This is a genomic window from Embleya sp. NPDC005971 (assembly GCF_040629175.1).
Lineage (GTDB): Bacteria > Actinomycetota > Actinomycetes > Streptomycetales > Streptomycetaceae > Embleya.
Genome location: NZ_JBEXUX010000033.1, coordinates 1 through 46343, shown reverse-complemented (window position 1 = coordinate 46343; position 46343 = coordinate 1). Strand labels below are relative to the sequence as shown.

33 protein-coding genes and 2 pseudogenes are annotated in these 46343 nt (G+C 71.1%); 12 read left to right on the top strand and 23 right to left on the bottom strand.

Annotation, left to right across the window (positions count from 1 at the left end):
• A partial coding sequence (locus ABZ374_RS26785; protein ID WP_360315350.1) for a hypothetical protein occupies nucleotides 1-574 on the top strand: 574 nt, incomplete at its 5' end.
• Here ABZ374_RS26785 and ABZ374_RS26780 read toward each other — a convergent pair.
• From ABZ374_RS26780 to ABZ374_RS26745, 8 genes and pseudogenes are all read right to left on the bottom strand, one after another.
• Entirely contained in the window at nucleotides 555-3968 is a 3414-nt protein-coding gene (locus ABZ374_RS26780; RefSeq protein ID WP_360315348.1) for a BTAD domain-containing putative transcriptional regulator, read from the bottom strand. The two genes, ABZ374_RS26785 and ABZ374_RS26780, sit on opposite strands and share 20 nt — an antisense overlap.
• 361 nt (nucleotides 3969-4329) lie before the next feature.
• Nucleotides 4330-5109 carry a calcium-binding protein gene (locus tag ABZ374_RS26775; protein WP_360315346.1) on the bottom strand — a complete coding sequence of 260 codons (780 nt, stop codon included), beginning with the start codon at nucleotides 5107-5109 and terminating at the stop codon, nucleotides 4330-4332.
• Between the two features lie 658 nt (nucleotides 5110-5767).
• Nucleotides 5768-6580, bottom strand: a complete 813-nt coding sequence (locus ABZ374_RS26770) for a hypothetical protein (protein WP_360315344.1) — start codon at nucleotides 6578-6580, stop codon at nucleotides 5768-5770.
• Nucleotides 6581-6979: 399 nt separating this feature from the next.
• Nucleotides 6980-10903 carry a hypothetical protein gene (locus ABZ374_RS26765; protein ID WP_360315342.1) on the bottom strand — a complete coding sequence of 1308 codons (3924 nt, stop codon included), beginning with the start codon at nucleotides 10901-10903 and terminating at the stop codon, nucleotides 6980-6982.
• A gap of 82 nt (nucleotides 10904-10985) precedes the next feature.
• Complete coding sequence (locus ABZ374_RS26760) at nucleotides 10986-13805, bottom strand: hypothetical protein (protein WP_360315340.1); 2820 nt, start codon at nucleotides 13803-13805, stop codon at nucleotides 10986-10988.
• Nucleotides 13806-14477: 672 nt separating this feature from the next.
• The gene (locus tag ABZ374_RS26755) at nucleotides 14478-16046 is read right to left on the bottom strand and encodes an alpha/beta hydrolase (RefSeq protein ID WP_360315338.1); all 1569 of its coding nucleotides are present in this window, start codon (nucleotides 16044-16046) and stop codon (nucleotides 14478-14480) included.
• A gap of 928 nt (nucleotides 16047-16974) precedes the next feature.
• Nucleotides 16975-17637, bottom strand: coding sequence for a hemopexin repeat-containing protein (locus tag ABZ374_RS26750; RefSeq protein WP_360315336.1), 663 nt, complete (start codon nucleotides 17635-17637; stop codon nucleotides 16975-16977).
• Between the two features lie 644 nt (nucleotides 17638-18281).
• Nucleotides 18282-18509, bottom strand: a pseudogene (locus tag ABZ374_RS26745) (peroxiredoxin); the annotation flags it as partial.
• A 372-nt stretch (nucleotides 18510-18881) separates the two neighbouring features.
• Here ABZ374_RS26745 and ABZ374_RS26740 point away from each other — a divergent pair.
• Both ABZ374_RS26740 and ABZ374_RS26735 read left to right on the top strand, forming a co-directional pair.
• Complete coding sequence (locus tag ABZ374_RS26740; RefSeq protein ID WP_360315334.1) at nucleotides 18882-19598, top strand: chitinase; 717 nt, start codon at nucleotides 18882-18884, stop codon at nucleotides 19596-19598.
• 954 nt (nucleotides 19599-20552) lie between these two features.
• The gene (locus ABZ374_RS26735) at nucleotides 20553-20906 is read left to right on the top strand and encodes a VOC family protein (RefSeq protein ID WP_360315332.1); all 354 of its coding nucleotides are present in this window, start codon (nucleotides 20553-20555) and stop codon (nucleotides 20904-20906) included.
• A 710-nt stretch (nucleotides 20907-21616) separates the two neighbouring features.
• Here the strand turns inward: ABZ374_RS26735 and ABZ374_RS26730 are convergent.
• Nucleotides 21617-21913, bottom strand: a complete 297-nt coding sequence (locus ABZ374_RS26730; protein WP_360315330.1) for a hypothetical protein — start codon at nucleotides 21911-21913, stop codon at nucleotides 21617-21619.
• 25 nt (nucleotides 21914-21938) lie between these two features.
• Here ABZ374_RS26730 and ABZ374_RS26725 point away from each other — a divergent pair, with 25 nt between their 5' ends.
• From ABZ374_RS26725 to ABZ374_RS26715, 3 genes are all read left to right on the top strand, one after another.
• Complete coding sequence (locus ABZ374_RS26725) at nucleotides 21939-22466, top strand: hypothetical protein (RefSeq protein WP_360315328.1); 528 nt, start codon at nucleotides 21939-21941, stop codon at nucleotides 22464-22466.
• Between the two features lie 428 nt (nucleotides 22467-22894).
• Nucleotides 22895-23107 carry a hypothetical protein gene (locus ABZ374_RS26720; protein ID WP_360315326.1) on the top strand — a complete coding sequence of 71 codons (213 nt, stop codon included), beginning with the start codon at nucleotides 22895-22897 and terminating at the stop codon, nucleotides 23105-23107.
• 32 nt (nucleotides 23108-23139) lie between these two features.
• Nucleotides 23140-23481: a fic family toxin-antitoxin system, toxin component gene (locus ABZ374_RS26715; protein ID WP_360315324.1), complete on the top strand. Its 342-nt coding sequence runs from the start codon at nucleotides 23140-23142 to the stop codon at nucleotides 23479-23481.
• A gap of 1042 nt (nucleotides 23482-24523) precedes the next feature.
• Here ABZ374_RS26715 and ABZ374_RS26710 read toward each other — a convergent pair.
• From ABZ374_RS26710 to ABZ374_RS26675, 8 genes and pseudogenes are all read right to left on the bottom strand, one after another.
• On the bottom strand, nucleotides 24524-26548 hold the full coding sequence (locus ABZ374_RS26710; RefSeq protein ID WP_360315322.1) for an AAA family ATPase: 2025 nt from the start codon (nucleotides 26546-26548) through the stop codon (nucleotides 24524-24526).
• Nucleotides 26549-26818: 270 nt separating this feature from the next.
• Nucleotides 26819-27118: a hypothetical protein gene (locus ABZ374_RS26705; RefSeq protein ID WP_360315320.1), complete on the bottom strand. Its 300-nt coding sequence runs from the start codon at nucleotides 27116-27118 to the stop codon at nucleotides 26819-26821.
• A gap of 104 nt (nucleotides 27119-27222) precedes the next feature.
• Entirely contained in the window at nucleotides 27223-27600 is a 378-nt protein-coding gene (locus ABZ374_RS26700) for a GntR family transcriptional regulator (protein WP_360315318.1), read from the bottom strand.
• Between the two features lie 4 nt (nucleotides 27601-27604).
• The gene (locus ABZ374_RS26695; RefSeq protein ID WP_360315316.1) at nucleotides 27605-28438 is read right to left on the bottom strand and encodes a hypothetical protein; all 834 of its coding nucleotides are present in this window, start codon (nucleotides 28436-28438) and stop codon (nucleotides 27605-27607) included.
• 39 nt (nucleotides 28439-28477) lie between these two features.
• Nucleotides 28478-28852: a PfkB family carbohydrate kinase gene (locus ABZ374_RS26690; RefSeq protein ID WP_360315314.1), complete on the bottom strand. Its 375-nt coding sequence runs from the start codon at nucleotides 28850-28852 to the stop codon at nucleotides 28478-28480.
• A 43-nt stretch (nucleotides 28853-28895) separates the two neighbouring features.
• The gene (locus tag ABZ374_RS26685; protein ID WP_360315452.1) at nucleotides 28896-29669 is read right to left on the bottom strand and encodes an ABC transporter permease subunit; all 774 of its coding nucleotides are present in this window, start codon (nucleotides 29667-29669) and stop codon (nucleotides 28896-28898) included.
• 107 nt (nucleotides 29670-29776) lie between these two features.
• Nucleotides 29777-30001, bottom strand: a pseudogene (locus tag ABZ374_RS26680) (ABC transporter permease subunit); the annotation flags it as partial.
• Nucleotides 30002-31175: 1174 nt separating this feature from the next.
• Nucleotides 31176-31505 (bottom strand): hypothetical protein, encoded by a 330-nt coding sequence (locus ABZ374_RS26675; protein ID WP_360315312.1) that lies wholly within the window; start codon nucleotides 31503-31505, stop codon nucleotides 31176-31178.
• A 757-nt stretch (nucleotides 31506-32262) separates the two neighbouring features.
• Between ABZ374_RS26675 and ABZ374_RS26670 the strand changes: the two genes are divergently transcribed.
• Nucleotides 32263-33981: a hydrogenase maturation protein gene (locus ABZ374_RS26670; RefSeq protein WP_360315310.1), complete on the top strand. Its 1719-nt coding sequence runs from the start codon at nucleotides 32263-32265 to the stop codon at nucleotides 33979-33981.
• 534 nt (nucleotides 33982-34515) lie between these two features.
• On the opposite strand, the gene ABZ374_RS26665 is transcribed toward ABZ374_RS26670, so the two are convergent.
• Together ABZ374_RS26665 and ABZ374_RS26660 are read right to left on the bottom strand one after the other, a co-directional pair.
• Nucleotides 34516-35304, bottom strand: a complete 789-nt coding sequence (locus tag ABZ374_RS26665; RefSeq protein ID WP_360315308.1) for a hypothetical protein — start codon at nucleotides 35302-35304, stop codon at nucleotides 34516-34518.
• An 884-nt stretch (nucleotides 35305-36188) separates the two neighbouring features.
• The gene (locus tag ABZ374_RS26660) at nucleotides 36189-37112 is read right to left on the bottom strand and encodes a ScbA/BarX family gamma-butyrolactone biosynthesis protein (protein WP_360315306.1); all 924 of its coding nucleotides are present in this window, start codon (nucleotides 37110-37112) and stop codon (nucleotides 36189-36191) included.
• 181 nt (nucleotides 37113-37293) lie between these two features.
• Here ABZ374_RS26660 and ABZ374_RS26655 point away from each other — a divergent pair, with 181 nt between their 5' ends.
• The 3 genes from ABZ374_RS26655 to ABZ374_RS26645 all read left to right on the top strand — a co-directional run bounded on the left by ABZ374_RS26655 (nucleotide 37294) and on the right by ABZ374_RS26645 (nucleotide 39527).
• Nucleotides 37294-37959, top strand: coding sequence for a ScbR family autoregulator-binding transcription factor (locus tag ABZ374_RS26655; protein ID WP_360315304.1), 666 nt, complete (start codon nucleotides 37294-37296; stop codon nucleotides 37957-37959).
• Nucleotides 37960-38217: 258 nt separating this feature from the next.
• Nucleotides 38218-38454 carry a hypothetical protein gene (locus ABZ374_RS26650; protein WP_360315302.1) on the top strand — a complete coding sequence of 79 codons (237 nt, stop codon included), beginning with the start codon at nucleotides 38218-38220 and terminating at the stop codon, nucleotides 38452-38454.
• Nucleotides 38455-38780: 326 nt separating this feature from the next.
• Nucleotides 38781-39527: an HAD family phosphatase gene (locus tag ABZ374_RS26645; protein ID WP_360315300.1), complete on the top strand. Its 747-nt coding sequence runs from the start codon at nucleotides 38781-38783 to the stop codon at nucleotides 39525-39527.
• A gap of 882 nt (nucleotides 39528-40409) precedes the next feature.
• On the opposite strand, the gene ABZ374_RS26640 is transcribed toward ABZ374_RS26645, so the two are convergent.
• A complete protein-coding gene (locus ABZ374_RS26640) occupies nucleotides 40410-41312 on the bottom strand; it encodes a LysR family transcriptional regulator (protein ID WP_360315298.1) in 903 nt (300 codons plus the stop codon).
• 188 nt (nucleotides 41313-41500) lie between these two features.
• Between ABZ374_RS26640 and ABZ374_RS26635 the strand changes: the two genes are divergently transcribed.
• The gene (locus ABZ374_RS26635; protein WP_360315296.1) at nucleotides 41501-41794 is read left to right on the top strand and encodes a DUF1330 domain-containing protein; all 294 of its coding nucleotides are present in this window, start codon (nucleotides 41501-41503) and stop codon (nucleotides 41792-41794) included.
• 205 nt (nucleotides 41795-41999) lie between these two features.
• Here ABZ374_RS26635 and ABZ374_RS26630 read toward each other — a convergent pair whose 3' ends face one another.
• From ABZ374_RS26630 to ABZ374_RS26620, 3 genes are all read right to left on the bottom strand, one after another.
• Nucleotides 42000-42401: a hypothetical protein gene (locus ABZ374_RS26630; protein WP_360315294.1), complete on the bottom strand. Its 402-nt coding sequence runs from the start codon at nucleotides 42399-42401 to the stop codon at nucleotides 42000-42002.
• Nucleotides 42402-43049: 648 nt separating this feature from the next.
• Entirely contained in the window at nucleotides 43050-44102 is a 1053-nt protein-coding gene (locus ABZ374_RS26625; protein ID WP_360315292.1) for a hypothetical protein, read from the bottom strand.
• 429 nt (nucleotides 44103-44531) lie between these two features.
• Nucleotides 44532-45134, bottom strand: a complete 603-nt coding sequence (locus tag ABZ374_RS26620) for a S1 RNA-binding domain-containing protein (RefSeq protein WP_360315290.1) — start codon at nucleotides 45132-45134, stop codon at nucleotides 44532-44534.
• A gap of 714 nt (nucleotides 45135-45848) precedes the next feature.
• On the opposite strand from ABZ374_RS26620, the gene ABZ374_RS26615 reads away from it, so the two are divergent.
• Nucleotides 45849-46343: HAD family hydrolase (locus ABZ374_RS26615; protein ID WP_360315288.1), on the top strand; the 495-nt coding region annotated here is incomplete at its 3' end.

The following is a 46343-nucleotide window of genomic DNA, read 5'->3' as shown; positions in this document are numbered from 1 at the left end:
CGCCCCACCCCACGCTCCGGAACCCGTCGTACCGGGGTCGGAGGAGGCGCCCCGCTTCGGCCCCGGAGTGCCCACCCTGACGGACACCGCCGACGGCCGGATGGCGAGCGTCTGGCACGGCACCGCGTCCCGGGCCCCGAGGCCGCAGGACCTCCCACGCCGACGTCGACCGCGCAGGGGCGTCCTCGGCGGCTGGCTGTTGCCGGCGGTCGTACTGATCGCGGTGGTGGCCTACCTCGCCTGGCAGCGGTACGCACCCGCATCCGCGCTCGCCGTGACCGGAGCCACCGTCCACACCGATGCCGCAGGTCCGGCCTGCGACGGCACCGCCGCGGTCGTCGGCACCCTGCACACCAACGGCCGTGAAGGCACGGTGAACTACCGCTGGAAGCGCAGCGACGGCACGGTTTCCGGCATTCTCCGGCAGCGGGTCGCCCAGGACGCGCACCGGACGGACGTCGTCCTGCGCTGGACCTTCGAGGGTCACGGGACCGTGCAGGCGACCGCCACCCTGGAGATCCTGTCGCCCGACCCGACAGACGCGTCGGCCACCTTCACCTACGCCTGCCCATGAGGTCGCCGATCGACCGGAGGAGGCCGGCGGCCTCGCAGCGCTCAGCGATGGGGTACGCCTGGCGCAAGGCGGCCTCGGCCTCCCGGGAGGGGCCGTGAACCGCCAGGGAGTACAGGGCGCGGGCATGTTCGAGACGGGCGGGTCCGGGCGCGAGCAGCGTCACCGCCTCCCGGAGTTCGGGCACCCCATGGGCACCGCGCAGCTCGCCCAGCATTCGCAAGGACCGACCCACCATGCTCGGCGCGCCCCAGCGGCGGGCCAGCGCGAGTTGCTCCCCGGCAAGGGTCTCCGCCTCGGCCCGTTCGCCGACACCCGCCAGCGCCTGGACGCGCAGCGGCGCCCACGGCCGCCAGGCGTGGTTGACCACGGACGGCCGCAGCTGCCGAACGGCGTCCAAGCCGGCGAGCGCTTCGTCATGACGCCCTTCCGCGATGAGCACCCTGGCCTGCGTCTCCCTGGTGAGGAGGTCGCCCTCGGTATCCCCGGCCAAAGCGCGCATGCGATCCACGCACGCGCGGGCACCTGCGGTGTCGCCCAGATCCAGCAGAACTCCCGTCAGGATGTCCCAGCCTCGCGAGGCACCGGGTGCGAGGCCCCAGGTCTGGTGCTGCTCCACGGAGATCGTGAGGGACTTCAGCGCCCCTCGGAGATCTCCCTGGTCCCACTGTGTGAAACCCCGCCACATGTGGGTCGAGAGGACGGAGAACAGCGAGCCGCGCTCGTCGGCGCGGGCCAGTGCCGCGCCCCACAGCTCTCCGACCTCCTCGTCCGCCAGGTGCAGGACGACGGCGGCGGCGTACCAGAGCAGCTCTTCCCCGGCATCCAGCAGTACCCGGTCGGCGACGGCGGAGCGGGCGAGCGCTACGGCCCCGCTGCGTTCACTCCCGTCCTGGGCCGCTTCCCAGGACAGGTAGGCGGCGAGCATCCGGGCGCCGGACCCGCCGCCGTCGACGACGCGGTCCTGCGGGCTGCGCCACGGCTGCCGGTCCAGGCCGTGCATGTAGGCGCTCATCCGCTCCAGTGCCAGCAGGCCCTGCCGTTCGTCCTTCAGTTCGGCGGGCAGCCGGGCCGCGGCACGCTGGGCGAACTCGGTCGCCTGACCCTGCCTGCCGGCGAAGACCAGGATCCGGGAGAGGAGCAGCGCCGCAGCGGCCCGGCGCGGCGGGTCGGTCAGCGTCTCGTAGGCCTGACGCAGGTGTTCCACGGCGGCGGGGCCGTTGCCGAGGGTCTCGGCGCGGCCGAGTTCGAGGAGTACCTCGGGCTGTCGGGCGGGACTGGGCGGCTCCCGCAGAGCGCGGGTGAGGTAGGTGGCGGCGGCGTCGGCGGCACCGCGGCCCGCGGCTTCCCGGGCGGCTGTGCACAGCATGTCGACGACCCAGGAGTCGCCGCGGTGCGGGGTGAGCAGCAGGTGGGCCGCCGTCTGCTCGGGGGGTGAGGCTGCGGCGTGCAGGATGCGGGCGGCCCGCTCGTGCCGCAGTTGTCTTTCGCCGGGCGGCAGGTCCCGGTAGACGGCGTCTCCCACGAGGGGGTGAACGAAGCCGAACGGGTAGTGGTCGCGGATGATTTCGGCGCGGACCAAGGGCGCGATGGCGTCCGCCGCCTCGTTCTCGGACACGTCCATGACGGCGGCGACGTCGGGCAGTGTCGCGCCGTCGCCGAGGACGGCGACCGTCTGGGCCGCGGCCGTCGCGTCGGCGGGCAGTCGGGCGAGGCGGCTGAGGACGAGCTGGGAGACGGCCCTGGACCCTACGGAGATGACGGTGCCGGCCTCGGCGGCCTCGGGCCGGATGCCGCGTGACTGGAGTGCCCGTACCAACTGGCGCAGGAGCAGGGGGTTGCCGGACGTGGCCCGATGGCAGGCGTTGGCGAACGTCGCGTCGGGAGGCTCGCCCAGCGCGTCGCGGACCACATCGGCGACGCCCGCCGGCGTGAGCGGAGTGGGATGGATCCGCAGGGCGGCGGCGTTGTCGGCGAGTTCGGCCAACAGCTCCCCGTCATGGTGCGGTTCGCCGGTACGCAGGGTTACGGCGATGAGGATGGGGAGTCCTTCGAGGCGGCCCGCGAGATGGGCCAGAAAGCGGAGCGAGCCGGTGTCGCACCACTGCAGGTCGTCGATGGCCAGGAGGAGGGGGCGTTCGGCGGCGAGCCTGAGGGTCAGCTGGTGGAGGCCGTTCAGGACCGCGTAGCTGTCGGGATGGTGGCCGTGGTCGGCTGCGTCGGGGTCGAAGACCGCGGTGGACGCGGCGGCGGCTCCGGTCATCAGTTCGCCGCCGCGTCTGACGACCAGGCGTTCGAGGAGTTGGCGCACGGCACCGTAGCCGTAGTCCTTCTCCCGCTGGCTGCCGCGTGCGGTCAGCGTCAGCACCTCGTGTTCGGCGGCCAGCCGGCGAACCTCGGCGAGCAGGCGGCTCTTGCCGATACCGGCCGGGCCCTCCACGAGGACCAGGCCGGCCCTGCCCTTCAGCGCACCGGCCAGGCAGTCGCCCAGTTCGGTCAACTGCCGGTCCCGGTCCACCAGGACATCCGCGCCCTGGGAAGCCGATCGGGCTGCGGCCGGCCGTATTCGCGTCCCCACCGGGGCCGCAGCCGGTGCCTCTCGGTGTGCGAATCCGGGAGCCGCAGGCCGGTCGAGCGCGGGCGACTGGGCGAGAACGTCCGCTTCGAGGGTGCGCAGCGCGAGGCCGGGATCGGTCCCGAGTTCCTCGGCAAGGACCTGTCTGGCGCGCCGCAACGCGCTGAGCGCGTCGCCCTGCCGGTGCGAGCGATAGAGGGCGAGGGCGAGCAGACGCCAGCGTTCCTCGCGTAGATGGTCCTGTGCGATCAGTGCCTCGATCTCCGGCACGAGGACCGCGTCCTCACCACGTTCGAGACGTGCGGCGAGCAGCCGCTCACGAGCCACCTCGCGCAACTCCGCCAGCCGTGCCGTTTCCCCCCGGGCCCACAGCTCCGCCGAGTACTCGGCGAACGCCGGTCCTCGCCACAGCGCCAGTCCGCCCTCGAGAACCGCCACCGCCTCGGCCGGGTCGGTGATCGTGGCGGCATGCCGCAGTGACTGTTCGAAGCGCCACGCGTCGACTGCTTCGTCCGGTATCCGCAAGACGTAGCCGGAGCCCTCGCTGACGATGAAGCCGCTGCGGGACCTGGCCTCCCGTCCGGGTTCGAGCCGGCGTCGCAGATGCGAGACGTACGCGTGCAGCGCGCCTTGCGCCCTCGGTGGCGGCGACCCGCCCCACACCCCGTCGACCAGCCGGTCACTGGTGATGATCCCGCCCCGGGCCACCAGCAGGAGGGCCAGCACCGCGCGCTGCCGAAGCCCTCCCAGATCCACGACCTGGTCCTGGAACGTGGCTCTCACCTCGCCCAACACGCTGATCTGCAGCCCGTCTCGCATCATCGCCCCCTGTCGTGATCCACACATGGTGACACGCCACAGGAGCCAACGGCTGCGACCGTTTCGAGCACGGGGCAGCGAGCTGCCGGAGGTCGTTCCCTCCCGGTGTCCACCGCCGAAACGCGCTGTTCGGCAGGAGGTGTCGGATCGCGCCGGAATGCGGTGTTCTCGCCGGTGCGGCGGCGGACCGTGGGGCTCGGGGTCAGGGCGATACGGATGACGGCTTCGGAGCGGCCGGGCAGACCCTCGGCGTCACGGGCGGAGACATTCGATGATGCGCGGTGTCGGCAACTGCGGCGGGGCGGCCGCCCCGCCGACGGCGCCCTGCATCGGTGGATGGCAAGACGGCCGTTGCGGCCGGCTGCTAATCGAGGTTGACGACGTCTTCGACCGACTGAACCGCGGAGGTGGTGGCGTCGCCGGCGAACGCGAACCGGTAGGAGCCGTTGGCGGACACCTCGACCGTGGTGTTGAGGACGCCCCCCGAACCGGTCGTCACCGTCTTGAGAGTGACGAAGCCGGTGCTCCCCGTCTTGTGGAACTGGAGCTTCACAGGCTGGTTTGCATAGCCCGCGTCCGTGCCGGTCTCCCAGTTTGCGCGGGTGAGCCTGCCGGAGACGTTGATCGTCTGGCCTACGTGCGCCGGCTCGGGAGCGGCGTCGGCCGACAGCTTCGCCTGCCTCAGCACCTGGACGGTGGAGTACTGGTACGAGTAGCCCAACTGATGGTTGTTGCCCCACACGAAGGTCGCCACCTTCCACGTTCCGGCGAGGGAGTTGCTGTACAGCGCCTTGTCGGTGCCCGGGGCCGGGGTGATGTCGATCGTCGATGTGCAGTGCCCCATGGCGCCGGGGGAGAAGCACACGCCCAGGTTCGGATCCGAGAGGGTGGCGTCCCGGTGCGTGTAGTCGGTGGCGCCGTGCCAGAGGGAGACGATCCCGGCGCCGATCCCGGAGTCGTTGGTACCGAGCACGGCGGCGCTGACGGTCTTCGTGGCGGTGCCGACCACGATGGGCTGACCATTGTTGACCGTGACGGCCATGATCGTCGTGGGGCTGAGGGGACCGGCGTGCGCCGGCGCGACGCCGAAGGCGCAAATGGTCAGAGTTCCCGACAGGGCAGCGGTGAAAGCGCGGACGCGCATGATTCTCCAAAGGATGATCGACCCGCTCCGGGTGCCGAGCAGGACCCGGTGGATCTGGGACGGGTGCCGCCGAGGACGGACAACGCCCATCCCCCACCAGCGCGTTCGCAGACGGTGGGGCGCGGTCCTCGGCTCACGCAACAAGCATCCGCTGCCCGTCTTGCGGCTCGATTGCGCCGGCCCGCATGCCGGCGGTCGTGGTCCGGGCGGCTACGTGTCGGATCGCAGGCCGGTCACCGGTCCGAGACGGTCGCCCTGCCGCCGTGGATCCGGAACGCACCGCGGTGCAACGGGCGCTTCAAGCCGGTTCAAGCGGCCTGCAAGTTGCCCGGCGCTTTCGGAGGACCGAACGCCGACCCCTCGAACCTGCGGCCGTACCGGGAGGGGGCGGTGGCCGGCGCGATGTCGCAGGGGCCACGAGCAGGAGCAGGAGGGTTGTCACGGCGGGCGGTCGAGTGATGCGCCCGCGTTCCCCCGAGAGCACGAGGTCTGTCCTGTCGGGAGCAGCCGGTCGGCGAACCGGCACGCTGCCGGTGGAACACTCGGCAACCCGTGTGTCGGAGCCGACTTCCCCACCGGCGGGCATGGCACCCACATCGAACCTGGGCACCGACGCCGACTGTCGCTCCCCGGCATGTCGTCCGCGTCGGTGCCTTCGTCACGCGTTGGAGTCGGTGACGAGGTTGCGCAGGGCGGCGGACAGGTCCGCCAAGTCCGTGGCGGAGCCGTCGTCGAACAGGACGGTCGGTTCGGCGGGACGCTCGGTCATCCCGAGGATGGGGTCCGACAGGCCCGTGTCCGCGAACGGCGTGAGTACATCGTCCGCGGTGCCCGTTACACAGCCGATGAGCGCCTGGAGCGGTGCTTCCGGTGAGGCGGGCGGGTCACCCCAGGACGCGGTGAACAGTTGTCGGGCGTCGTCGACGGAGATCCCGTTCCAATCGAACCCGTTCGTGGCGTGCACGGTGGCCCAGATGTTGTTGAGGTCCGACCCGAACCCCGCGAGTGCGTCCTGCGTGGATGCGCACGCGTTCGCATTCCGGCGGACCGCGTCCGCCTGGGTGTCCGCGGCATTCGTGTCCCCCGCGCCGACCGCGCCCTCATGGCGCTCCATCGCCGTGAGCAGCGCCCACAATTGATCCGAGAGAACGAGGACGTGCGCGCCCGCGCGGTGCAGCGACCGCACGGGCTCGTCGGCGGGCAGCGCACTCTCGTCGACTTCCGCCGCACTGATCCACACCTGGTCGAAGTCGTCGCGCGACGGATCGTTGGCCACCGACTGCCGGTAGCTCGCCAGCAGCCGGAACAGCCCGGCGCCCACCGCGAACGCCCCGGCCTGCGGCCCCAGCCCGAGCAGTCCCAGGCCCCCGGCGATGACGGTGCATTCCGCGGACAGATTCTGGTCCACGTTCGCCATGCGGGCGTTGAGGTTCTTGATCCGCTGCTTCTCGTCCACTGATACATCCGGCATCGGCCGTCTCCGTCCAACGGTTTCCACGTGGTGGGTCGGCGTCCGAAAAGCGGAGCCGCGTAATGCCCGGTTACCGCTGTCGCGTCGACCTAACGTGCCATTCGGATGATGCCGCCGCCGACCGCGGCCCGATCTCGTCATGTGATGCAGGCTGCGGACGCTCACGGCGGTCGACCCGGCCACGGGTCCCACGGGTCCCACAAGTCCTACGAGTCCCACGGGTCCCACAGGTCCCACAGGTCCCATGGGTCAGGGAATCCTCCGCGGCACCCGACGATGCAGCCTCACGCCGGCTGAGGGCCGAGAGCCTCACTCGCGCGAGCGTGCCCCGCAGGCCCGATGCCGCCCCCCCCCGCGCGTGCCGGTGCCCGCGCGAGCGACCGGCCGGTGTGCCGGGGCCTATCCGGATCGCAGCTCCACCGCGTCCGCGTAGACCGGGCTTTCCTCGGTGGGGCCGAACTCGTCGAGGGCGAAGTCGGAGCGCATGACGGCCCTTTCGACGACGAGCAGACGCAGGGGCTGGTCCGGGAGCGGGCTGGGGAGGGGGATTTCGGCGGAGTAGGTGGGGGACAGGCTGGTGTCGTCGTCGGCGGAGAGTTCGGTGACGGTCTCGTCGAGGTCGAGCCAACCCAGGACGGGGTCGGGGACGGCGGGGTCGCGCAGTTGGAGGCCGGCTCGCACGGTGGGCGGGCTGTTGTCGTCGTGGTAGGTCGGCCCGGTGAGTTGCACGGTCAGCGGGTCGGTGCCGGTGACGGTGAGGGTGCGCTCGGGCAGCAGCCGCAGGGTGTCGGCGAGGACGATCGGGGACAGTTGGCAACCTTCCAGGGAGCGCTGTTGCAGGCGGGCGAACGCGGGCCGCAGGAAGGGGAGGTAGCCGTCCCCGGTGTCGACGTCGATGTCGCAGAACCAGCGGCCGGACGGTCCGTCGAAGGTGGGCTCGAACCCGGCCGCGGTGACGGTGAATCCGTCGAATACCTCGGGCAGTGCCACGTCCGAAGTGATTTGTGCGCCGGGGAAGTTGCTCGCGGACGGGAGGAACACCGGTGCGGAGGCGCGGATCGGGTCGCGTCCCATCAGGGTGATGAACGGGTGCGCCTGGGGCGGCTGTTCGTCCCCTTCCACGCCCAACACCACGGCGAGCAGCTCGCCGTCCCCCGACGAGTACCAGGGCCGCGACAGATAGACCCGAAAGCCGCCGCCGCGCCGCCGTCTGACCAGGCCGTCCGGCAGGCTTCCGGAGGTCTCGAACCCGAGGGTGAGGAAGGTGCCCGACACGTGCGGCGCCGCGGGTTTGGCGCTGCTGCGCACGGTGTGCGTGACGGGATCGCCGTGCACGCTCAGCAGTTCCCGGTCGGTGTCCTGGGCGAACTCCGGCGGGAAACAGTCGCCGAACCGGGAGGTCGCCACGGGGGTGAAGGTCACCTCGCGGTGCTTGGTGTCGCCGAACTCGCACTTGGCCGGCACCGGTGTCGCCGCCGGCTGGTCCGGCGGCACCGAGAAGGCGAGCTCCTCGGCCACCGCGGTGTCGAACGTCAGAGTGTCACCGTCGAGGGTGCTCGGTGAGTTCTCGGTCGCGACCGGGTCGAGCGGGACGGCGGCGGCGAGCGGCAGCCGGAAGACCGGGGCGGTGACGTCGAGGACGCTCGGGCCCGGCATGGTGAGGTCGTCCACGTTCTCGCTCCACGAAGCGATCATGTCGATGCGTTCGGTACTCGCCGCGCTCAGCTCCAGCGAGCCGACCAGATGTTCGCCGGTCGCCCCGAGCGGTCGGTCGGACTCGTCGAGCAGCGTCAACACCGGTGCGGTCAGGGGACGTTGCACGGCGTGTACGAGCGTCACCTCGTGCCACGGGGTCAACATCCAGTGCCGGTTGGCCCGGGCGGCGACCATCACGCTCTCGAATCGATCGGGCTCCAGCGCGTCCCGGCACCACTTGAGCATGCCCATCGTCTTCTCGTTGACCTTGACCCGCGAGCACACCCGCACGGTGGCCACCGTCGCCTTCGGCAGGAGCACGGTCAGCACCCGGGTCGACGGGTCGAAGACGGGTGCCCCGCTGCCCTCCCGGATGCACAGGCGCAACGATTGCGGGGCATGCCAGGCCGCTCCGTTCCAGGGCACCTCGAACGCCTGACGCTCCGGCATGCCCGGGAGCTCGTGGAAGACCACACCATCGGCGAGCGGGTCGGGCAGATACGGCAGTTCGACCGTCTCGCCCGTGCACAACACGTAGTGGCCCGATGCCCCGTCCGGGGTCGCCGACGGATAGGTCACGGACGCCATGCCGGGCAGTGAGGCGTCGTCGAGCGAGCCGCTCTCCCGCGACGCGATCCGGTACAGCCGCCGGCGGGCGTCGGCGTCGCCCGCGCCGATCGCCTCGTCGAGCCTGCCGTGCCGCTCGACGCATTCCAGCGACGCCTTGGGCGCGACCACGTGCCGCTCGTCGACCTCGTGATACGGCTCATGGGTCCCGCCGGAGACCAACGGCGAGGCGTTGAACGTCTCGGCGTACTGCGCCGGGGAAAGATCGGCGGTACTGCGAATCACCAGGCGGTGTGCCGAGGTTCCCTCGGTGAACGCGACACGCGGCAACAGCAGCGGCGCGGGGACCGCCTCGAACCTGCGGAAGACCGGTCCGCCCGCGGCGGGCAGCACCAGGACGTCCTGATCGAGGAGTCCGTCGGCCTCCTCCAGGGTCGGCCCGTTGCCCGCCAAGTCCACGGTGCGCACCCGGACCCGGTAGGAGTTCCCGAACCTCAGGCGCGGCAGCGAGCCCGGCCGCACCCGGCTCTCGATCTCCAACGGCAGTGTCGTGGCCGCCGCGTTGGGGACGCGCTCGGGGCCGTCCCCGTTCGCCACGGCCTTGCCCGGGTGCGGTGCGGACAACGCCCACCCGTCCCAGGTGATCATGTGTTCGTGCACGTGTACGCGCGGCCCGGCGCCCGGCGCGGCGGTGGGCGTGGCCAGGCTGAGCTGGAAGAATCCTTCGTCGGACGCGGTGTCCAGGTGGTCGCCGGGGCTGCCCGCCCGATCGTAGGTGACTTCGCGCTCGTGCAGCGAGAACCACTGCTGCCGACGCTCGTCGAAGACGTCCAGGCGGTGTCCGCGCACGAGGTCCTCGGCGGTGAGCACCACCGTGGCGTCCCCGGCGAGCGTGTCCTGCCGCTCGGCGGCCCGCTGGAAGGTGTCGTGCACGTGCCGGGTGCGGTCGTCGAGCACGAGTGTGAGCCCCTTGGTGCGTACCGTCGGCGGCGCGGCCTCGGCCTCATCGTCCGTGCCGGTCGCCACGGCGGCGGCCAGCAACTTGAGGGTGACGCCGTCGATGTCGGCCTGTTCGATGGCGTACTGGTCCTCCGGCAGGGCCAGGAGTCCGCGCGCCGGCGGCCCGAACGCGTCGGCGCCCTCCGCGGCGGCGCAGAATCCCTGGCCCGGGGCCAGGGCGTAGCGCGTCGCGGCGGCGTGATCGTGCGACGCGTCCGGCCCGAGCAGCGGTTCCCAGCCGGGTACGAGGAAGACGGTCAGTTCGCCGCTCGCGGCCGGCAACTGCCCGACCGGCGTGACGAAGTCCAGTACCAGCCCCAGGCGTCGCAGCAGCGTGGGGTGGTCGCCGAGCGAGGACATCAATTGGTGGAAGTCGACGCGCGGTACCTCCGGTGAGGGCGCGATGTGCGGGCCACCGTCCGCGAGCAGGCCGGGGACCTGCGGCTGCGGTTCGTGGAAGGCGAGGAACGCCTCCCGGGGGCTCAGGTCCGGCCGGACCAGTTCGCCCGGTTGCTCGACGTTCAGCCGGTCGGCGGCGGCGAGTTGCGTGACGATGTTCTCGCGCATGCCCAGCATGGTGCTCGGCATGTCGGCGGCGGCGGCAAACCCGGCCAGGCTGCTCATGTGTCGGCTCGGAGGCATGCTGTCGGGTGACTCGGCCGCGGTGTCCGCGAACGACCGGCGTGTCGTGTCGGCGAGTTCGCGGGCCGGGTAGGTCACCATGGTGTTCTGCCGGTGGTCGTCGAACTCGAACTGCTCCACCGGGGTGTCGGCGGGGAAGAACAGTTGCCACAACGCGGAATCGGGCGGCGGCCCGGTGCGCGTGAGCGGTACGAGCGGAGTCTCGCCGTCGGGGGTGCCGGACGCGTCCGCCAGGGCGAGGGCGAACGTGGCGTCGGTCACCCGCGCCGGCCAGTCCAGGAAGTCCGGGAACGCCGCGAGCGTGCCGGGCCCGTCACTCGCCAGCCGAGGTCCCACGAACACGGACAGGCGGGCCTGCGTGCCGTCTGAGGACAGACCGGCCGGCAGGACGATCCACTGGATGTGCTGGGTGGTCGTCATGGGCCTGCCTTCCTGGCGGGGTCACCCGGGGGTGCGGTTCGGATCGAGTGGGCGCGGCGGATCGGTCGGCCGCGGCGCGGGTTCACGGGGTCGGGGCGAAGGCCAGGCAGTACTCGTCCCAGTCGTCGGGATCCACGCAGTCCGCGAACGACGGGTCGCCGGCGGATCCGGCGAAGCGGCGCTCCAGCGACAGGCTCACGGATTTGCTGAAGAACGCCACGCGGACGCTCACGGTGACGCTGCCCTGGCCGACCACTTCGCAGATCCCGTTGTTCTTGTGGTAGGCGAGGGCCAGGTAGAACTCGACCGTGACGCTGACGATGCCCAATACGGACAGGTAGCCGCCGCAGCGCAGGTATCCGGTGAGCGCGACCGCGTCGCCGGTCATCTGGAACGCGATCCCCGCCATCAGGTGCACGCCGCCGCTGGCCACGCCGAGGTCGAGCGAGGCGTTGCCGCCGAATTCCAGGGAACCCTCAATCTGTTCGATGCCGCGGGTGCTCACTTCGAGAGCGAAGAAGCCGCCGCCGCCGAACAGCGACACGCTGATGTTGAACGGGTTCTGCCGTTCGCAGACGGCGAACCGGAACCGCGCCGGTCGATCGTCGAAGGGGATGGTCAGGCGCGCGGACAGGGCGACGTTGCTCAGGTTGAACAGGCCCAGGGAGAGCGTCGGCAGGGTCAGCGAATAGCCGGCGGTGACGCCGGAGGTGGTCACGTCGACGAACGCGCCGGTGCCGAACACGTTCGCGGGCAGCGCCTCGCGGAGCCGGTTGACGAATTCGAGGTCGTTCCTGAACGTGAGCGCGACGCCCGCGGCGGTGACGTCCGGCTTGTTGCCCGGGCGCGCGGTGAACGTCAGGCGTTCGAAGTCGACGCGCACGATGTCGGCGAACTCGAAGGCGAAGCGCCTGAGTTCGCCGCGCACCGCGGACTTGCTCAGGGCGTCCGGCGAACGCACGGTGGTCGCCTCCAGGACGAGCGCCGCGTCGCCCAGATCCAGCAGCGGCAGGTCGTTCCTCAGCCGGGGTTTCCATACGTACCGTAGTTCGGAGCCGGACCCGTCGGGCAGATTTCCGATCCGCATGAGCGGCACCGGCAGCAGTTCCTGGGAGACACCGTCGAGCCGGCGGCGGATCTCGTCCTCGCCGAGGTCGCGCAACTCCGCGACGGAGGTCGCCGGGACGTCCGCGAGCAGGGCGGCCAGATCGATGGGCCCCAGCAGTTTCGTGCCGCCGAAGATCCGCGTCAACGCGGCGGCGTCGACTCCCACCGCGTCGCCCGCCGCGCCGAGGAACTGTGGTGCGAGCAGCCCCGCGCGGGTGGTGACGGCCTGCACGGCCATGCTGGGTTTGGCCAGACCGCCCGCCTTCTCGGCGGACAGGTTCATCGGCAGCGCGTCGACCAGTTGCAGGAACGCGCCGGTGGGCTGGCCGTCCAGGCCCTGTTCGAGGTAGGCGTCGTGCAGCCGCACGGCGGTTTCGGTGGCCAGACCGGTGAGTTGCTCGACCGCGGGCACCCGCGCCACCGCGTCGACCATGGCGGGCAGCGCACGGGCCGGGTGCCCGGACGCCGGTGTCAGGGCGAAGCGCGCCGAGGTTACGGGCATGCCGGTGCTGCCGTCGGCGCTCGGGTTCTCGGCCAGGGCGACCGTCTGTCCGCCCAGCCCCAGGTTCGCGCGGTCGGCGGTGGCCGGGTCGTTGTAGACCTGCGCCATCCGGTCGAGGGCATCGACGGAGGCGAACACGAGCGGCATGTCCATGCTCACGTGCCGGTCCTCGGCATCGGTCGCGGTGGCGTGGAACGGGAACGGCACGCCGCCGACGGTCACCCAGAACGCGCCCTCCCCCGGATCGATCGCCGGCGTGACCAGGTCGGTGAGCCGGATCGACCGGAACGGCAGTTGCCGTCCCTCGTGCCGGTCGTAGCCGGCCTCCGCACCGTAGGTGACCTCGGCTTGGTCCACCACGATGTGCGCCTCCTTGCGCAGGTAGGCGACCGAGGTGAGGTCGCCCGGGTCGTCGTAGGACCGCTTGGTGGTCTCCACGAGGGACGCCCGGTGACCGCTGCTGAGGAAGCCCTGGCGCACGGTGTGTACGAACTCGTCGCGTCCGAGCGAGGAGATCTGCTCGTAGCCGGCCAGACTCAGCCCGAGGAACTCCGGCGCCTTGGGCCAGGAGCCGCTGATGTGCACCGTCGCGCCCAGCGGCGTGAGCATGAACGGGTCGGCCAGCAGGGGCCGGCGCAGCGAAGTCCCGTCCACGTCGACGAACGCGTCGAGGCTGGAGCGGACGAGCAACTCGCCGGGCATGAAACGGCCCAGCGGCATGCCGGTGCGCTCGGGGCGTCGGGACGGCGTGGAGAACGCCTTCAGGTGCACCGGCCCGCCGTTGTCGCCGTGCAGTTCGACGTGCCACAGTTCGACCCGTCCGTCGAGCGTGACCGGTTCGGTCAGTGGCTCCGACCACGCGAACGGCGAACCGTCGTGGTCGTGGCCCAGCAGCACGCGGGTGGGGAACTCGATGGCGGTACGCGGGAGTCCGCCGATCACGGTCGCTTGGTTCGGGTCGTCCAGCGGCTGGTTGGCCGGGGCGATCGACGGGGTCAACCGGTTCCAGTCCAGCAGTGCGTCGATGGTCAGGTCGATGCCGTCCTCCCCGTCCGGGAGCAGGAACACCAACGTGCTCGGTGCCGCCGCGAAGGCGGCCACGGTCTCCGGGAACTGCCCGTTGGACAGCACGCTTTCGTTCACGTGCTGGGAGGGCAGCCGCACCAGCAGCAACGCCGGTGCGTCGGGGTCCTCGCGAACCAGCCGTGCCCCCTCGCGTTCGAGGTTGACCACCTCGACGTCCAGGACGAGCATGTCCTCGATGCGCAGGATGCTGAACGGGTCGGCAGTCATGACTGCCCGCCTTCCGATCGACCGGCCGGGGACGCACCTCGCCGCTCGTCGGCCGCCGCGGCGCGCGTGACCTCTCTCCAGCCTGACAAACCCGCCCCCCACACGCATCTTGTGGGCCGGCCGCGCGCGCCCGGATGCCGCCGCGTCCACCGTGGCGTTCAGGAACCTTCTCGGTCGACGAGCGACGGGGGACCTGCTCATGGCGTCACGACGAGCGAGCGGGGCAGGCCGTTCCGGCGTCGGGGGAGAAGCCGCACGGCTCGGTGGAAGGCGTGTGGACAACGCCGCCGGGGCGCGCAGCGGTGACCGCCGGGCCGGGTCCCGGTCGGCGCGGCCGAGGTGACGTGTGCGCCCGCGGGCCCGGCGTCCGGGGAGGGCGCGCCCGCGGGGTCGGACGCCGATCGGGATCTCCGGGACGGGTCGTTCGTCGCCGACTCGGCGCAGGCCCGGGGGATCGGCGCGGCGGTGACCGAGCCGATGCCGGCCAGGATCACGCCGATCCACAGCACCGTCCCTCGGATCCACCGGTTGGTCCATGGTGCGTGGGCCGACGACGGCGGAGGCCGACGCCCCGGACGATGTCGTCGGCCGCCTCCGCCGCGTCGTGCCCCCGGCGGAGCCGCTCGGATTCCCGGTCGAGGGCACGTGGCAGGCGGACTCGGGGAGTTGGGGTCAGAAGGGGCCGATCCGTGGGCGATTCGCGTGCAGGGTGGCGTAGGGAAGCCGGTTCCCGTCCTGTGCGGGAGCCGGGTCGTGGAAGCAGAAGAGGTCGCGCGCGGGCAGGGCTCCGGTGCTCAGGAAGTCGTGCGCTCGGGTGACCGCGCAGGACGGCGCCTCGGGGTCGTAGGCGCCGTGGTTTCCGCCGTCCACGGTGATCATGCGCGCCCGCTTGCCCAGGGCGGAGCGCATGCTCAGCGCACCCGGATAGGGCGTGGCCGGATCCCGGGTGGTCTGGAGCAGGAGGATGTCGGTCGTGCCGCGGTCGGTGATCCGCACCGCCGGCTCGACCGGGTCCGGCCAGAACGCGCATGGCCAGATGTTGGTACCCATGCCGCCCAGGATCGGGAACAGGGCCCGGTTGACCGTGACTTCGCGCCGGTAGTGGGCGATGTCGCGCGGGGCGCGGCTGTCTCCACAGGTCACCGCGAGCAGTACGGCCGTGTCGTTGTCCCGGGGGATACCGGGCGTGCTCGGCCACTCGCCCCACTGGGGAGGCGGCCCGGTGCCGGCGAGGAACCGCCACCACGCGGCGACTTCCGGGAACTGGAGGGTGTGGTAGGAGTACGCCTGATAGATGGCTCGGAAGAGGTTGCCGGTGACAAGACCCGCTCCGGGGTGTTGCACCGGGGAGCGATCGAGACGCTCGACCATGTCGAGGTAGCCCCGGCGTACGGCGGCAGGTGTGGCTCCGAGGCCGAGGGTGTCGTGCCGTTCGGCCGCCCAGGCGGCGAAGTCCCCGAACCGCGTGTCGAATCCGTGGTCCCAGGACGCCCATCGTTCGTGCCACGTGACGTTGGGGTCGACGTTGGCGTCGAGGACGATCCGGTCGGTGCGGTCGGGGAAGAGTTCGGCGTACACCGCTCCCAGGTAGCTGCCGTAGGAAGCGCTGAGGTAGGAGAGCTTGCGTTCGCCGAGGGCGATCCGGATCCGGTCCATGTCTCGCGCGGTGTTGGCCGTGGTCACGTGTGGCAGCAGCGCGCCGCCGTTGGCGAGACAGTCTCGCGCCAGCTCACGGGCGAAGTCCACGTTGTCCGCGATCGATCCGTCCGGGGCCGGGAACGGGAAGAGGCGCTCATTGGTGATTTGGGCGGTGCGTCCACACGTGATCGGCGTGCTGTAGCCGAGACCGCGCGGGTCGAAGCCGATCAGGTCGAAGCGGTCCAGGACGTCCCGCGGATAGAGGCCGACCGACGTGCTCGGCCGGTTCAGGCTCGCCGCGCCGGGGCCGCCCGCGTTGTGCAGCAGGATGCCGCGGCGCAGTCCCGGCTTGGCCGTGGCCAGTCGGGACACCGCGATCTCGATGGTCCGGCCGGCCGGGGCGCGGTAGTCCATCGGTACGCGCAGCGTCGTGCATCGTAGTCGCGGGTCGACGGGCGCGCCGTTGGGATCGGGCGGACAGGTCGTCCAGGTGAGCGTCGGCGGTCGTGCAGGGGCGGCCTCGGCCGGGATGGCGGCGGTCAGCGTGGCCGTGAGCGCGATTACCACAACCCCGCGGATGGCATCGCCTAATCGTCTTGTCATAGGTCTAGACCATAGAGAAGGACGGAGCGCCGCGTTACCCCCGAAGTGAAGCCGGTACGAGGGCACTCGGCCGGCCGACTCCGTTGCGCCCGCGTCCACGGGCATCAGGGTCGGCCCGTCGACCTCGATCGAAAATGAAGCCACGGCGCGGGATCCGGGCACACGCCGATCAGGCCCACTCTCCTGTCGACGCCGCGCCCGCATCCCGACCTGGGGCGGACGGCGGGATCCCGGCCGCTGGCGCGCGGTGCCCCGCACGTTCCGCGACGGCCGCACCGAGACCTGGTGGGCCGCCGACGCGACGCTGGGCTGGTGGGGCCGGACGGAACGACCCGATTGGTGGTGGCAACCGCCGACCCGGCGATGCCGCCGGCCAGGGCCATCTGGAGTCTCGCCACCAACCTGCCCCGCCCGGGCGGGGCACGGGTTCACCGAACGGGAGCCGACGAACGCTCCGGCGCCGCAGCCCCACGCCGAGGCCGGAGAGGGGGCTTCCGGGTCGAGTACCGCGACCGAGAGTCCGGCCCGTACCCTTCCGCCGATCGTCCGGGCCGTCCCGGCCCCGGGTGCGTGGTCGGCGTCGGCGTGGTGCCGGCCGGCGCCGACCGTGCCCGGTCCCCGCCGGCCCCCGAGTTCTCGTGGCGAGCGGGGGCCGGCGAGAGTGTTCGGACGACGGTCGACCCAAAGGTGGATCGTCTCGAAACCAGTAGTCCTCGGACTCCAGTTGGTCCCGGTAGGCGGCGGCGTCCATTGAAAGGCCGGGGAGGGGGCCGGTCGGTGGTGTCGGACCTGCCCGTTACGCGCGCCGCAGTCCCTGCGGTCGGCGGTGGGGTTCTCGCGCTGCGGGCGGTGGTTCGAGCTCGTGGTGCGGTCCCGGTCGGGCGGTGGCGGCGGTCTCCACGGCCGTCACCGCCCGTGTTCCCCGGTCTCAGTCGAAGAAGGGCCAGTTGCCGCGGATGGCCTTGGGGTAGCCGGGGTCGGTGTGGTCGGCCTGCAAGTCGTAGCGGACGTACTGGTCGTCCTTGAAGAGGTAGACCTTGGTGGGGTTGGTGGCGTGGGGTGCGGCGGCGTCGATGCGGCGGGTGAAGGAGTCGGGCAGGCCCTGCCAGTTGCCCTTGATCGGCTTGGGGCCGGCCAGGAGTTTGTCCTGGGCGACGTTGTAGCGGACGTACTGGTCGTCCTTGAACAGCCAGGCGATCTCCGGGTCGCTCTGGTGGTTGACCGCGGCGTCGATGCCGAGCTTGAACGGCGCCGGCAGGGCCGCCCAGCCGTCCGCGATGCTCTTGGGGTATCCCGGTGCGGTGGCGTCGGCTTCCAGGTCGTAGCGCACGTACTGGTCGTCCTTGAACAGGTAGCCGACGGTCGGCTTGTCCCGGCGGTTCAGCGCGGCGTCGACGCTGCGGGTGAAGGAGTCCGGCAGGCCCGGCCAGTTCCCGGCGATCTCCTTCGGCCCGCTCACCCCCTTGTCGGCCTTCAGGTCGTAACGCACGTACTGCCGGTCCTTGAGGAACCAGGCGATGTGCCCGTCGTTCCGGGACCGCAGAACCGCGTCGATCCGACGGTAGAAGCTCTCCTGTACATCGGTTGTCATGCGCATACCTCCGGGATTGCCGTGACGGACGAACCGGGCCGCCGCCGCGGGTGACCCGGACGTCCGGGCCCGGGTACGGCGAACGACCCATTACGGGCCTGCTCCACCAGCCGGTCGAACATGCCCGGATCACCCGAAGGAGTGGCACCCGGTCCATCACTTCGTGCCTGGCCGCCGCCGTATCGCCCGACGGGAGTGCACATGACACCTTGCCGTTCGGTCGGGGTCCGGCCTTCCGACATCGGCGATCGCGGGCCGGCGGGCGGGTGAGCGGCGGCCCGGTCCGACGCCGCCCGGTGGTGCCACCGAAGCCGGCGGGACGGCTGGTGCGGGCACGCCGGGGATCGGGTCCGGCGGGAAGCGCCCCGATGGCGCCGTGGGCTACGCGGAACGGCGGTCGCCCAAGGCGCGCCGGCCGCCCTCGGCGACGCGCCGACGCGAGGCGTGCCCGGGCGAAGGCCTTTGGCCCCGTGCGGAGTTGGATCATTCGACGGGGCGGCACCCGCGCGGGGCCGGTCGGAGCGTGTGTTCGTTCGGTTCGGATCCGGCCTCGGGCGAGGGTGGCCGTGGGACTGATCCCGACTCCGGCCAAGGGCCCGGTCGACGGGCCGGTCGGCTTCGCCGCCCTGGGTGCAGGCGCCTTGGTCCGGTCCGGTCACCCGGCCGACGACGGTCAGGTGGGTGCCGGTGACGCCGGTGCCCGGCTGGAAGGTGACGTCGGCCTTGGTGTCGAGTTTGGTGGGTGGCGTGCCGGCACCGGTCGGGCAGTGGGCGAGACCCGTGCAGAAGCAGGCGGAGTGGGCGGCGGCGATCGGTTCCTCGGGGCCGGTCTTCCGGTTCGGGGTCTCGGCGCGTGCCGGCCACGACACGGGGACCATGCATTCAGGGTTCGCGAACGGAACGACAACTCGGCCCGCTCACCGGGGATTCGAGCATGAACGCCACCCACATTCGCCTCGGGCGTCTTGCCCGCCAAGGCTCCCTGGCCCAACCAGGACAAGGCTGCTGCCGAATACGGACGTAACGCCCTCTCGGGTGTCCTCCCGTCGGGCCCGATCTCGCTCGGGCACCCGAGACGGCCTCGAGACTCGGGAAGTGTGCGGCTTCTGTGGGCGGTTGGGTGAGCGCGAAGCAAACGGGTGGTATTTCAGCGTGTTCGTGCGATCGACCCGGATCCGGTGGTCATGATGATGCCGCCGCTTCGCTCCCGGAGCGCTACTCGCCCACTTCCGATCCGAGGATCCATGAAGTTCTTCCGTGCCCTGTCGACGGCGACCGTGGTTGCCGTCGTCGGCACTTTCTTCGCGACCGTACCGACGACACCGGCGTCCGCCGCCGACTCCTTCGTGGTCGGCGAGGCCCAGTTCGAGAGGATGTTCCCGAACCGGAACCCCTTCTACACCCACAAGGGCCTGGTCGACGCCCTCGGCGCCTACCCGAGGTTCGCCGCCTCCGGCAGCGACGCCGTCCGCAGGCGCGAGGCGGCGGCCTTCCTCGCCAACGTCGGTCACGAGACCGGCGGCCTGAGGTACGTCGTCGAGCAGAACACCGCCGACTACCCGCACTACTGCGACCAATCACAGCCCTACGGATGCCCGGCCGGACAATCCGCGTACTACGGCCGCGGCCCGCTGCAACTCAGCTGGAACTTCAACTACAAGGCCGCCGGCGACGCCCTCGGCATCGACCTCCTGCACGACCCGTGGCAGGTCGAGAAGAACCCGGCCACATCCTGGAAAACCGGCCTGTGGTTCTGGAACACCCAGAGCGGCGCCGGACGCACGACCCCGCACGACGCGATGGTCGACGACAAGGGATTCGGCGAGACCATCCGCAGCATCAACGGCGCCCTGGAATGCGACGGCAAGAACCCCGACCAGCGCGACGACCGCATCAACCTGTACAAGCAGTTCGTCGACATCCTGGGCACGAACGTCGGCAGCGGCAACCTCTCCTGCTGAAGACCGACCGACGACCCCGCCCCGCACCATCGACTCCGCGCCGCGGAGCGCCGCAACGCCCGCACGGTGTCTGCCGGTCGCATTGTCGTGGGAACCGAGCCGCCGGCCACCGGGACCGGACCGGGCCGCGCTCTCGCGCCGCCGCGAGGTCCGCCGGATTCGGCCCCTGCCGTGTCGACCGCGCGCCCTCGACGGAGCCCCGCCGGGCCCGCCCACGCACCTGCGTCGGATCGTCGCCGAGGGCGGGCCCCGCCGTCACGGGGCGCGATGCCGACGCGGGAACGCCGACATCGGCACGCCCCACCCGCGCCGTCCACCGACCTTCGCGGTGGCGCCGGCACGCGGGTTGCCATGGTCGATGCGGAGTGGACGCACGTGGTGCGGGGGGAAGTCGTCGCGTTGCCGCGGACGTTGAGCGGTATCCGCGCGGCGCTTCCGGAGGACCGAAGCGCGGAGAGGCACACCGGCGGCCGAACCGGGGGCCGACCCCCGCGCGGTCCTCGATCCGGCCTCGGTTTCGACGAGGTCGCGCACGACACCCCCTTGAGCACCTGGTGCATTGCGTGGTCCTGGACTGGGCGTTGCCGCCCGAGGGCCACGCGGAGGCCGAGGAGGCCATGGGACGCGTCCGGCGGGGCGACTACACCGGTGTGTGTCGTCGACGCCGATGGCAGCCTGGTGACCGGCCCACCCCCACACTGAGGAGACCACGTGGCCCCCGGTACCGCGTGCAGTTCACCGACAGCGCCGAGAACAACATCGCCAACTCCCCACCGCATGCCGGCAACGATGGAGTCCGCTGGAGTGGTGTAGCAGCGATCACTTCTCGCGACTTGCTGCCACCACATCGCGCCGCTACACCGCGCGGGGGACGCGATCCGCACACCGGACCGCAGTCGACGCCCGTCACCCCCCAGCCCCGGCAGTCGGCCGACCCTGTTTATGCTCACGCCCATGGCACTCGAATGGGAACAGATCATCGTCGACTCCTCCGACCCCATCGCTCTCGGGCGCTGGTGGGCCGAGGCTCTCGGCTGGGTAGTGGTCGACGAATCCGAGGAGATCATCGAGATCCGGCCCGAGCCGGACCGGATGCCTGGGCTGCTCTTCGTGCCCGTCCCCGAGGGCAAGACGTCGAAGAACCGCCTCCACCCCGACTTCCGTCCCGACGACCGGGAGGCCGAGGTCGCCCGGCTGCTCTCCCTCGGTGCCCGGCGCGCCGGCACCATGCAGGACGAGCAGCACTGGGTGACCCTCCTCGACCCGGAGGGCAACGAATTCTGTGTCCTGGGTGAGCGGAAGAGCTGAGCGGACGGTGTCGGGCCGAGTGGCGTAGCGGCGATCTCGGCATGTCTCTGGTCATGGGGCGGCCATTGCGCAACTCTGCGAGTAGCGAAGCTCGTTGAGAGGTGACGCGATGGCCGTTTCCCAGCCTGACCTGCTCCGGCCGATGGAGTCACCGCGTACGGCGGACGGAACCGAGCCGGTGGGAGTACGGGCGTTGGTCGTCGAAGTCGGAGAAGACGACGGTCGTGGGCTTGCCGTTTCTGCCGCCGGGCAGGGCCGGCCAGTCCCGCCCCCGTAGTCGATGACCCGGCTGCGGACGTTTCAGGCTCCGTGGGGCAGCACCTCCTGCGGCGTGGCGGGATCGACGGATCGCGTCAGGACGTGGCGGCCGTCGGACTGCGGTTCCTTCCACCCCACTTCGTGGTCTCCCACGTACGTGGGCCAGGTGGGGCCTCCGCTCTGCTCGGCGGCGAGCCGGGCGTTGATGGGGGAGGGCCGTGCGCCGCACTTGGGTGGTGCGTCGTCTCGCGGTGGGGTTGTGCTGTTCATCGCCCCCGCCCAAGCGCGGGGCGGCCCAGGCCTCGGAACCGTGCCTACGTCGGGGACCTCCATTGCCTCCGCCGCGCCCACACGGTTGCGACCCGACCCGACCCGACCCGGACGTCCGTCGCCCGGACCCGTGCCCGCCGCCGACCGATCCCGGCGGCGGGCACGGGTCCGGAGTGTGGGGTCTACTTGTGGAAGATCTCGGCGATCGCCTTGCGGACACCCGCGGCCACCGCCGGGCGCAGGACCTTGCCGATGAAGTCACCCTCCGAGGTGTCGGTCACCCACGGGTCCATCGTGCAGGAGACGAGGTAGTCGACCGCGTCGATCCTCGGGTCGTCCTGGACACCGAGGCGGGCCGGCAGGGGAGCCAGGTAGTGGTTCTTGTACAGCTTCCGTTCGAATGCCGAGCCGCTGAGGATGACGTCGGGCTGGTCGTTCGGGGCGACCAGGCCCTTGGCACCCGCCTTTGCCGGGGCCACGTTCAGGATCTCGACGATCCTGCGGTTGAGCCGGGTTGGCCTTGTCGAGGCTCGTGTTGGGCTTCCCGTCGATCCGGGCGTTGAACGCGTAGCCGATGATGATCTGGTCGGAGCCCAGTTCGGCGAGCAGTTTCATGGCCTCCGGGTCGGCCAGGATCTGTTCGTTGGACTTGACCACGATGCGGTCGTGGATGAACCGCAACTGCTCGCGCAGGGCCTTCTCGTCGTGGGGGTGTTCGCGCTCGGCGGGCAGTCGCTGGGCGGGCGCGACGACGATGTCCCCGTGGTCCAGGCCCAGGGTGACGATGGCGGCGTACAGGCGTTTGCTGTTGAACATCGCCTGACCCAGGATCCGGCCGTAGCCGGACTGGTCGGGCCTGACGACGCGGTGGCTCAGGAACACGCCCGCCGCAGCGGCGCAGGGCTTGGACCCCTCGATGCCGAACAGCCCGATCCCCTCCGCGCCCTGGTTGATGTACGGGACCGGGTCCGAACCGCGCGACGCCTTGCGCGCGGGGTACTTCGAGGTCTTCTTCGCGCTCGCGGTAGGTAACGGCTGCGGCGCACGTGGTCTCCCGGGCGCTCCGGCCGCGCCTGTGCGCCCGAGGCGCCCCACCGACGCCGGCCGTGTCCGCGCCGCCCTCCGTCGCGAGGCTCTCGGCGTCGCCCGCCTCACCGGCACCGCCACCATCGTCACGCCGTCCTCGACGCCGTTGCCGTCCTCCGTGCGTGTGCACGCGCCGAGTGTCCCGCTCAGGGCGACGGCCAACAGCAGTACCGGGATTCCCGATGACGTTCGCATCGCCGTTCACCGTCCCCGTTCGTCGTGCGTGCGGGCTCACGGACCGGGCACGCCGAGCGCATCGTGGGGTGATCTTCGTCAAGCCGCAAGCGCGAAACCGTGGTGAGACGTGTGCGTCCGGGGCCGGGGTGTCTCGTTCCCGATTCTCCGTGCTGCTATCAGGTGGTAGCTTGCGGGTCATGGCGAAGACACAGGTGAACCTCCGGTTGGAGGAGGCCGCGGCGGAAATGGCGCGGCAGGCTGCGGAGACACGGCGCATGCCGGTGAACGAGTACGTCGAACAGTTGATCCGCACGGACAACGAGCGTCTGCGCGAGGTGTTCCTCGCGGGCGCCCAGGAGGTCCTGGACGGCTACGGCGACCTGCTGGACGAGATCGAGGCACGCGGGTGAGTGTGGGCGTGGATCTGGCGTGGATCCTCGAGGTGGCACGTCGCGCGGGGCGCGACGATCCGGCCCCGGACGACTACGGGGTCCCGGTCGCGGCCGTGGAACGGCATCGGGCGGTGATCGCCGGACAGGACGTCTACCACGGCCCCTACGCCAAGGCCGCGGCGCTCGCGCACAGCCTGGGCCGCATGCGCTGGCTGGAGCACTCGAACCTGCGTGTGGCCGTCGCGGTGGCCCACGGCTACCTCACGGCGTGCGGCTTGTCGATCAAGCTCACCCAGGCCGGAGTCACCGCGCTCGCCGACGAGTTGACCAGCGCGTCCTCCACCGCGGCGAGCGTCGCGGCGGTCCTCAAGACGTGGGACACCACCGACTGAGTCGTCGCTCGAATCCGTCTTCGGTTGTCGGGCCACCAGCGGGGACACTGTCGGGAACGCCATGAAGTGGATGTGGTGGACGGTTCCGCGGTGTGCGTCCACCGGTCGACCTCGGGTCGGCAGCCCTGGTCGACGGTCGCCTCGCCTCACCTCACCTCACCTCGGCTCGGCTCCGGGAACGCGAACCGGAATCGGGGACTCTCGCGAGCGCCTGCACGCTGTCCGCGAGACGTGGGGACAGTCGCGATGGCCGCCGATCGCGGAGGAGCCGGGGCCGTACGGATCCGCGGTGATCCGGTCCCTGCCCGCGTCGAAATGTTGCCGGACGTCGGGTGGCATGCCGTCGCGGACCCGGGCGGCCCCCGGTGCGTACGCACGGTGCAGGCGACCCACTGCCACTCCTGCCCGCGCCTGGACGAAGCCGCAGATGGGGCGATCGAATTGCTCGCCCCCTCGAACTCGTCGACGCTGTTGCCCGAGGCGACGCCACGGCCGACCAGGCCCGCGCCGCACCCGCCCGCTTCATGGACACGGGCCGGATGCACGGCCACATGTCCTGCATCGCGGTGATCCTTTGCACGGCGAGCAGGTGGTTCCGCTCGCCATACCACGCCTGTTGCCCGACAACGGCCCCGTCGGCGCTCGTATCGACGGTGACCGCGAGGCCGAAGTCGCGGACGGCGGGGCGGCCTTGCCCGTCCCACCAGCGCCAGGCCGCCTCCACGCCGACCGGACCTTCGGCCGACCGATCGTATTGGTCGACTGGCCGACCCGGTCGTCCTGCCGCCGTACTCTCCCGACCTCTACCCGGTCGAGGGCAGTTGGGCGCAGCTGAAGAACGGACCTCCGGCCGACCTCGGCGCCCGTACCCTCGACGAGCTCGTCACCGTTGCCCGCCGAGGCCTGCGGCGCATCCAGCATCGCCCCGCACTCGTCAACGGCTTCGTCGCGGCAACCTCCCTGACGCAATGAACGACGACCATCGGATCCGCAAAGGTCAGTAAGTCGTGACGCCCTCAAGGGCCGTCATGAGGCGTGGTGTTCACCCGGGGCGGACGGCGATCAAACAGAGCCTCTTGGTGGCACGTGTGAAAGCGACATACAGATCACGTTCGCCGCTGGGGCGGGCCTCGATAATCTCCTGTGGGCCGACAACAATGCTCATATCGAACTCCAGGCCGCGCGCCTCGGATGCGGGTACGAGCCGCGCCCACTCCGTGATGCCGGCCGACGCCAGCTCGTCGAGTCGAGCATCCGCGCAGATCACGGCCGGCAGGTCGCCCGGATTGGCGGCGGCTTGGGCCCGGAGCTCCCCGGCCACGGTCGCGGCGAGAGTGTGCGGAGATGCGGTGAGGCTGCGGGGAGGCTCGCCGTGGCGGATGGACCGGCTCGGCGTGCTACCGGGGGCGATCCGCGCGAGCAGGGCCCGGGTGGCGGCCAGGATCTCCTTGGTCGTGCGGTAGCTGACCGTCAGTGTGTGCACGGTGAACCGGGTGCCGAGATGCGGTCCCAGCGCCTGGGCCCAGCCGCTCGCTGTCGTCGCGGGGCCCGCTTGGGCAAAATCGCCCACCAGCGTCATCGACCTGGCCGGGCATCGGCGCAGCACCATCCGCCATTGCATGGCGGTCAGTTCCTGGGCCTCGTCGACGACGATGTGCCCGAACGTCCGGCCCGTCGGACCGTCCACCAGGTTCGCCGCCTCGTCCAGCAGCGCCACATCGGCATCGGTCCACGGAGCGTCGGCCGAGCGCAGCAGAGCGCGTTCGTCATCGGTGAGTGACGGCAGGTGTACGGCTGCGGTGAGGGCATCCGTGAGCAGGTCCCGAACCACCGTCTCGGGCGGCAGCCGTGGCCACAAGGACTCCACCACACCCTCGGTGTGGGCGTCGCCCATGAGGTTCGCGCGCAGCGCCTCCGCATCGAACAACTCGGCCGGATCGACGGTTGCCACGCCATCGAAGCCGAGAGCCCGCAGGTCGGCCTCGGCCGCGGCATCGAGGTCGAGGCTCGTGCCGTCGGTGATCTCGGCGTCGATGTGCGCGAGGGCCTCGGTGGCGGCACGCTCCAGCGTGCTTGTGACCGTGCCGATCAGGTGCTCCTTGAACACCTCCCGCGCACGGTTGTGCGCCAAGCCGCTCGCCACCGCAGACGCGCGGGCCGCCGCGACATCCCCGCTCGTCAAACGCACCCACTCCTGCCCCACACGTACGGCGGCCCGGGAGCCCGGAGGCGCCTGGCGGGAGCGCACCAGGTCCTTGAGCGCCTCAGCCATGACGGAGCTGCCCTTGAGCCGTGCAACATCGGACGGCTCCACAGCGGCGGGCACCACTCCGGCAAGCTCCCCGCACGTCGCCAGGACTACATCGTTCTCCCCGAGCGAGGGGAGTACACGCGAGACGTAGTCGAGGAACCGCGCGGTCGGCCCGAGCACCAGGACACCGCTTCTGGCGGCGCGCGGGAACGTATACAGCACGTACGCCGCCCGGTGTAGCGCCACGACGGTCTTGCCCGTGCCCGGTCCGCCCTCGACCACCGTCACCCCTCGATGAGGGGAACGAACAATCGCGTCCTGCTCCGCCTGCAACGTTGCCACTGCTGCACGCATCCGCCCCGTCCGCCGCGCCTCCAGCGCCTCCGTCAACGGGCCGTCGCCGACGATGTCGCCGGCTGTCGGCGCGGATCCGTCCAGCAACTCGTCACTCACCGCACGCACAACGCGTTCTTCCACCCGCAGGTGGCGGCGCCGCCGCAGCCCCATCGGATGGACCGTCGTCGCCGTATAGAAGGGCCGCGCCGCTTCCGCCCGCCAGTCGACGAGCAGCGGCAGCTCCCGGTCGTCCACGTGCAGGCCCAGCCGTCCGATGCGCAGGACGGTGCCGTCCGCGCCGTCGATCCGGCCGAACACCAGCCCCTCCTCGGCCCCTGCGAGCCGGTTGACATGCCCTGTCAGGCGCTCTGCGGCGACATCGCGCGCGTACATCCCTCCCACGCTGTCGGCCGACGACTTCAGCACGTCATGCAACCGGGCCCGCACGTCCGCCACTCGTTCGTCGAGCAGCCTGTACATAGCCGATACATGGGCCTGCTCCACCTCGACCTGCCATGCGGAACATTCATTCAACTGTGGCAAAGTCGTCCACCTCCTGGCTCGGCCCTCCACTATGCAAATAAGTCTCCATAAAAGTAAGGCTTGACTTACTTGTCGGCCTCGGCCGCCCAAGCCCCATCGAATTTCCCCGGCACACTCCGGCGCGTCCGACCGACTGGCGAATGTCGTGACGGCTCAGTGGTCGGGTGAATTCCTCGGACGTTTGGTTACTGCCGCGATCGGAGTGGACTATTGCGTCCTTCTCGATGTCGATGCGGAGTGCGAGTGGCTTACGCGATGACCTCGCCGCGCCCGGACCAAGTCACCTGCCTCGCTTGCCGGGAGCATGCCCGGCGGGAGCAGCTGCGCGTCGCGGCGTGGGTCGAGCGCTTGGGCGGCATGCCGGGATCGACCGTCGACCCCGTCCAGGCGAAACAAGCCGCAGACCGGCATCGCGAACTCGTAGGGAAGTTCGGTGAAGCAGAGGGCTGAGCCCACACGGATCTCCCGCAGTGTCACCTTGATCCGGTGCACGGTCGTCTCGCTCACGCCCGGCACCGTAGCGCCCGCATGGGTGGTGAACACGTTGACCGGCGCCGACGGGACCCGTCGGTGCCGGCGGTGGACGTCACCTCGTCGGCGGATCCGGCCGGTTACGGCGAGGATGGTGTCGTGGTGCCGTTGGTCAGCGCGGCTCGGACGATGCGGATGGCCTCGTCGGTGTCGATGCCGGCGCCGGCGATGACGGCGGCGTACTCGGCGGCGGCGCGGCGTGCCTGTTCGCGTCCCTTCTCGCCGGCCGCGGCCACGAACGAGCCGGCGGCTCGGCGGGTCTCGATCAGCCCTGCCTCCTCCAGCTCCCGGTAGGCCCGGCCGACGGTGTTGGCGGCCAGGCCGAGGTTGGCGGCCAGACGGCGGATGGTCGGCAGGCGGGTGCCCACGGCCAGTGTGTGGCTTCGGATCTGCCGGGCGAGCTGCGCACGGAGCTGCTCGAACGGCGGGACGGGCGAGGCCGAGTCGATGACGATCACCGGTTCACCGGCCGCTCGTGGCGTGCCGCGCCACCGTGCCGCTCGGTGCGGTCCGCGCCGTGATCAGGGCGAGCGTGCCGGCGCCCAGGACGACGAAGACGAGCCAGGCGGCGTTCCACCAGCCGAGCGCGGTGTCGAACACCGACGCGATCGGCAGGCACCACACCACGGTGGGCGCGGCGACCTCGCGGGCGTCCTCGACCCGCATGATGAGGTCGGCGGTCAGCGAGACCTCGTCGTCGGCCACGACCGGGTGCGTCAGGATATGGCGCAACTGCACGACCATGCCGACCGCGATCCCGCACAGGGCGATGAGCAGGACGAGCGCCGCGTAGCGCGCGGTGGAGTCCCGCATCGTCAGGGCGGCGATCGCCAGTGCCGTCGCGCCGGCGAACGTGGCGACCGCGAACGCGGCGCGCGGCCCGCCGAGAACGGTGCGCCAGCCGAGCCGGACCGGGTGGGCGGCCCGCCGCGGCAACGTCGCGCCGGCCCGCCGGTCGACCCGCCGTACCCACCGGTCCAGCAGCGACTGGGCCAGTACCAGCCCGGCCGCCGCCGCCGTCAGGGCGAGCAACGACCAGTGGCGGTAGGGCCAGGACCCGTCGGCCGCGGTGTCGTCGGGCCGGTGGGTGACGTGGATGAGGGCCGCGACGATGATGAACGCCGCCGGCAGGACGTGGGCGGCCAGACGGGTACTTCGCCGGACCGCCAGACGCATGGCCAGCAAGGGTGTCGGCCGGACGTCGGCCAGGCCGTGCCCGGCCAGCCACACGCCGGCCCGCTCGAGATCCGCCGGGCGCATCGACCGGGCACTGTTCGGAGTCGTTCCTTTCGGCATGACGCCTCCTTGTCTCACCTCTTGCCTCAACATGGTGCGTCAAGGCTTGCGACAAGTCAACGACGAGGCGGTCGGCGGCGGCTGCCTCACCCGCGCCGCGCGGTCGACGAACTCCGCGCCGCCGGGGCCGCGTTGGACGCCGCGATCGGCGACACGGACATCCTGCTCGACCTGCTCGACCTGCTCGACCTGCTCGGCTTCCTCGGCCTCCCGGGGCCACGAGCCGGCCGGGTCGGTGCCCACCCGGCCGAACATCGCGACCCGGCGGCCCAGTCGGGCGGCCGCGACCGCCCGGTTCACGCCCTTGCCGCCGGTCGGCCGCAGCAGGTTGCGGCCGGACACGGTCTCGCCCGGGCTCGGCAGCCGTGCCCTGTGGCGGGTGAGGCCGACGTCGAGGGAGCCGACCACCGCCATGTCCGGGGTGGTGGCCGGCCGGTGGTCCTCGGAGTTGTCGCGGTCATCGGGCTTCCTTGGGGCGCAACGCGAGGATCTCCAATGCGGTGACCGCGGCGTAGACGAGCAGCGACACCACGACCGCCGCGATGCCGTAGGCCCAGATGGCCCTGAAGTCGCCCATGTTGCGGCTGCGTTGCAACAGCGCGGCCAGACCGTCACCGGTGATGAGCCATTCGGCGACCGGTGCCCCACCGATCGCGCCGGGGGCGGCGATGCGCGCTGCGGCGAACAACCACGGCACGCTGTACCGGAGTTGGACGAGCGCGAGCACCTGGAGGCGGGAGCCGCCGTTGACGTGGATCAATTCCCGTGCCTGACCGGGCGCCGCGTCGAGGCCCAATGAGGCGTTGACGAAGGTGGGCAGGAAGGTGAGCAGGCCGACCACAACGGCGGCCGAGGTCTGGCCGCGGCCCAGCACCAGGGCGATGACGGGGACCATCGCGGCGATCGGGATGGCGGCGAGGACGATGAGGTACGGCGCGAGCAGCCGGTCGAGCGCGGGCGCAGCGCGACGGCGACGGCCAGGAGGACGGCTGCGGCGAAGCCGGCGGCGAGACCGACGAGGGCGTGTCCGGCCGTGGCCTCGAAGGCGTCGGCCAGGTCGGACCAGTGGGTGCCTACACCCGGGCCCTGGGCGAAAACGCGTCCCACGTCCGCCGGGGTCTTCGCGAAGTAGGGGTCGAGACCGAGTGCCCGCACGAACAGGTGCCGGCCGCCGAGCGCGACCGCGACGGTCGCCGCGACCGTGGAGGCGGCGACCGCGACCCGGAGCCACGAGCCGGCGACGGCGACCGGCGCCGGACCCACGGCCAGGTGCGCGCCGTCGCGGGCCCACGGGGTGGCGAGCCGCCCCGGAAGGCGCACACCGACGTAGCCGATCAGGGCGAGCGCGGCGGCGGTTGCGCCCAGTGCCCAGGTGCGCTCGACCTGCCGGGCGGACTGGGCCTGCACCATCGCCACGCCCAGGCCCGTGGTGCTTCCCATGTATTCGCCGAGCATGGTGCCCACGACCGCGGCGGGCGCGGCGATCGCAAGGCCGGCCACGAATGGTGGGTAGTGCGGAGGTGACGCGCACCGGGGCGCCGCGCCCGCAGCCCGAGCAACCATGGCCTCGACCCGACCCTCTCGTTCGGTCGCCAAGTCGCATTGCCACGACGGCTGTTCGTGGGGCGCGACCCGGAGTCCCGGAGTCCGGTACGGATACGCGCAGCGGCTTGGTCGGTCCCGTTTGCGAGCGTGTCGTCATGACAATCGCATCGCCTGACGAGCGTCCCGACGAGGCCGTCCTGGACTTCCTGCGCTCTGCGTTCGAGCCGGGTCGGCGGGAGCCGGCTCTCGGATACGAGGCCGTCTCGACGTGGGAAGCCGAGAACGGAGCCGTGCTTCCGGAGCCGTATCGGAGTCTGGTCGCGGAGATTTCCAACGGGTCCTCGGTCGGACCGCCGGAGGACGGTGGTCTGTTGCCCCTGGGATGGCTCACGCCGGGTTGGCCCCACTGGGGCGACCGGGATCCTGCCGCGCCGTTCCCGCTCCTGGAGACCTGGGCCTGGGAGGGCGAGCCCCTCGCGGCGGACCACGACGAGCGTGTCGCCGACGTCTACGGCCATGGCTCCGTCGTGTTGGGCGCCGACGATGAACTCTGCTACTGGTTGCTCGTCGTCAACGGGCCCACCGGGGCCGGGTCCGGCTGGTCGGCGAGACGGGCGCCTACCCGTATCCGGGCCGGAAGCCTTCGGCTTCTCGGAGTGGGTTCGACGCCGGCAAGTCGGCGACGGCTGGTGAGACCGACCGCAACAGGGAGCCCGACGCGCCGACATGCGGCAGCCTCCCGGACGGCCTGCCGGCAGCTCTGCGCCTCGTGGCCGGCACCCAGGATTCAGGAACTCGCGGTCGTCGCCCCCAACCTCACCCTCCCGGCTTCCGGGGGACGAGAAGTGCGCCGTGGACACACCCGTTTCCGTGATCCCACACGGCCCGGGCCGGGAACCGTGTCCCGCACCGGCGGACGACGTCGCGCGCTCACCGTCTCGACCGGGCCGGGGTGACCGCCGGGAGGACCACAACCGATGTCCGATCACCGGCCCAAGGTGTGCCGGTCGGGCGGTCGTCGACGTGCCGAACCCGCGTACACCGCAGGCGCGGGGCGATGCTCCGAACGGGGCAAGTCGGCGCGACACGTGATGTCGCCGGGCGGGACACGCCGGGCTCGAACACCGGGGGGCGCTATCGAGGAGGCATGACGACACCCGGTCCCGACACGCCGCCCACTTCGCGCGTCCCGTCACCACGTATAGCCGGGCGACGCCGGAGCTTCGACGAACTCGCGCTCTCGGGGCTTGCCTTCGAGTGTCCCGGGGACGGCGGGCCCACGCTCGACGTCGCCCATCGAAGGTGGGGGTGCATCCGAAATCTCTTGACCGCCGAGGAAATCACCCGCTTCCTCGCCCTCGTCACCGCCGTCTACCTGCCGGGGCAGGGCCGGCGGAACACCGATCGTTGTGTCGAAGGGAGCTCGCGGCGCGTCGTCGACGCCTTCACCGCGCACGTCGGGGAACGAACGGCGGTCACCGAGGCCGTGGACACCACCCACGTGGCCCAGTTCGCCGGTCACGACCGTGACCGGAGCGTCGGGTGCGGCGGGCACCGGGACGAGGACGCACGCCAGGAACGTGGTCCTGATCTCCCGGAAGGGCCCCTCCCGCCCAGGAGTGCGATGGTCCGGGGAGTGGTCGCCTTCGGGTTTGCCTCGGGCACCGACATCTTCGTCTCGATCGTCTTGTCCAGGACGCGGGGGAGCAGCCGGGTGCCCGAGGCGCTCTCGAAGACCTGCCGGGCACGGGGCGGGCGGTGACGGTGGTCGTCTGCGCCATGCATTCGTCCCTGCGGGCGTCGTCCAGGACGATCTCGCGCAGGTCGGCGGTCCGACTTCCCGGTGCGAAGGCGGGATCGAGGATGTCGGGCCTGTCCGCGGTGATCGACATGAACGCCGTGTACCGCTCGCATACCGCCGCCGGTCCGGGCGCGGCTGCGACGCGTGCGGCCCCGGAAGCGTCCCGGGCGACGTCCTCGGGCTTCGGGCGTCCCGTGGCACGATCCACGCGGCGGGTGGCCGGTCGGATGTCCGCTGCGGGCGTTGCGGTGGGACCGCAGCACAAGGTCGGCGGCGGCAGCCGCGCGGCCCACCTTCGCCCGGTGATGGCCGGCGGGTCGTCCGAGACCCTGGGGCCTTGCACGGAAGCACCCTTCCCGCAGGGACGCCCCCGGTCGGGTCGGCGGCACCTCGACCCGCCGACGTGCCCCGGGAGTCAGGCTGTCCGCAGGCGCGGGCAGGAAGTGCCGACCGCACCGGCATCGAAGGAGAGGTTCCCTTGCGCATCCTGCTGATCGCCGACGCGTTCAACAGTCTGACCCAGCGCCTGCACACGGTCCTGCGGGACCTGGGCCATACCGTCTGCGTGCAACTCGCGCTCGGCGAGCACGCACTGCGGGAGGGGGTGGACCGGACGAGCCCCGACCTGGTCCTCGCACCCATGTTGACCACCGCCGTGCCGGAGGACATCTGGTCCGCCCGGCCCGTCCTGATCGTGCACCCCGGACCGCTCGGCGACCGCGGCCCCTCGTCCCTCGACTGGGCGCTCCACGACGAAGCGCGGGAGTGGGGCGTCACCGTGCTCCAGGCGGCCGCCGAGATGGACGCCGGCGACGCATGGGCCTCCGTACCGTTCCGCATGCCGACCGGAGTGGCGAAGAGCGACCTGTACCGCGGCGAGGTCGCGGAGGCGGCGGTTCAGGCAGTGCTGCTTGCGGTGGAACGATTCGCCGACCCGGACCGGACTCCCGTGGCGCTCGATCCCTCCGCCCCGGACGCCCGAGGCCGGCTGCGCCCGTACCACGACCAGAGCCACCGCCGGATCGACTGGGCCGTCGACGACACCCGGACCGTGCTGCGCAAACTGCGTGCGGCGGACTCCCGCCCGGGAGTCCTGGACGAACTCCACGGCACCGCCTACTACCTGCATGGCGGTCACCCCGAGGACGAACTCCGCGATGGGACCCCGGGGCGGATCCTGGCCACCCGCGACGGGGCGATCTGCCGAGCCACCACCGACGGCGCGGTCTGGATCCCCGAACTGCGACGAAGCCGCGCGAAGGGCTCGCCACCGGCCTGGAAGCTCCCGGCGGCAGACGTCCTGGCAGCGCACCTGGCCGATGTCCCGGACGTGCCGGTGTCCCCCGAGCAGGCCGCGTACCGCGCCACGTACGCGCAGATCCGCTACACCGAGGAAGGACCGGTCGGCTTCCTGGAGTTCTCCTTCCCCGGCGGCGCCATGAGCACGAGCCAGTGCCGACGCCTGCTGGCCGCCTACCGCGCCGCTTGCACCCGACCCACCTCGGTGCTCGTGCTCGGCCCCGAGCGGGACATCTTCTCGAACGGCATCCACCTCGGCGTGATCGAAGCCGCCACCGACCCCGTGTCCGAGTCATGGTCCAACATCACCGCCATGAACGATCTGGTCGAGGCCGTCCTGACCACGACCGACCGGCTCACCGTCGCCGCCCTGCCCGGCAGCGCGGCGGCCGGCGGCCTGATGCTGGCTCTGGCCGCCGACGAGGTCTGGTGCCGCGAAGCGGCCGTCCTCAACCCGCACTATCGGCTGATGGGCCTGCACGGATCGGAGTACTGGACCTACACCCTGCCCCGCCGTGTCGGCGCCGAGACCGCCCACCGATTGACCACCGAGGCCCTCCCGCTGAGCGCGTCCCGGGCCGAGTCCCTGGGCCTGATCGAAGCCTCGGTCCGGGACACTCCGGCCGGGTTCCGCACCCGGGTGGCCCGTCACGCCGCCGAACTGGCCGCATCCGACTCGACAGCCGCCCGCCTGGGTCGCAAGAAGCAACGGCTCGAGGAGAACGAGGGCACCCGCCCGCTGGCGTCCTACCGCGCCGCCGAACTCGATGAAATGGCCCGCAACTTCCGTGGCGGCCCGGGCGAACGCTACCCGGAGCTGCGCCGGGCCTTCGTGCTCAAGACCCGACCGCTGCATACCCCCGACCACCTCACCCGGCTCTGCGCTCCACCGTGCTGACCCGCAGGCCCGCTTCCTGACCTCCGGCAGCCGTCGACGTGCTCCTCGGCGCTTTGGGGCGAGGCGTGCCGCCGAGCCCCGACGGGGACGTCTGCCGGGGCGGGGCCGTCGCTGCAAGGACGGCTGAGCGGTGGAACCGGCCTCGATCGCGGACCTGTTGATGTCGACGGGCCGTATGCCGGCGGCAGGGGAGCAGGCGTTCCGCGATGTCGACCGCCCATTTCCAGCCGGACCGGAACGCGGCCATCGATATGCGAGAGGGCGGCGCCGAGGGGCGTCGGTGTTGTACCGCGTGGTCGCGCCCGGCCGGTGCCCTGGGTGTGGTGTCGGGCAGGGTGGCGCAGCCGGGCGGGCGCGAATACCGTCGCGTCTGCACGGCGCCGTCCGCGACTTCGGCGGCGGTATCGCCCGCCGGATGGACGCCACGTCGTTGCCGGCGAGACCACCGATTGCGGCGTGCGGGAATCCGTCGTCCCCTCGCAAGCGTATCGGCCGGATTCCGCCTCCGGCGGGGCGTCCGGGCGCGGGGTCCCGTTACTTCGACGGCCGGCACCCCGTGAGTTCCTGCCACCGGTCACACGCTTCGCTCAGCCCGGCCAGGGCCTCCTTCCGACGGCTGTCGCGGCCTCGACCGGTCAGTACCTGCGACAGATGCCGACGGGCCTCCTCCAGAGCCGCGGTGTCCTGCCGGGCCTCGTCCAACTCTTCCTGTCTCCGTTCGAGCCACGCGGGCAGGTGGGACCGGAAATCGTTCTCGGCCGCCACGGCGTTCTGGATCGCCACCGCGAAGTCGCGCACCCGTTCCTCGTCGAAGAGCCGCACGTTCTCCGCCTCCTCCACCGAACCGGGTGCATGACGATGGGGGTACTTGGCCCGGTGCACCCTGCCATCGGGCCGCGTCAGGTAGACGGAATGGGTCAGTGCTCCGGACTCGAAGCGTGCCTGGAGGCCGGCGAGCGGAATCGTCCCCGCGCGGGACGAGACCACCGCGTGCTCGTACAAGACGAGTTCCCCGACTCGCTCCTTCCGGTGCACGCCCAGGCCCGGGTTGCGAAGATCCTCGACCGCGCGCTCCAGCGTGTCCAGCCGCCGGTCGTGCCGGGCGCTCTCCGCCTCGACCCGTTTCCGCGCGGCCGTCTCCAACCTGCCGAGCGCCTTCTCCACGCCACGCAACTCCCGCCGTGCCCGGGCCAGATCCTCCCGATCGCTCGCGTAACCCGCGCCGAAGGCGAAAGCCCACCCTCCGGGATACCTGCTCCGCCACCAGGTCACCAGAACCGCACCGCCGAGCAGCACGAACAGAACCGCGCGCACGCCTGCCACCCCACCCCTCCTCAGCCCTCGTCCGTCGCATCCGCTCTGTCATACCGTCCGGAATCCGACGACGTGAGCGAATCCGCCGAGAATGCAGCCGCACGAGAGCCCACCCCGATTCCCGGCCCACCGGACCGAGGCGGCGTGGCTCGGCGGCGGGAGGACACGGCCGAGCCCGTACGACGATCGGTGCGAGGTAGGCGTGGGCTGCAGAGTCACGACGGCGTCGGGGCGTCGGCGGTTCGAATGGATGCCGGTATCGCGCATCTCGCCTTCGCCGAGCCGGCGTTCGACGTCGGTGCCGGGGCGGTGCGGCCCGGGGTCGTTCCCGTCACCGCACGCCTGGCTGCGGTGACGGGCCGGGCGATGGGCAGGGCCCCGTCGGCCCTGCCTCGTCGCGGTGTTCGGCGGCGTGGTGAGTAACGACGGCCGCCTCGCCAACAAGGCTGCTTCGACGTCGAATGCGATGGCGTCGGGCTCGGCCCCGTGGGCTTGCTCGGTCGTATGCCCGGGCCTGCCGGCGGGGCCGGTACGGAGTCGGAGTCGGAGCCGGAGTCGGCGCATTGGCGCAGCTCGCGTTCGGCGAGCGCGCACGTGGCGAAGCCGGGCGAGAGATTGCCGGTGTCGGAGGGCGCGCCAGTGCGAGAGAGTGCCACCCGGCAGGTTCAGGGCACGCGCGTCGAGCTTTTTTAGCCCGTGGCCGACGGGCTTCCCGCAGAGCCGGGTGGCCGCCGCGTTTTCCATGTCGCGGACGTTAACGCAGGTGCGTTAATCATTCCGGGGCCCGGCGATTCCCGTGACGTACGGCCGCCGTGACCCTGTCTCGAAGCCGGGAATGGCGCCTCGGCACCCGTTCCCTGTGGCGAGGCGGTCACGCGGTGTCGGGCGGCGCCTCATCGGTAGCGCAGTGCGCCCGCGGCCGTGTGGCTCGCTCCCTGCCGGAAACGAAACGATGCCTGCCGACCGCGGTGCAGGAGGCACTCGACCCGGGCCGGCGGATCGAACTCGGTGAAGTGCGGGGTACGCAGTCGAAACGCGGTCGGCCGCAACAACTCGCCGTCGCTCAGGAACGCGATCGCCTGCCGGGCGGCCTCGACGAGCACCATTCCGGGCACGTGGTCGCCGGTGTGGTCGAAGAAGAACGGATGCAGGTGGTCGGCCGGATCCAGCTCCAGGGTCCCGCCGTCGCTGTGTGCGAGCAGCACGTCGCGGGGCAGGACCGCGTCCACCGCCTCCGGCGTCGGTCTACGGCGCGATCGAGGCGCTTGCGGCCTCGGGTACGCGCCGCGCAGAGCCGCGTACGTACCCGCGTCCAGAAATCGCGCATTGCCTCCCGCGCGAGCGAAGGTCGTGACGCCGGCCGAGAGGCGAATGCGCAGTCGCAGCCCCCTCAGTCCGTGCCCGTCGTGGGCGGGGCGCAGGTCGTCGACCTCCGCCAAACAGGTGATATCGGTGGCGCCGCTCTGCAAACGCGGCTCCATGGCGATGTCGACACCGTAGAAAAGGTCCTTGATCAGAAAGTGCGCTTCCAAGGGCACCGAGAAGAACTGCGACGGGATGAAGATCCCCAGTTGGCGAAGGGTTTCCACGATCATCAGCCGACTGTGTCCGCCGTCGCCGACCGGCCGGAACGTGGGATGCGAGCGAGGCCATTGGGCCGCCGTCAAAAAGGACGCCTCCGCGAGGCGCACCACATCGGTCAGCAACACCTCGGCCACCGAGGTCCGGTGTACCGACTCTCGTGCCACGGTGCGCGACCAGCTCAGCGGTCTCACCGAGAGACCCGAGGACGCCGCGCCGCCGCCAAAGGTAGTCATGAATACAAGCAGAACCCACAGGTCGGGAAGGTGCACGTCGTCTTCTCGCCGTGCATCGCGCGGCATCGAACGCGCCTGGAACAGCCGGCGATCGACGTGCTGTCGTGTGGCGTCGGGCATCCGCGGACACGAGCCGCGACAGCACCAGTTTCCACGCAGATATCCGAGCCGGAGGTGGCACGTGCAGGCACGGGCAGGAACGACTCGCCAATCCCTTCTGGAGACGGCGGCACGTCTGTTCCACGAGCGGGGCTTCGCCGGGACGAGCATCAGTGACATCGGCAACGCGTCCGGGCTCACCAGCGGCGCCATCTATTTCCACTTCTCCAACAAGGACGCCCTCGCCCGCGCGGTCGTCGAGGCGCACTTCGCCACTTGGCCGGAGCTGATCGAACGGCAAAGCCCGGCGGACGCGCCCGCGTTGGAGGGCCTGGTGCGGCTGAGCTTCGCGGTGGCCCGGGCCTATCGCGACGATCCGGTGGTCCGTGGCGGAGCGCGGCTGTGGGGAGAACGCTACGCCATCGACGCGATACTGCCGACTCCCTTCGTGGGCTGGATCGCCCACGCCCGCGCGCTGTTGGATCGGGCGCGGGAGGAGGGCGAGTTGGCGGAGCGCGTCGATCCGGCGGCGGCCGCCCGCTCGATCATCCACGCCTTCTTCGGTATGCACACCGTCTCCGACGCGCTCTCCGGCCGTGCCGACATCGAGGACGACCTGACCGATCTGTGGCGCCTGCTCCTGCCCGCCCTGCTTGCCGATCCGGGGCGCGCGGAGGAGGCCCTGGCCGGCGCGACGGGCGCCGCCGAGGGCGAAGCCGCACCGAGGATTCGCGTGGAGGCCGAATAGCCGGGGATCACGGGTTGTGGGGCCGGTGCCCGGTTCGGCCGGGCAACGTCCCTCCTTCGATGGCCGCCGGGACCTCTCCCGAGTAGTAGCCGGAGAGCCGGTTCGACGCGAGGAAACACGTGGAGGCCGCGATCTCTTCCGGGTGCGCGGCGCGGCCTGCGGGAGTCCGTTGTCCGAAGGAGGTGATCCCGTTCCCGGGGGTACGTCGCGGGAATCAGCGGGGTCCACACCGTTCCGGGGGCGACTCGGTCGACCGTGATGCCGCGCTCCCGGAAGGACTTCCATCAGACCCCGCTGGAGTCCGCGACCCGGTGCGACGCCCACATCCGACGTTTTCGGGTGGCGGTGGCACAGGACGCCGTCGACCACATCGACGCCGAACCGGCCCGAGCGGCCCTGTGCATGATGCGCCGCACCATGCACGCCGACGTCCGCCCGTGGCGCCGCCTCGACCTCGGCGCGTTGCCGGCATCGGCGTCGCACGGGGCGATGTGACGATGACCCGGTTCGGGGACGGGCCGGCTTTCGGTGACCCGGCCACCCGCGGGGCGATGGAACGCTCGGTGTCGCGCATGCTCGACGGCTCGCATCGGGGCCGGGGCCGGGGCCGGTAGGCCGCCGCCGACCCACGCCGACCCGCGACACGCTGACGCAATGTGGATATTTGAATACAAAGCGTATTCGACTTAGCGTAATGATCGTTATGTTTCGGGCCGGCGTCGTACGCGGGAGCCCCTTCGGAGGAACGTGCCCGCACCGCCGCCTCTGGACTTCGCGCGGGCGCCTTCGGGGCCCGCTCCTCTCGATCGGACGGCTCATCGATGACAGGCAACTCCCTTCTCTCCTGGACCCCGGCGGCCATCGTTTTCGACTGCGACGGAACCCTGATGGACAGCGAATGCCACTGGGTGGAGGCGCGCGAACTCGTCCTTCGCGGATACGGCGTCACGACTCCGAGCGACTTCGGCGAACGCACCAAAGGTTTGCATTTCACCGAATGCGGACGGGTCATGTCCGAAGTGGCGGGCCTGTCGGCCGACCGTGCCGACCAAGTGACGGAGCAACTCCTCGACCACTTCCGCAAGTTGGTCGCGGCCGATCCCGTGACGATTCCCGGAGCGACCGAATTCGTGGGCCTGGTCTCGCACTTCGCACCCCTTGCCGTGGCGAGCAACTGTCCCCGTGACGTGGTGGAGTCGGGGCTGTCCCACGCCGGACTGCTCCCGCGCTTCGTCGACATCCTGGTCCCGGACGGGGACCTTCGCCCCAAGCCCGACCCGGACCTCTACCTCGCGGCCACCCGAGCCTGCGGCGCCGCTCCCGCCGTGACCCTGGCGGTGGAGGACTCGTACTGCGGCATCCTCTCCGCGACGCGTGCGGGCCTGCGCGTCCTGGGTGTGGGTCCCGACCCTCGCGACGAGGAACTGGCGCTCGTCGACCTGTGGGTGCCCACGCTGGCCGACGCCGACCTCCTCCACTGGGCCACGACCCGCGAGAGCCTGCCGGAGTCGTACGTACCGGCGGCCGGCGGGGCAATCCGGGCAACCGCAGCCGCCGTGGCGCGGTGACCACGCGGCGGTAGCGCCGACGCGCCCGACGGCGCCGCCCGGCGCGGCAGGACCGACCGCTTCCCGGCGCGGCCACATCCCCGGGTCATGCTCGAGCTACCCCGCGTACAGCGCCGCGGGGTGGCCGACCATGAGCCACGCGCTCTGCAAGGCGGGCACGGCGAACAGACCGCGTGCGCGCGGCAGAAGCCTTCTCCGAGCCAGAGGATCTGGTCGAAGAGTTGGCCGCGTTCGGGAGACGGGCGGAGAGGTGCCGGGGCATCATGAGCCGTAAGCGGAACGCCCACTCCCGAGGGAGCGCTCACGCGGACGGCTTTCTCGGCCCGTCGACGTCAGGACTTACGTCGGCTGCCGGTAGACCGAACTTCGAGCACGTGCCGCGCACGAATCGCGTTGGCCCGGCACGGAATTGGCTCATGGCGATGGCGGACACGCCTCCGGTGGTCCATAGCCTCGCCATGGCTTTTTCGAGAGGCCGGAGCACTCTGTCCGATGGGACCCGCTGTGGCGGATGTCCTCTCGGTGGTTGCCGGCGTCCGCAGTGCTCTGAGCTCTGCAATTACCCCGGGGTTCCTCGTCCTGATCAATCATCCAGGGTGCCCGGCAGGGGTCAGGCAAGTCAGGCAAGTCAGGCAAGTACTCCGGAGCGAACTTGCCTGACTGATATCCAAGGGTCCGTTGGGCAAGTTCGTGGTCTTCGCCGCGGTGTACGACTCGGGGACCGGACCCGTGGCCATCATCGGATGCCGACCCGCCGGCGTAGCGAGGTCGTTGTCGGACATTCGGCAAGACCGCAGTCGTCGTCATCACCGCGAAGTCCGCCGGGCGCAGGGTCTTCGGCCTCGCCACCGCAGGCGTCCGTCTCGCTTTGTTTCTTGCGCGTCAGTCCGGCAGCCAGTGCAGCTCGTGCGCCAGGGTTTTGGCGACGTCACGGATGCGGCGGTGTAGTGGCGACTGCTCGCGTGGGAGGACCAGGTGGATCGTCAGGCCGGGCGCGCCCCGCAGCGGTCGCCAGGTGAGATCGGCCGGTTGTGCCGTGGCCGCGGCTTCGCCGGCCGGGGCGAGGGTGACCCCGTCGCACAGGTCGCGCTGAGACATGTCGAACGAGACTGCGGGCGTGTGGAATCGGGGGTGCGGTCGGGCGTCCCGGAACAGTGCGGACAGCTGATCGTGGATCACGGGGTTGGCCGTACGGTCCGGGAGTCGCAGCGGATACGCGGCCGCTTCGGCGATCTCGATCTCCGGGTGTTCGGCCAACGGATGGTGCTGCGCCAGCTGGACCCCCACGCGCTCACGCCGCAGCAGGAACCGGCGCACACCACGGCCCGGCTGTTCGCCGCGGGTGATCCCGGCATCGATGCGGCCGTCGGCGACCGCGGGGGAGATCTCCGGTGTCGCCATCGGGACCGCGCCGACCTCGAGTCCGCTGTTGCCGCGAATGAGCCTGTCCACCAGGGCCGGTGCCGTCTCGGCCCCGGTGCTGAGGCTGTATCCGATGCGCAGCGTGCCCAGTTCACCGGCCGCCGCGCTCCGGGCGGTGTCCCACGCCCGGTCCAGTGCCGCCAGCGCGGGCGGCGCGGACTCCGCCAAAGCCGCACCGGCCGTGGTCAATACGACGCTACGCGTGTTGCGGACCAGCAGGGCCGTACCGAGTTCCGCCTCCAATCGGCGCATCCGGGCGCTGAGTGCGGGCTGTGCGATTCCGATCCGTGCGGCCGCGCGGGTGAAGTTCAACTCCTGGGCCAGCACCAGGAAGTAGCGCAGGCTCACCGTATCCGGCGCCATGTGCCCTCCCTGCCGATTGATAACGATCCGTTCTGAGTCTATACCGCACCGGTCTTTCCCTCGATGGCACATCGAGCCCTAACCTGCGCATATGACGATCCAACCGACCGCAGTACCGGTCGGCGGGATCGATCGATCCGAGTGTCGATTCGAAGTCGGACGCGTCCGGCCGAACACAGGAGGTTTCCATGGCCAAGGGCTACTGGGTCAGTGTCTACCCCGCCATTTCCGACCCTGAGGCGCTGACCGCCTACGACAGGCTGGCCGGTCCGGCTGTCCGGGCCGGGGGCGGGCGCACCCTGTCCCTCGGCAGTCGAGTCGTCGCCCACGAGGCCGGAATCACGCAACGCGTCGTCCTGATCGAGTTCGACAGCTTCGAACAGGCCGTCGCGGCATACGAGAGCGAGGCATACCAGAAGGCCCTGGTGGCCCTCCCCGACGGCGTCGAGCGCGACTTCCGCATCATCGACAGCATCGACTGACCGGCGGGCCCGGCCGTCGCGGAGCATCCGTCACCCGATAGGCACACGGTGTCGAACGACGACTCACGAGACGACGTCGAAGCGATGCCCCGCGTCTCGGTTCGTCGTCGACGGCCTCGACGCTCTCGACGTCCTCGACGGCTGACGATGAGGACGGGGCAGCGAACACATGTTTCTCTGAACTTGCGCCGGTGAGTTGATCGAGTCAGGAGCGCACGTGTTCGCGGCTGCGTTCGTGGTAGCCGCGCAAGTCGAAGAAGCGCAGGCCGTCGATCACCGCTCCAGACAGGATTTCCGGCAGGGTCCATGGGTGGGTGGTGTAGTCGTCCGTTGCCACGCCTCCATGCTCAAGCAGCAGAGCGATCATTTGGTGAATCTCTGCGGTGCCTTCAATCCGCCCGGGGATGTCGATCTGCACCGCCCAAGTGGGGTGATACCCGATGACCGCTTCGAGGATCGCCACATCCTCGGGGTCCCAATCGGAGAAGAGGTAGCCGGTCTGCTCATCGTCGATGTCGATGTAGAGGTTGCCGTTCAGAGTCCACGGATTGCGCTGCTCGGGCAGATGCCGATCGAGCGAGGCGACGGTCTCAGCTCGCCGTCGCACGTCCCGTGCCTTGCAGTAAAGGTTTCGACGGGGGATTGAAGACGGCGGACCCGAGACGGCCGGAGCGTCAACGAGCCGGTGGCCACGAACCCGGCCGCCCGCTCGTTCACTCGACCCGGCGTCAACCCATCCGGCCGCGGCCGGCCCCGTCCGAGTCGTCGCCTCCGGTCAACCTGTGGCAGACGTTCCGGGCCGCCTCCGACCGGGGCATGAAGGCGATCTTCGCCGCCCTGTCCCAGGGTTGGACGACGTGGCAAGTTCACCTGGTTCGTCGCGGGTGTGGGCGCCGTCGTCCCACTGGGTCACGAGCGGGATGTCGTCCTCGAGGGCGGCGAGCCAGGCGTCCGGGTCGCGGTCTACGGCTCGTTCGTGAACGCCGTTGCGGAAGGGCCAGATGCGGTCGGGGACGAAGTCGGCGCGCCGGACCGTGGCGAAGGCGTTCTCCCAGCCGGGTGGCATAGCTCCGGTGTGGGCGAGGCGTTCGGCGATGGAGAATCACCCTCCCGCACAGGGTCCGCAGCTCGGGCGTTCGCCAGGATCTCAACTTCGACAGGGCGCGAAGGTCTGATCCGATGCCTTTGGGGCGGCGGCCCTGTGACGGCGGCTCACGGTCGGCGGGCCCGGCTCGGCCCGGGGGTGCCGGTCTCGTCAGAAGGGTGGGTCGTCGGCGCACCCCTTGCGGGTCTCCGGGTCCGGCCACGGATCGGGGAGGACGGGCGGAGGGCAGGCGTTCGGGTCGAGCATCCTCCGCAAGATGTGGGCCGGGCCGTCGTCGGTGTGGTCCATCATCCTCACCCAGGGCACCAGGGCCATCAGGCGGGCGTGTTCGTGCGTGACACTCTCGTCCAGGACGGCGCGCAGTTCGTCGGGGACCGGGTCGTCGACCAGGCACAGCCAGCCCAGCGCGGCGCTCACCACGACCTCGGCCGGGCGGGTGGGGTCCGACCACAGGGCGCGTGTCCACGCGGCGGCGTCCTCGTGCCGGTGTTCCCGGGCCAGTTGCGCGATCGCCAGGACCAGGCCCGCCCGCACCCGGGGCACCTTCTCGACGCACAGGCGCGCGCGCAGGGCGGCGGAGATCTCCCCGGCCCGGCTCGTCGACGCGGCCAGGGCGTACCCGGCGGCCTCGCGCACCTCAAGGTCCGGGTCGTCCAGGAGCGCGATCACCACGTGCGCGTCCGCGGCGATCGCGTCCCGCGCCGCGCGGACCGTCCAGTTCTGCGGATAGCCCTTCATGTCGACGCTCACGTCGTCGTCGGCGTCCGCGACCCGCAGCAGACCCTCGCGTATCCAGTGGCCCCAGTACTCGCGGCGCGCCACCGTCGCGGCCAGCCAAAGGACGTGGTCGCGGTGGTGTGTGGACCGGTCCGCGGCGATGCGCAGCAGGAACGGCACGGCGAGCGGCGCCACCGAACACCGCGTGCCCTGATGACAGATCGAGCCCCACAACGAGGACAACGCCTCCTCCGCCGTGCGGGCGTCGGCGGAACGCAGCCGCTCCAGAAGTTCGGGGACGTCCGCGCCGGGGCCGTACGCGTGCGAGAAGCGGCCCCACGGCACCCGGTCGTACACGAAGCCGTCCCCGACCTCGAGCGGCATCGACGCGACCACCACCCGCACGTCCCCGACGGTCCCCTCGTACGTCTCGGGCCAATCCGCCCGCATGAGATCCGCCTGGAACGCCTCGTCGTCGAACTCCATGACACCCCCGGGGCCACACCACGCCAGCACCGCGCCGCCCGAGCCCCCCGCGACACGAGCGTCCGGACCCGGGCCGGGCCGGCGAACGCGGAGCCTAACCGGCACCACCGACATCGCACACCACGACCGAGGCGGTCGAGCCGACGGGAGCCACGACCACGAAGGAGCAGGCCGCGGGGGCCGGTTCGGCACGCGCACCGCCGGTCGACGACGAAGGCGGCGGTCATCGTGTGGGCCGCGCCTCGGGCGCGCGGTCATGCGCGTACCCCGGGCATGAGCCTCGTGCGTTTCCTGTCGCCGTGCGAGGGGCGACCCGACCCCGGGCCGAGCCTCGCGGGTGCGTGACGTCGCCCGGCGGCTGCTTCGGGCGGTGACGCGATCGGCGCCGTGTGTCCGTCCGGGCGCCATCGCGCACCCCGACCGGGAGGGTCAGTGCGCCACCTCGACGATGCGGAGTCGGACCCGCCGTCGGCGCAGATTGATGCCGCAGACCCCGACCGTCACGACGTCGCCCACGGCGCAGCCGCGGTCATCCGCCGCCAACCGTGCCAAGCCCGGTTCGTCGGCAGGCACCAGCCCATGGACCCCGGCCTCCAGACGGACTACCACCCCGGGCGGAATGATCCCGTCCACGATCCCCGAGATCTCCTCGCCGAGTCGGGACCGAGCGAAGGCGACGAGGGGATCCGGCTCCAAATCCTTCAACGACAACGACACCCGTTCGCGATCCGAATCGATGTCGAGCACCACGACGGTCACCGACTGCCCAACGTGGGCGACCTCGGAGAAATGATCGAAGTGCGCCCACGTCAGGTTCGCGGCGCTCACCATTCCGTCGAGCCCGCCGATGTCCACGAAGACCCCGAAGTCCCGGACCGAGGACACGATTCCGTGCCGGACCTCACCCGGCTCCAACGCCGTCAACACCGTTCGCCGTCGATTTTCGCGTTGCTCCGTCAAGGTGCACCCTCCCCGTACACAGCGTTCGCCCGCTTCCGCTCGCGGACGAACCCGCCCGGGAAACGGTCTCATCCCCTGGGGAACCGACCGATCGTTCGCCCTGCTCCGGCCGGGTACACGGCTCTCGTGAACGGCTCGTCGCAGGCGGCGAGGCGGGCGGATCCATCCGGACGGATCCCGGATGTACCCATCAGGGCCTCGTGGTTGGTGCGGTGCTCCGTAGCCCGAGGTGGGGTCCGTGCGGGTGTGGAGCGGGGCGGCAGGGGTGAGTTCGATGGGCCGGCCCCCTGGCGAAGGTCAGACCGCACCCCAACCGGTCACCCTCCAACAACGATCCGGCCCACCGCCCAGCCGGTGAACAGCGTCTTGACCTCCGGCTCGGTCGGCGGAATCCGCTGATCCGCAAAGCCGCGTCCTTGGACTCCCGCAGCCGGTTCGTCTCGTCGATCGGGCACTCGACGACCCGCCCGGTCATCCGCTGGATCTCGACCTTGTGCCGCAGCTCCAGGAACAGGCAGTACGGGGTCAGCGCCTGAGCGCGAGCCGGGCGGGTGCCGCTCGGCGAACCCCGCAGCACCTTCCCGAACCATCCGTCGGCGTCGGCCGGCTCCATATCCCTCGGCGGCCGACCCAACCAGGCCCGCATCCGGTCCAGGTGCCCGACGTCCTCGCGGATGGTGCCGTCCGCGAGCCCTGCCGAGGCTCGCGCGAGTACGAACCCGGCGAGCCCGCGCCTAAGGGCTGTCCCGCAACGCCAGCTTGATGGGCTGATGGCATGATCTCGGCGTGATCAGCGAACTTACGCAGCGGGGTTCCGCGAAGTGTGTCCTCTTTGATGTCGACGGGACGTTGATCGACGCGGTGGCCAACCAGCGCCAAGTCTGGGAGGCATGGGCGGCGCGTTACGGACTCGACCCTGTCGCGGTCTACCAAGTGGCGCTGCGAACGCGGCCATTGGAGACCTTCGCGGCGGTAGCCCCGGAGCACGACGCGCGGGAGTGCCTGGCCGCGTTGCACGAGCTTGAGGATGAGGACGTCAGGTCCGGTGTCTATGCCGCTTTCGACGGTGCGTCCGAGTTGCTGCCCCGCTTGCCCTCGGGCTGCTGGGCGCTGGTGACTTCGAACTACGAGCACCGGGTGCGCGGGCGGTTTGCCCGGACCGGGCTACCGGTTCCGGGCGTGCTCGTGGATGCCGCCGCAGTCGCGGAAGGCAAGCCGTCACCGGTTCCCTACCTGCTTGCCGCCGAACGACTTGGCGCCAAGCCGGAGGACTGCCTGGTC

Bases quoted from the DNA above. Each gene is read 5' to 3' on its own strand.
- ABZ374_RS26750 (WP_360315336.1), bottom strand. From the start codon at position 17,637: ATGACAACCGATGTACAGGAGAGCTTCTACCGTCGGATCGACGCGGTT.
- ABZ374_RS26710 (WP_360315322.1), bottom strand. From the start codon at position 26,548: ATGTACAGGCTGCTCGACGAACGAGTGGCGGACGTGCGGGCCCGGTTG.
- ABZ374_RS26780 (WP_360315348.1), bottom strand. From the start codon at position 3,968: ATGATGCGAGACGGGCTGCAGATCAGCGTGTTGGGCGAGGTGAGAGCC.
- ABZ374_RS26660 (WP_360315306.1), bottom strand. From the start codon at position 37,112: ATGACTACCTTTGGCGGCGGCGCGGCGTCCTCGGGTCTCTCGGTGAGA.
- ABZ374_RS26635 (WP_360315296.1), top strand. From the start codon at position 41,501: ATGGCCAAGGGCTACTGGGTCAGTGTCTACCCCGCCATTTCCGACCCT.
- ABZ374_RS26625 (WP_360315292.1), bottom strand. From the start codon at position 44,102: ATGGAGTTCGACGACGAGGCGTTCCAGGCGGATCTCATGCGGGCGGAT.
- ABZ374_RS26650 (WP_360315302.1), top strand. From the start codon at position 38,218: ATGCCGCGCTCCCGGAAGGACTTCCATCAGACCCCGCTGGAGTCCGCG.
- ABZ374_RS26760 (WP_360315340.1), bottom strand. From the start codon at position 13,805: ATGACTGCCGACCCGTTCAGCATCCTGCGCATCGAGGACATGCTCGTC.
- ABZ374_RS26690 (WP_360315314.1), bottom strand. From the start codon at position 28,852: ATGGCGGTGGTCGGCTCCCTCGACGTCGGCCTCACCCGCCACAGGGCA.
- ABZ374_RS26720 (WP_360315326.1), top strand. From the start codon at position 22,895: ATGGCGAAGACACAGGTGAACCTCCGGTTGGAGGAGGCCGCGGCGGAA.
- ABZ374_RS26735 (WP_360315332.1), top strand. From the start codon at position 20,553: ATGGCACTCGAATGGGAACAGATCATCGTCGACTCCTCCGACCCCATC.
- ABZ374_RS26740 (WP_360315334.1), top strand. From the start codon at position 18,882: ATGAAGTTCTTCCGTGCCCTGTCGACGGCGACCGTGGTTGCCGTCGTC.
- ABZ374_RS26640 (WP_360315298.1), bottom strand. From the start codon at position 41,312: ATGGCGCCGGATACGGTGAGCCTGCGCTACTTCCTGGTGCTGGCCCAG.
- ABZ374_RS26755 (WP_360315338.1), bottom strand. From the start codon at position 16,046: ATGACAAGACGATTAGGCGATGCCATCCGCGGGGTTGTGGTAATCGCG.
- ABZ374_RS26695 (WP_360315316.1), bottom strand. From the start codon at position 28,438: ATGCCGAAAGGAACGACTCCGAACAGTGCCCGGTCGATGCGCCCGGCG.
- ABZ374_RS26765 (WP_360315342.1), bottom strand. From the start codon at position 10,903: ATGACGACCACCCAGCACATCCAGTGGATCGTCCTGCCGGCCGGTCTG.
- ABZ374_RS26645 (WP_360315300.1), top strand. From the start codon at position 38,781: ATGACAGGCAACTCCCTTCTCTCCTGGACCCCGGCGGCCATCGTTTTC.
- ABZ374_RS26775 (WP_360315346.1), bottom strand. From the start codon at position 5,109: ATGCGCGTCCGCGCTTTCACCGCTGCCCTGTCGGGAACTCTGACCATT.
- ABZ374_RS26620 (WP_360315290.1), bottom strand. From the start codon at position 45,134: ATGAGACCGTTTCCCGGGCGGGTTCGTCCGCGAGCGGAAGCGGGCGAA.
- ABZ374_RS26770 (WP_360315344.1), bottom strand. From the start codon at position 6,580: ATGCCGGATGTATCAGTGGACGAGAAGCAGCGGATCAAGAACCTCAAC.